The organism is Rhodococcus sp. 5A-K4 (assembly GCF_046097995.1).
GTDB classification, from domain to species: Bacteria; Actinomycetota; Actinomycetes; order Mycobacteriales; family Mycobacteriaceae; genus Rhodococcus_F; species Rhodococcus_F erythropolis.
In genome coordinates this window covers 394,869-451,105 of record NZ_JBJURM010000002.1, presented here as the reverse complement: position 1 = coordinate 451,105, position 56,237 = coordinate 394,869, and the positions used below count along the sequence as shown (strand labels likewise).

57 protein-coding genes (2 of these 57 cut by a window edge) are annotated in these 56,237 nt (G+C 62.6%); 22 read left to right on the top strand and 35 right to left on the bottom strand.

All coding sequences use genetic code 11. The features are described 5' to 3' along the window. The 5 genes in view from ACKAMS_RS04595 to ACKAMS_RS04575 are tightly spaced (at most 37 nt apart) and all read right to left on the bottom strand, a layout consistent with a single transcriptional unit that may run on beyond the window. Positions 1-413 carry the beginning of a LysR family transcriptional regulator gene (locus ACKAMS_RS04595; protein ID WP_019745405.1) on the bottom strand. 490 nt of this gene lie to the left of the window's left edge, so the window shows 413 of its 903 coding nt (coding positions 1-413); it begins with the start codon at positions 411-413; its stop codon lies beyond the left edge, outside the window. A gap of 30 nt (positions 414-443) precedes the next feature. Continuing rightward, positions 444-1,256 (bottom strand): enoyl-CoA hydratase/isomerase family protein, encoded by an 813-nt coding sequence (locus tag ACKAMS_RS04590; RefSeq protein WP_020909220.1) that lies wholly within the window; start codon positions 1,254-1,256, stop codon positions 444-446. Continuing rightward, positions 1,253-2,014 carry a crotonase/enoyl-CoA hydratase family protein gene (locus tag ACKAMS_RS04585; RefSeq protein WP_020909221.1) on the bottom strand — a complete coding sequence of 254 codons (762 nt, stop codon included), beginning with the start codon at positions 2,012-2,014 and terminating at the stop codon, positions 1,253-1,255. The genes ACKAMS_RS04590 and ACKAMS_RS04585 overlap by 4 nt, the downstream gene beginning before the upstream one ends. A gap of 37 nt (positions 2,015-2,051) precedes the next feature. Continuing rightward, a complete protein-coding gene (locus ACKAMS_RS04580; RefSeq protein ID WP_003940131.1) occupies positions 2,052-3,098 on the bottom strand; it encodes an MBL fold metallo-hydrolase in 1,047 nt (348 codons plus the stop codon). Continuing rightward, positions 3,095-4,654, bottom strand: coding sequence for a long-chain-fatty-acid--CoA ligase (locus ACKAMS_RS04575; protein WP_408988665.1), 1,560 nt, complete (start codon positions 4,652-4,654; stop codon positions 3,095-3,097). The genes ACKAMS_RS04580 and ACKAMS_RS04575 overlap by 4 nt, the downstream gene beginning before the upstream one ends. 187 nt (positions 4,655-4,841) lie before the next feature. On the opposite strand from ACKAMS_RS04575, the gene ACKAMS_RS04570 reads away from it, so the two are divergent. Further along, positions 4,842-5,786 carry a LysR family transcriptional regulator gene (locus ACKAMS_RS04570; RefSeq protein ID WP_408988664.1) on the top strand — a complete coding sequence of 315 codons (945 nt, stop codon included), beginning with the start codon at positions 4,842-4,844 and terminating at the stop codon, positions 5,784-5,786. On the opposite strand, the gene ACKAMS_RS04565 is transcribed toward ACKAMS_RS04570, so the two are convergent. Next, complete coding sequence (locus ACKAMS_RS04565) at positions 5,720-6,610, bottom strand: LysR substrate-binding domain-containing protein (RefSeq protein ID WP_408988663.1); 891 nt, start codon at positions 6,608-6,610, stop codon at positions 5,720-5,722. The two genes, ACKAMS_RS04570 and ACKAMS_RS04565, sit on opposite strands and share 67 nt — an antisense overlap. Positions 6,611-6,791: 181 nt before the next feature. Between ACKAMS_RS04565 and ACKAMS_RS04560 the strand changes: the two genes are divergently transcribed. Next, positions 6,792-8,462, top strand: coding sequence for a chitobiase/beta-hexosaminidase C-terminal domain-containing protein (locus tag ACKAMS_RS04560; RefSeq protein WP_408988662.1), 1,671 nt, complete (start codon positions 6,792-6,794; stop codon positions 8,460-8,462). 78 nt (positions 8,463-8,540) lie between these two features. Here ACKAMS_RS04560 and ACKAMS_RS04555 read toward each other — a convergent pair whose 3' ends face one another. Further along, positions 8,541-9,731 carry an acyl-CoA dehydrogenase family protein gene (locus ACKAMS_RS04555; RefSeq protein ID WP_047888287.1) on the bottom strand — a complete coding sequence of 397 codons (1,191 nt, stop codon included), beginning with the start codon at positions 9,729-9,731 and terminating at the stop codon, positions 8,541-8,543. Between the two features lie 310 nt (positions 9,732-10,041). Here ACKAMS_RS04555 and ACKAMS_RS04550 point away from each other — a divergent pair, with 310 nt between their 5' ends. Further along, on the top strand, positions 10,042-11,262 hold the full coding sequence (locus ACKAMS_RS04550) for an acetyl-CoA C-acetyltransferase (RefSeq protein ID WP_020909227.1): 1,221 nt from the start codon (positions 10,042-10,044) through the stop codon (positions 11,260-11,262). Positions 11,263-11,267: 5 nt separating this feature from the next. Here ACKAMS_RS04550 and ACKAMS_RS04545 read toward each other — a convergent pair whose 3' ends face one another. From ACKAMS_RS04545 to ACKAMS_RS04525, 5 genes are all read right to left on the bottom strand, one after another. Further along, the gene (locus ACKAMS_RS04545) at positions 11,268-12,464 is read right to left on the bottom strand and encodes a CaiB/BaiF CoA-transferase family protein (RefSeq protein ID WP_029256326.1); all 1,197 of its coding nucleotides are present in this window, start codon (positions 12,462-12,464) and stop codon (positions 11,268-11,270) included. A gap of 72 nt (positions 12,465-12,536) precedes the next feature. Further along, positions 12,537-13,277: a 3-oxoacyl-ACP reductase FabG gene (fabG, locus tag ACKAMS_RS04540; RefSeq protein ID WP_029256327.1), complete on the bottom strand. Its 741-nt coding sequence runs from the start codon at positions 13,275-13,277 to the stop codon at positions 12,537-12,539. 42 nt (positions 13,278-13,319) lie between these two features. After that, the gene (locus ACKAMS_RS04535; RefSeq protein ID WP_019745415.1) at positions 13,320-14,486 is read right to left on the bottom strand and encodes an acyl-CoA dehydrogenase family protein; all 1,167 of its coding nucleotides are present in this window, start codon (positions 14,484-14,486) and stop codon (positions 13,320-13,322) included. Between the two features lie 159 nt (positions 14,487-14,645). Further along, a complete protein-coding gene (locus ACKAMS_RS04530) occupies positions 14,646-16,127 on the bottom strand; it encodes an acyl-CoA synthetase (protein ID WP_408988661.1) in 1,482 nt (493 codons plus the stop codon). Positions 16,128-16,171: 44 nt separating this feature from the next. Then, complete coding sequence (locus ACKAMS_RS04525) at positions 16,172-16,969, bottom strand: enoyl-CoA hydratase (RefSeq protein ID WP_029256329.1); 798 nt, start codon at positions 16,967-16,969, stop codon at positions 16,172-16,174. 109 nt (positions 16,970-17,078) lie between these two features. Between ACKAMS_RS04525 and ACKAMS_RS04520 the strand changes: the two genes are divergently transcribed. After that, complete coding sequence (locus tag ACKAMS_RS04520; protein WP_019745418.1) at positions 17,079-18,509, top strand: coniferyl aldehyde dehydrogenase; 1,431 nt, start codon at positions 17,079-17,081, stop codon at positions 18,507-18,509. Positions 18,510-18,545: 36 nt separating this feature from the next. Here ACKAMS_RS04520 and ACKAMS_RS04515 read toward each other — a convergent pair whose 3' ends face one another. The 10 genes from ACKAMS_RS04515 to ACKAMS_RS04470 are packed head-to-tail and all read right to left on the bottom strand — an operon-like array spanning position 18,546 to position 29,118. Continuing rightward, the gene (locus ACKAMS_RS04515; protein WP_259116625.1) at positions 18,546-20,468 is read right to left on the bottom strand and encodes an SEC-C metal-binding domain-containing protein; all 1,923 of its coding nucleotides are present in this window, start codon (positions 20,466-20,468) and stop codon (positions 18,546-18,548) included. Positions 20,469-20,503: 35 nt separating this feature from the next. Then, positions 20,504-22,414, bottom strand: coding sequence for an SEC-C metal-binding domain-containing protein (locus ACKAMS_RS04510; RefSeq protein ID WP_408988660.1), 1,911 nt, complete (start codon positions 22,412-22,414; stop codon positions 20,504-20,506). An 18-nt stretch (positions 22,415-22,432) separates the two neighbouring features. Next, positions 22,433-23,110 carry a GAP family protein gene (locus ACKAMS_RS04505; RefSeq protein ID WP_019745421.1) on the bottom strand — a complete coding sequence of 226 codons (678 nt, stop codon included), beginning with the start codon at positions 23,108-23,110 and terminating at the stop codon, positions 22,433-22,435. A gap of 48 nt (positions 23,111-23,158) precedes the next feature. Beyond that, positions 23,159-24,721, bottom strand: a complete 1,563-nt coding sequence (locus tag ACKAMS_RS04500; RefSeq protein ID WP_019745422.1) for an acetolactate synthase large subunit — start codon at positions 24,719-24,721, stop codon at positions 23,159-23,161. Beyond that, on the bottom strand, positions 24,718-25,458 hold the full coding sequence (locus ACKAMS_RS04495; RefSeq protein ID WP_408988659.1) for an enoyl-CoA hydratase/isomerase family protein: 741 nt from the start codon (positions 25,456-25,458) through the stop codon (positions 24,718-24,720). The genes ACKAMS_RS04500 and ACKAMS_RS04495 overlap by 4 nt, the downstream gene beginning before the upstream one ends. Positions 25,459-25,510: 52 nt before the next feature. Continuing rightward, a complete protein-coding gene (locus ACKAMS_RS04490) occupies positions 25,511-27,085 on the bottom strand; it encodes a polyamine aminopropyltransferase (RefSeq protein WP_020970881.1) in 1,575 nt (524 codons plus the stop codon). Next, a complete protein-coding gene (locus ACKAMS_RS04485; protein ID WP_019745424.1) occupies positions 27,085-27,588 on the bottom strand; it encodes a DUF350 domain-containing protein in 504 nt (167 codons plus the stop codon). The genes ACKAMS_RS04490 and ACKAMS_RS04485 overlap by 1 nt, the downstream gene beginning before the upstream one ends. Next, on the bottom strand, positions 27,585-27,962 hold the full coding sequence (locus ACKAMS_RS04480) for a DUF4247 domain-containing protein (protein ID WP_044480673.1): 378 nt from the start codon (positions 27,960-27,962) through the stop codon (positions 27,585-27,587). Before ACKAMS_RS04480 ends, ACKAMS_RS04485 begins: the two co-directional genes overlap by 4 nt. Before the next feature lie 26 nt (positions 27,963-27,988). Then, positions 27,989-28,489 (bottom strand): DUF2617 family protein, encoded by a 501-nt coding sequence (locus tag ACKAMS_RS04475; RefSeq protein ID WP_020970882.1) that lies wholly within the window; start codon positions 28,487-28,489, stop codon positions 27,989-27,991. Beyond that, on the bottom strand, positions 28,486-29,118 hold the full coding sequence (locus ACKAMS_RS04470) for a DUF4178 domain-containing protein (RefSeq protein ID WP_019745427.1): 633 nt from the start codon (positions 29,116-29,118) through the stop codon (positions 28,486-28,488). The genes ACKAMS_RS04475 and ACKAMS_RS04470 overlap by 4 nt, the downstream gene beginning before the upstream one ends. 171 nt (positions 29,119-29,289) lie before the next feature. Here ACKAMS_RS04470 and ACKAMS_RS04465 point away from each other — a divergent pair, with 171 nt between their 5' ends. Both ACKAMS_RS04465 and ACKAMS_RS04460 read left to right on the top strand, forming a co-directional pair. Then, positions 29,290-30,603, top strand: coding sequence for a YhgE/Pip domain-containing protein (locus ACKAMS_RS04465; RefSeq protein WP_408988658.1), 1,314 nt, complete (start codon positions 29,290-29,292; stop codon positions 30,601-30,603). A 99-nt stretch (positions 30,604-30,702) separates the two neighbouring features. Then, a complete protein-coding gene (locus ACKAMS_RS04460) occupies positions 30,703-32,079 on the top strand; it encodes an NAD-dependent succinate-semialdehyde dehydrogenase (protein WP_021345629.1) in 1,377 nt (458 codons plus the stop codon). A 99-nt stretch (positions 32,080-32,178) separates the two neighbouring features. On the opposite strand, the gene ACKAMS_RS04455 is transcribed toward ACKAMS_RS04460, so the two are convergent. Beyond that, positions 32,179-32,457: a hypothetical protein gene (locus ACKAMS_RS04455; RefSeq protein ID WP_020970886.1), complete on the bottom strand. Its 279-nt coding sequence runs from the start codon at positions 32,455-32,457 to the stop codon at positions 32,179-32,181. Positions 32,458-32,506: 49 nt separating this feature from the next. Between ACKAMS_RS04455 and ACKAMS_RS04450 the strand changes: the two genes are divergently transcribed. Further along, entirely contained in the window at positions 32,507-32,947 is a 441-nt protein-coding gene (locus tag ACKAMS_RS04450; protein ID WP_408988657.1) for a hypothetical protein, read from the top strand. 4 nt (positions 32,948-32,951) lie between these two features. On the opposite strand, the gene ACKAMS_RS04445 is transcribed toward ACKAMS_RS04450, so the two are convergent. After that, positions 32,952-33,785: an alpha/beta fold hydrolase gene (locus ACKAMS_RS04445; RefSeq protein ID WP_031330792.1), complete on the bottom strand. Its 834-nt coding sequence runs from the start codon at positions 33,783-33,785 to the stop codon at positions 32,952-32,954. A gap of 75 nt (positions 33,786-33,860) precedes the next feature. Here ACKAMS_RS04445 and ACKAMS_RS04440 point away from each other — a divergent pair, with 75 nt between their 5' ends. From ACKAMS_RS04440 to ACKAMS_RS04420, 5 genes are all read left to right on the top strand, one after another. Further along, the gene (locus tag ACKAMS_RS04440) at positions 33,861-34,340 is read left to right on the top strand and encodes a MarR family transcriptional regulator (RefSeq protein WP_141488342.1); all 480 of its coding nucleotides are present in this window, start codon (positions 33,861-33,863) and stop codon (positions 34,338-34,340) included. Beyond that, on the top strand, positions 34,337-34,969 hold the full coding sequence (locus tag ACKAMS_RS04435; RefSeq protein WP_408988656.1) for a 5-oxoprolinase subunit B family protein: 633 nt from the start codon (positions 34,337-34,339) through the stop codon (positions 34,967-34,969). The genes ACKAMS_RS04440 and ACKAMS_RS04435 overlap by 4 nt, the downstream gene beginning before the upstream one ends. Continuing rightward, positions 34,966-35,829 carry a biotin-dependent carboxyltransferase family protein gene (locus ACKAMS_RS04430; RefSeq protein ID WP_084325378.1) on the top strand — a complete coding sequence of 288 codons (864 nt, stop codon included), beginning with the start codon at positions 34,966-34,968 and terminating at the stop codon, positions 35,827-35,829. The genes ACKAMS_RS04435 and ACKAMS_RS04430 overlap by 4 nt, the downstream gene beginning before the upstream one ends. A 47-nt stretch (positions 35,830-35,876) precedes the next feature. After that, the gene (locus tag ACKAMS_RS04425) at positions 35,877-37,427 is read left to right on the top strand and encodes a bifunctional 3'-5' exonuclease/DNA polymerase (protein ID WP_047888298.1); all 1,551 of its coding nucleotides are present in this window, start codon (positions 35,877-35,879) and stop codon (positions 37,425-37,427) included. A 102-nt stretch (positions 37,428-37,529) separates the two neighbouring features. Then, a complete protein-coding gene (locus ACKAMS_RS04420; protein ID WP_046379348.1) occupies positions 37,530-39,755 on the top strand; it encodes an MMPL family transporter in 2,226 nt (741 codons plus the stop codon). Between the two features lie 3 nt (positions 39,756-39,758). On the opposite strand, the gene ACKAMS_RS04415 is transcribed toward ACKAMS_RS04420, so the two are convergent. The 4 genes from ACKAMS_RS04415 to ACKAMS_RS04400 are packed head-to-tail and all read right to left on the bottom strand — an operon-like array spanning position 39,759 to position 42,238. Then, a complete protein-coding gene (locus tag ACKAMS_RS04415; RefSeq protein ID WP_408988655.1) occupies positions 39,759-40,604 on the bottom strand; it encodes a DNA-3-methyladenine glycosylase family protein in 846 nt (281 codons plus the stop codon). Continuing rightward, complete coding sequence (locus ACKAMS_RS04410) at positions 40,601-41,200, bottom strand: methylated-DNA--[protein]-cysteine S-methyltransferase (protein ID WP_080909903.1); 600 nt, start codon at positions 41,198-41,200, stop codon at positions 40,601-40,603. Before ACKAMS_RS04410 ends, ACKAMS_RS04415 begins: the two co-directional genes overlap by 4 nt. Continuing rightward, entirely contained in the window at positions 41,197-41,751 is a 555-nt protein-coding gene (locus tag ACKAMS_RS04405; RefSeq protein WP_408988654.1) for an RNA polymerase sigma factor, read from the bottom strand. Before ACKAMS_RS04405 ends, ACKAMS_RS04410 begins: the two co-directional genes overlap by 4 nt. Further along, the gene (locus ACKAMS_RS04400; protein ID WP_408988653.1) at positions 41,738-42,238 is read right to left on the bottom strand and encodes a methylated-DNA--[protein]-cysteine S-methyltransferase; all 501 of its coding nucleotides are present in this window, start codon (positions 42,236-42,238) and stop codon (positions 41,738-41,740) included. Before ACKAMS_RS04400 ends, ACKAMS_RS04405 begins: the two co-directional genes overlap by 14 nt. A gap of 144 nt (positions 42,239-42,382) precedes the next feature. Between ACKAMS_RS04400 and ACKAMS_RS04395 the strand changes: the two genes are divergently transcribed. Further along, entirely contained in the window at positions 42,383-42,928 is a 546-nt protein-coding gene (locus ACKAMS_RS04395; RefSeq protein WP_046379352.1) for a hypothetical protein, read from the top strand. Positions 42,929-42,932: 4 nt separating this feature from the next. Here the strand turns inward: ACKAMS_RS04395 and ACKAMS_RS04390 are convergent, their stop codons facing one another. From ACKAMS_RS04390 to ACKAMS_RS04375, 4 genes are all read right to left on the bottom strand, one after another. Further along, positions 42,933-43,670, bottom strand: a complete 738-nt coding sequence (locus tag ACKAMS_RS04390; RefSeq protein WP_020909251.1) for an SDR family oxidoreductase — start codon at positions 43,668-43,670, stop codon at positions 42,933-42,935. Further along, a complete protein-coding gene (locus tag ACKAMS_RS04385) occupies positions 43,667-44,692 on the bottom strand; it encodes a phosphotransferase family protein (RefSeq protein ID WP_020970897.1) in 1,026 nt (341 codons plus the stop codon). The genes ACKAMS_RS04390 and ACKAMS_RS04385 overlap by 4 nt, the downstream gene beginning before the upstream one ends. Further along, entirely contained in the window at positions 44,689-45,900 is a 1,212-nt protein-coding gene (locus tag ACKAMS_RS04380) for an acyl-CoA dehydrogenase family protein (RefSeq protein ID WP_264613390.1), read from the bottom strand. The genes ACKAMS_RS04385 and ACKAMS_RS04380 overlap by 4 nt, the downstream gene beginning before the upstream one ends. Positions 45,901-45,975: 75 nt before the next feature. Next, complete coding sequence (locus tag ACKAMS_RS04375; protein WP_037133785.1) at positions 45,976-47,754, bottom strand: ABC transporter ATP-binding protein; 1,779 nt, start codon at positions 47,752-47,754, stop codon at positions 45,976-45,978. A gap of 95 nt (positions 47,755-47,849) precedes the next feature. Between ACKAMS_RS04375 and ACKAMS_RS04370 the strand changes: the two genes are divergently transcribed. Further along, positions 47,850-48,437 carry a TetR/AcrR family transcriptional regulator gene (locus ACKAMS_RS04370; protein ID WP_408988652.1) on the top strand — a complete coding sequence of 196 codons (588 nt, stop codon included), beginning with the start codon at positions 47,850-47,852 and terminating at the stop codon, positions 48,435-48,437. Here ACKAMS_RS04370 and ACKAMS_RS04365 read toward each other — a convergent pair. Beyond that, positions 48,372-49,907, bottom strand: a complete 1,536-nt coding sequence (locus ACKAMS_RS04365) for a LuxR C-terminal-related transcriptional regulator (protein WP_408988651.1) — start codon at positions 49,905-49,907, stop codon at positions 48,372-48,374. The genes ACKAMS_RS04370 and ACKAMS_RS04365 overlap by 66 nt on opposite strands. 169 nt (positions 49,908-50,076) lie before the next feature. Here ACKAMS_RS04365 and ACKAMS_RS04360 point away from each other — a divergent pair, with 169 nt between their 5' ends. From ACKAMS_RS04360 to ACKAMS_RS04335, 6 genes are all read left to right on the top strand, one after another. Further along, positions 50,077-50,451 carry a PLDc N-terminal domain-containing protein gene (locus tag ACKAMS_RS04360; RefSeq protein ID WP_019745450.1) on the top strand — a complete coding sequence of 125 codons (375 nt, stop codon included), beginning with the start codon at positions 50,077-50,079 and terminating at the stop codon, positions 50,449-50,451. Next, on the top strand, positions 50,448-50,885 hold the full coding sequence (locus ACKAMS_RS04355) for a DUF6325 family protein (protein ID WP_021345646.1): 438 nt from the start codon (positions 50,448-50,450) through the stop codon (positions 50,883-50,885). Before ACKAMS_RS04360 ends, ACKAMS_RS04355 begins: the two co-directional genes overlap by 4 nt. Before the next feature lies 1 nt (position 50,886). Beyond that, a complete protein-coding gene (locus ACKAMS_RS04350) occupies positions 50,887-51,183 on the top strand; it encodes an SHOCT domain-containing protein (RefSeq protein WP_019745452.1) in 297 nt (98 codons plus the stop codon). Positions 51,184-51,248: 65 nt separating this feature from the next. After that, positions 51,249-52,226, top strand: coding sequence for a DUF1214 domain-containing protein (locus tag ACKAMS_RS04345; protein ID WP_408988650.1), 978 nt, complete (start codon positions 51,249-51,251; stop codon positions 52,224-52,226). 27 nt (positions 52,227-52,253) lie between these two features. Further along, entirely contained in the window at positions 52,254-52,667 is a 414-nt protein-coding gene (locus ACKAMS_RS04340) for a phage holin family protein (RefSeq protein WP_182261335.1), read from the top strand. Positions 52,668-52,705: 38 nt separating this feature from the next. After that, on the top strand, positions 52,706-53,527 hold the full coding sequence (locus ACKAMS_RS04335; protein ID WP_408988649.1) for a tyrosine-protein phosphatase: 822 nt from the start codon (positions 52,706-52,708) through the stop codon (positions 53,525-53,527). Here ACKAMS_RS04335 and ACKAMS_RS04330 read toward each other — a convergent pair. Further along, on the bottom strand, positions 53,514-54,443 hold the full coding sequence (locus ACKAMS_RS04330; protein WP_408988670.1) for a DMT family transporter: 930 nt from the start codon (positions 54,441-54,443) through the stop codon (positions 53,514-53,516). The two genes, ACKAMS_RS04335 and ACKAMS_RS04330, sit on opposite strands and share 14 nt — an antisense overlap. Positions 54,444-54,525: 82 nt before the next feature. On the opposite strand from ACKAMS_RS04330, the gene ACKAMS_RS04325 reads away from it, so the two are divergent. After that, the gene (locus tag ACKAMS_RS04325) at positions 54,526-55,104 is read left to right on the top strand and encodes a TetR/AcrR family transcriptional regulator (RefSeq protein ID WP_408988648.1); all 579 of its coding nucleotides are present in this window, start codon (positions 54,526-54,528) and stop codon (positions 55,102-55,104) included. Between the two features lie 6 nt (positions 55,105-55,110). On the opposite strand, the gene ACKAMS_RS04320 is transcribed toward ACKAMS_RS04325, so the two are convergent. Beyond that, a complete protein-coding gene (locus ACKAMS_RS04320; RefSeq protein WP_021345650.1) occupies positions 55,111-55,722 on the bottom strand; it encodes a TetR/AcrR family transcriptional regulator in 612 nt (203 codons plus the stop codon). An 89-nt stretch (positions 55,723-55,811) separates the two neighbouring features. Between ACKAMS_RS04320 and ACKAMS_RS04315 the strand changes: the two genes are divergently transcribed. Then, on the top strand, positions 55,812-56,237 hold the 5' portion of the coding sequence (locus tag ACKAMS_RS04315; RefSeq protein WP_019745480.1) for an SRPBCC family protein. Its footprint extends 36 nt past the window's final position; only the first 426 of its 462 coding nucleotides appear in the window; its start codon is at positions 55,812-55,814; its stop codon lies beyond the right edge, outside the window.

Genomic DNA, 56,237 nt, shown 5'->3' with positions numbered 1-56,237 from the left:
CGCAACGCATTGTCGACCCCGGCCGGGCCGTACGTGTCGAGGACGCGCACCACGATCTTCGGAAAGTTGGCCCGGAATCGCCGGACCAACTCGACCATCGGATCGATGGAGAACGCCGAGTACGAGACGACGTCCACCCGGCCGAACTCGAGTTCGCGAACGGCGGTCACTTTAGCCTTCGCGCGCTCGACGTCGGCAAGGATTCTCCTGGCCGCGAGATCGAACGTGCGGCCCGCGTCGGTAAGAACCAACCGCCTACCGGTCCGATCGAACAGCGTGGCGCCGAGTCGACGCTCGAGCGTGCGAATTGCCTGAGACAGCGAGGGCTGCGAAATGTAGAGAGCCTGAGCGGCCTTCGTTATCCCACCGTGGTCGACGACAGCGACGAAGTAGGTAACGAAATGCAGATCCACTCATCCATCATACGACCAGCGATCTGACGCTCACTCCACTCGAGTTAGCCCTGGTACGGCCCACTCTCCGGTGAAGACCGGCTCCCGCTTTTCCACGAAGGCACGAACCGCGTCGGTAGCATCCGTCGCAAAATTGACCGCTTGCGCCCTCGCCTCGTTGTCCAAGGCTTCCCGCAACGAGAGTGAGGTGTGATGTTCGAGCATGGCGGCAGACTGACTCAGTGCGGCTGGCGGACCGTCAGCGAGCCGCTGCGCAAGCTTCGACGTGTGTTCGTCCATTTCACCCGGCTCGACCAGATAGGTCACCAACCCGAGCTCGTAGGCTTCCTGTGCGTCGATCGTCTCGGCGAGCATCACCAGTCGCTTCGCTTGCTGGAGGCCGACCAGTCTCGGCAGGATCCACGAACCCCCGAAGTCGACAGACAACCCCCGTTTGGCAAAGATCTGGCTGAACTTCGCGCCCTTGGCTGCCACGACGAAGTCGCAGAGCAACGCCATGTTCCATCCGGCTCCGACGGCAAACCCGTCGACCTTCGCCACCAGAGGCTTGGGAAACTCACCCAGTGCGATCGCCGTTGCGTTGATGACACGCATGCGATCGAGCGGGTGCGACGAGCCGCGTTTGTCCAGATCGGAGCCCGCACAGAAGGTCCCGTCCGCGCCGGTCAGGATCACAGAGCGAATCTGCGAATCCTCTTGAAGTTCGAGGACTGCTTCACGTAGAGCGATCCAGGCGTCGAGATCGAGAGCGTTGCGGCGGTGCGGCCGACACAGAACAATCGTCGCGACAGCACCGTCACGTTCGATGCTTACGGCCGCGCGCTCGATCGTCTCGGCACTCATGAACCACTCCACACGGGAGAGCGCTTCTCAGCAAATGCCGTTGCACCTTCCTTGGCGTCACGTGAGGTGAAGACCGGATCGATGAATTCGCGTTGCGCGACAAAGGCATCCGGATCGGTGTACTTGGCGGACATCGCCAGTACCTGCTTGGTCGCGCGAACAGCCAGTGGACCGTTTGCCGCTACTCGGGCCGCAAGCTCGCGTGCGACGGTCAGTGCCTGTCCAGGTTCGGCGAGCCGATTGACCAAGCCGTGATGATGCGCCACGGTGGCACTGAGCGGATCCCCGGTGATCGCGATTTCCATGGCCAACTGGTACGGGAGGATCTTGGGCAGACGCAAAAGGCCACCGGCGGCCGCGGCAAGTCCCCGCTTCACTTCGGGCAAGCCGAATTTCGCGTCGGTGGATGCCACGATCAGATCGGCCGCCAACGCAAGTTCGCACCCGCCGGCGAGGGCCCACCCCTCGACGGCTGCGATCAGCGGCTTCGACGGCGGAGCTTCAGTCAGGCCGGCGAACCCACGACCGGGCAGCGATGGCCGTTCCCCCCGCGCAAATCCCTTGAGATCCATACCGGCGCAGAAGGTTCCACCAGCTCCGGTCAGAATGCCGATGGTGAGATCGGCCCGTTCCTCGAACTCGTCGATGGCCGCAGCCAAGGCTTCGGCAAGTTCGAGATTGACCGCGTTCTTGGCCTCGGGACGATTGAGGGTGATGACGGCAACGCCCTCGGCGAAGTCGGTGAGCACGACGCTCATGTTCGGTTCCTACTTCCGTGATGAGATTCTTGAAAGGTCACTGCGCGCGAATGCTCCAGCGCACGGGTGTGCCGCCGGACGGTGTCACGATCTCCCGCTTGGCCAAAACAACGAGATGAGCATGGGTTTCGCGGACTGCCAAGCGAAGTAGTCGCGGCGACATCTGTTCGAACGGGCGAGACCAGGAGATCGTGCGTGAGAGTTCCCAGGCCGTGGATTCGGGCTCATCCTGAACCGCAGCCACGATCTCCGCCAATCGCTCCTCGTGGTGCCCCATCAATTGACGTGCACGATCGGCGATCCCACGGAATCGATATTCATGTGCCGGAAGCACTTCGCACTCGCCCAGTGTTGTCGTCGCCTCGAGCGAGAGAAGATAACGATGAAGCGGGTTCTCGAGTTCACCGGGAATCGTGGAGATGTTCGGGCTGATCCTCGGCAGCATGTGATCGCCGCTGAACAACAAGCCTCTGTCCTCTTCCACGAAGCAGAGATGTCCGGGAGTGTGCCCCGGTGTCCACTGAGCCCGGAGATTCCACCCGGGAAGATCGAGTGAATCACCATCTCCCAGAACAATGTCGATGGTTTCGTGCTCAGCGAACCGCACCAGGTCGACCCGAGACGCGTCGAGCACTTCGGCCGGTGCGCCGAGTTCGGACAATTGCAGGTTCCAGCCACTGATGTCGTCGCGGGTCTGCTCGGGACCGTGGTATCCGAGGAGCGTCGCGTCGGCCACGTGCATCGCAAGCGTTGCGCCGCTGACCTGCCGAAGACGCGGCGCCAGACCGAAGTGATCGGGATGCAGGTGCGTGATTGCCGCATAGCGCACTTCGGAAACGTGGTATCCGATCGATGCTATGCCGTCGACGAGAGCCTGCCACGACTGTTCGTGATCCCAACCGACGTCGATGAGGGCAAGTCCGTCGTCGAGCGCGAGTGCGTAGACGAGCACGTAACGCAAAGGGTTGTCCGGCATGGGAACAGGGATCGACCACAGTCCGTCCCGCACCTGTTCCACCGGTGGAAGGACTTTGTTCGCCCACGCCTCACGTTGTGCGACACCGACGTCTTCGGTCACGATCATGATGCTTCTCCGCTCGCGTTCAGCATGGTCCGCAGGCTCGACTTGAGCAGTTTCCCGCTCGCGTTGCGAGGCAAGGAGTCCACGAAATGGATCTGGCGAGGTTTCTTGTACGACGCCAACTTCGCTGTGCTGAACGCGATCAACTCGTCGACGCTCGGCACGTCGGCACCGTCGACCAGTTTGACCACCGCGGTGACGGATTCACCCCAGCGCTTGTCCGGAACCCCGACCACCGCGACCTCGGCAACCGAGGGGTGTTCGGCCAGAATGGATTCCACCTCGATCGGATAGACGTTCTCACCGCCGGTGATGATCATGTCCTTGAGGCGATCGGTGACGAACAGATACCCCTCGTCGTCCAAATGGCCGGCGTCGCCTGTTCGGAGAAAGCCGTCCTGAGTGAACAATTCCGCGGTCTCTCGGTCACGTCGCCAGTACCCGCGAGTGTTGTTTCTGCTGCGCGCAACGATCTCACCGGATTTGTTGGGCGGCAATACCTCACCAGTTGTGACGTCTCGAATGGAGATCTCGACGCCGATCATGGGTTTTCCCGCAGAGCGGAGCAACTCCGAACGCGGACCGCTCACATGATGGTCGAAGGCACGAAGGACGGATACCGAACCAGTTGTCTCGGTCATCCCGTATCGCTGGACGAATTTGCAGTTCAAGACAGTCATCGCATGAGCGAGGAGTGCCGGAGTGATCGGCGACGCCCCATAGGCGACCACCTCCAGGCTGGTCAGATCGAAACTGTCGAGAGTGGGCAGATCTACCAGCGTCTGAATGACGGCAGGCACCAGAAATGCGTGGGTGACATGGTGAGTCGCGATGGCATCAGCGACCCGAGCCGGCGCCATGTCTCCGAGCAGCACCAAAGGCACGCCGGCCGACAAGCACGTACTCATCCAGCCGGCGCCGGCGATGTGAAAGAGGGGAAGTGCGTCGAGTGCGACTGCATTCGAACCGAATTCGTAGACATCGAACCCCTCTGGCTCGTTGTACAGATTCCGGTGCGTGGCCACGACGCCCTTGGGCCGGCCGGTTGTCCCGGACGTGTACAGCTGCAGAACTGCTGCGTCCGGATCGTGCCCCTGTCCGGGGTCGACGCCGTTCCCGGAGGCCACGAACTCCGCCCAGGTTCGCGAATCCGGCAGGCCCCCTGCAGCTCCCACGGTTATGACCTCGATCTCCGGCAACGCTGCGGACATCGCCGCCGCCCCCGCGGCGAACTCGTCATCGACGATCAAGACGTCGAGCTCCGCGTCCTCGGCGATGTCGACGAGTTCGAGTGGGTTGAGCCGCCAGTTCAACGGGATGAACACAGCGCCTGCCTTCGCACACGCGATGAAGGTTTCCGCACCTTCGAGCCCCATCCGCAGTAGCGCACCGACGCGAGCACCGGCTGCGGTCACTTCTGCCAGCGCGCTCGCCAAGGTACTGGTCTCGCCATCCAGCTCAGCCCATGTCAAAGTTCGGTCGCCGCACGTGATCGCCGGTTCGGACGGCCGTGTCGACGCCGAGTGGCGTATCCGGTTGGGTAGGTGAAGCTCGCTCACATCACGCTCCTGTGTTCCAGGTACTCACCGAGCACGAACCGCGGTCGGTGGTACTGGAACAGTCGACCATCGCTATGGCCTGCGCCACAAAGACGAGAAGGCGCACAGAGCCATAGCTGAGACCTATGTCTGCAGGTCGCAGCAAGTCACCGCCGCCAAGGTCCGGTCATCTGGGAGAATTTGCCAGATGCAGGCACCCGGGATGGACATACGCAGCGCGCAGTATCTCGTCGCCGTCGTCGATCACGGCAGCGTCACCGCCGCCGCGGACGTCCTGCGTATCTCGCAACCGTCACTCTCGCAGGCCGTACGCAACCTCGAACGAGCACTCGGATCCACACTCTTCGAGCGCACCACTCGCGGTCTGGCTCCCACCACAGTCGGACTGGCAATTACCGATTCTGCACGTGCGCTGCTCGCCGACGTTGCTCGGGCCGAAGCCGCGGTGGCCGCAGTAACCGCTTTGCGCACCGGCGAACTCGCCATAGCTGTTCAGTCCGATCTTGCCATCGACCCTGTCGCAGAGGTCGCCGGACGCCTCCATCTGACGGCGCCCGGAATTCGGTTCTCCACGAACGCCGTCCCGAACGCACAGGACGTGCGCGCGCTGGTCAGAGCGGGCACGTGTGAACTCGGGTTTCTCGAGACCCACCCGGGTACCGATGTCTCCGACGGGCTTCGAGAAATTGCCGTGAGTACCCAGGAAACGGTCTTGTCGATCCCCGTTCGCCTGGCCACAGACCTACCCGATCCGGTTCCGCGCGCCGTGGTTGCGCGCCTGCCGATGGTGGTCGAGGCATCGACATTTCGGCGCGGGCATTCGATCGACGACGATCTGGAGCTCACCAACGTCGTCGTGGAAGTACCTGATCGCCTTGCCGTCCGGGAAATGGTCGGGCAAGGTGTAGGCGCCGCGCTGCTGCCCAGATCGATCGCCGAACAAGACTCCCCAGCATCTGAGGTTCGCTCGCTTTTCCCGCCGATCACGCGGCAGACGATCTTGGTCTACCGCGACGGCCCGCTCTCGCCGGCCGGGTCTGCGTACATCGAGAACGTCTCCACACGTCACAAGCCGACCACGAACAGCCTGCCCAACGGCGAGAGCGTCTCCGGATCGAACTCGATGCCGTAATTCAGTGAGATTGCGGGCTCCACCGGAAATATCTCCGCGCCGGACGCGACCGATCTCTCGGCCAACGAACGCTCCATGAATGCCATACCCAAACCCGCAAAGACGAACGCGCCGACGGTCTCCCGCTGCGCCAACTCCGTCGACATCCGAGTCCGGGCCCCGGCGGCCTGCAGAGACGACTCGATGGCAAGCCGAGCCCGCGAGTGTTTGAGCACACCCACCACGGGGAGATCGGGCAATGCAGTCAATGACACCGGCTCTCCCGCAGCGGGTTTCACACTATTCGGCCAGACGTCAGGATGAACCCCCGACGGCACTGCCAGCCAGTATTCGTTCACCCCGATCACTTTCGTGGACAGCGCCGACATGTCGGGTGGCCAATAGCTGAAGACCACCTCGCATGCGCCGTCTGCCAACACCTGCTCAGACGTTGCGCCCTGCGGCAGTTCACCGACCCGAACGGTCACAGCAGGCCACCGCTCACGAAAGTCCGCCACGATGCGTGCGATCGGACCTTCGAGACCATGTGCCGCGGAGCAGATGTCGAGCCGCCCACGAGGCTCGTCGGCCGTCCCGGTCGCGACATTGAATGCGGCCGCACTGCTGCGCATCATCTGCCTCGCCGGCCCTACCAACGCCCGACCTGCCGCCGTCAGAACCAAACCGCGACCGACACGGTGAAACAGTTCGACTCCGAGTTCACGCTCGAGACCACGAATACCCTGCGACAACGACGGCTTGGTGACCGACAGATTCTGCGCAGCCGTCGACAAGGACTCCCCACCGGCAACGGCAAGGAAGTACTCGATCTGACGTAGGTCCACGCCATCGACTTTGCCATAAGCGCAGCCGACAGTACCGCCGGCAAGCGCAGACGGTGTTCATACACGCTTCACTAGTCGGACATACAGGACACACCTTTTTCTACCCGGCGCCACCTAGCGTAATTGGTCCAGACCAATTACGGATGGGTCTGAACCACCGCGTCGAAGACAAGGAATCCTCGTGAGACGTACGACCATCGCGATAGCAGCCGTGACCGCGGCTCTCGCCGTTCCCGGCATCGCCCCCGCCGAATCCCAAGCCGAACCCAGCTGGGGCAGTTCGTCCTTCGAATGGGGTAGCTCTTCGGGCGAGAACAACACGCCGCCCGCAGCGCCCGGCGTCAGCGTCCCCGGCGGACGGTACGAGCACCCTGTCGATCTGACCTTCACCGCCGCGCGCGGCGCCACCGTCCGCTACACCTTGGACGGAACGACACCCACCACCGACAGCCAAGCTGCCACACCGGGACGTCCGCTGCAGATCGCACAGGACACCAACGTCACTGTCGCCGCTTTCCGCGGCGATCACGCGAGCGCGGCCGTCTCGTTCGGCTACCTGATCAAGACCTCGGAGAAGCCGCTGGCTCAGGTCGTCGTGATGTCCGACGTCCACGTCGGCGACCACGCGAACAACGACAAGAAGTACGAAAGCTTTTTCGACACAATCGGTTCCATCTTCCCGAAACCCGACGCGATCCTCTCCAACGGCGACATGATCAACGACAACGGAGACGGCAAGGGGCCTGACCACAAGATCGTCGCAGAAATCTTCCAGGCAAACCTCGCCAGGAAGGGCATGAACGACACACAACTCCTGATCTCCAACGGCAATCACGATGCAAGTCTCGCGGCAATCAGAGCCGGATATCCGGCGGAGTGGTTCCCGGATTCCGGTGGCGGATACTACGAATCCGATGTCAGCGGTGTCCATCTCTTCACGGTCAACACCGAGACATACAACAATGATTCAGCGCAACGTAATTGGCTGAAGTCCCGCCTGACCGAAATCACCGCGGAGTCCGGGAACCTGACCAAGCCGATCCTGGTCCAGGGACACCGACCGGCAAGCAACACAGCCATGGACGGCCAGCAGGCGTCGAACCCTCGACTGACCGAAGACTTGAGCGCCTTCCCTCAGGCAATCTTCTTCTCCGGGCACTCGCACCTGAACAACAACGACGACCGGTCGATCCATCAACGCGACTTCACGGCGGTCAACGACGGCTCGATGTCGTACATCGAAATCGATCACGGCTACCAGATGGTGACCGAGTCCGGTCTCGCGAACCGTTTCGAATCACCCACTGCCCAAGCGCTCTTCGTGGAGGTCTACCAGGACCGCACGGAAATCAACCGCATCAACATGGCGGCAGACAAGCACGACATCTACACCGGAGGCGCGTGGTCAGCCAACTGGCAGCCGCCGTACTCGAGCGCGGGGACGCTGAGCGGTTCGGGGTGGACGGTCGAGCTCGACGGGTCGACCAACCAGCAGATCAAGGACAACTTCCGCTACACCTCGGGCGCACGGAACACGCACGCGCCGGAGTTCACCTCGAGCACTCCGCTCTCGGTGACGACCGGCGAAAACGGTGCGACCGCACTGAGGATCGCGCAGGCCAAGGACGATCAGATGGTGCACCACTACGCCGTCGAGGTCACGGACACAGCCACCGGAGCGAAGGTGGTCTCGTCGAAGGTGCTCTCGGACTTCTACTTCATGCCGCGGCCGAACAGCCTCGACATTCCGATTCCCGATGCAGCAGCGGGTACCGCATACGATGCCCGCGTCGAAGCCGTTGACGCATACGGCAATCGGTCACCGGTGACGACCTTGGCCTTCACCCGCTGATATTTACCCACTGACGTCCACCCGCTGATCCGACACGACGAAGCGGCACCGCGCATGTTCGCGGTGCCGCTTGTCGGCTCAGTTGTAGGTGCGCAACAAGCCCTTGCTGATGATCTGCTTCTGGATGTCGCTGGTGCCTTCACCGATCAGAAGGAACGGCGCCTCACGCATCAACCGCTCGATCTCGTATTCCTTGGAGTAGCCGTATCCACCATGGATACGGAAGCTGTCCTGCGTGACCTCCGAGCAGAATTCACTCGCCAGATACTTCGCCATACCCGCGGCGACGTCGTTGCGCTCACCCGAGTCCTTGAGCCTGGCAGCGTTGACCATCATCAGATGTGCCGCTTCGACTTTGGTGCCCATTTCGGCGATCCGGAACGCGATGGCCTGATGCTCGGCGATCGGCTTGCCGAACGTCTCGCGCTGCTTGGCGTAGGTGACAGCCAGTTCGAAAGCGCGCTGGGCGATTCCGCACGCACGCGCGGCGACGTTGACCCGGCCGACCTCGACGCCGTCCATCATGTGCCGAAATCCCAAGCCGGGAATGCCACCGAGGACCTCTTCGGCTCCGATCTCGAAGCCGTCGAAAATCATCTCCGTGGTGTCGATTCCCTTGTAGCCCATCTTCTCGAGCTTGCCCGGAATGGTCAGGCCCGGGAGTACCTCGCCGAAACCTGCGGGCTTCTCGATCAATATCGTCGTCAGATTGTTGTGCGGCTTCTCCGCGCCCTCGTCCGACTTGACGAGGACTGCCACCAACGTCGACGAACCACCGTTGGTCAGCCACATCTTCTGGCCGGTGATCACGTAATCGCCGGACTCCGTACGCTTCGCCTTGGTCGATATGGCAGCAACATCGGAACCCAGGGCCGGTTCCGACATGGAAAATGCGCCGGTGAGTTCCCCGGACGCCAGACGTGGCAGGTACTTCGCCTGCTGTTCCGGCGTCCCGTGCGCGGAGATCATGTGAGCCACGATGAAATGCGTGTTGATGACGCCGGACACGCTCATCCATCCACGGGCCAGCTCTTCGACGCACAGCGCGTAGGTGAGCAATGATTCGCCGATACCCCCGTACTCGGGGTCGATGGTCAGTCCGAACAGACCCATGTCCTTCATCTGCTTGACGATGTCGGTCGGGTACGTATCGGAGTGTTCGAGCTCCTGCGCCGCGGGGATGACCACACGATCGACGAACTCGCGTACCGCCCCGACGATGTCGCTCTGGGTCTCGGTCAATCCCGCCGTCTGCGCCAAACGAGTCACTGTTCCACCTGTCTGTCGGTACTTCGTGCTCTCCTGTCGACGAAACTGATTCGACTCCAGGAACTTTCACCCCACCGCGACATGTGTGCGGCAGAGACGCTGCATCCATTCAATCCCCGAACGGTATATGTGTCAAAGTCGATTTCGCATACGAACCGTATGGCGGAAACTATGTCCGAACAGGTCGTTCCTGCTGTTGACAACCGCGCCACGCGTGCTGGATATTCGAGTGGCCAGGTCGCGATGGGGCCCTTCGATCGGCCCGTTCACGCGACGCATTCCCCACCTCTCCTCGAGACAGGCGCATTCCATGCACGACGCAGTCATCTGTGAACCCGTTCGCACCCCGGTGGGCGGATTCGGCGGAGTCTTCAAGGACGTTCCCGTCACCACTCTCGCCAGCACTGTTGTGCGTGGCCTCGTCGAACGAACCGGCATTGCGTCCACCGATGTCGACGACGTCATCTTCGGTCAGGGTTACGCCAACGGAGAGGCCGCGGCCATCGGGCGAATCGCGGCACTCGACGCCGGTCTGGACGTGTCCGTTCCCGGAATACAACTCGATCGCCGTTGCGGTTCGGGATTGCAGGCGATCATCTACGCCGCGATGCAGGTACAGACCGGGATGAGTGATCTGGTCATAGCCGGCGGCGCCGAGAGTATGAGCGGAACCGAGTTCTACTCCACCGATATGCGTTGGGGCACAAAGCGCCCTTCGGTCGAGTTCCACGACCGATTGGCCAAACCGCGCACGAACTCCGGCGGGGTCAACTTTCCGGTCGAAGGCGGCATGATCGAGACCGCCGAGAACTTGCGCCGGGAGTACTCGATCACCCGCGACGAGCAGGACCGATACGCGGTGCGATCGCACGAACGGGCCGTTCATGCCCAGGACAGTGGGTATTTCGACGACGAGACCATTCCCGTTTCGGTGCGCGGGCGCCGTGGTGAGCAGACAGTCGTCACTCGCGACGAGCATCCACGCCGAGGGATTCAGCTGTCCGATCTTGCTGCACTGCGCCCCATTCGAGGTCGAGTCGACCCCGAAGCCACAGTCACCGCCGGAAACGCCTGCGGCCAGAACGACGCCGGAGCCGCGGCCATCGTCACCACTGCGGCCAACGCCGAACGCCTTGGCCTGCGACCGTTCGCGAAACTGGTCAGCTGGGGTGTGGCGGGTGTGGAGCCGAACCGGATGGGCATCGGACCGGTGCCTGCCGTGGCGAAAGCTCTCTCCCGTGTCGATCTGTCGCTCGACGACATCGACCTCATCGAAGTCAACGAGGCATTCGCTGCACAGGTTCTCGCGTGCGCCAAGGCTTGGGGATTGAGCGCGCAGGACATCGAGGAGCGCTTCAACGTCAACGGCTCCGGGATCTCGCTCGGACATCCTGTCGGTGCCACCGGTGGGCGGATCCTCGCCAATCTGCTGCGCGAACTCGACCGGCGCCAGGGACGGTACGGGATCGAGACCATGTGTATCGGTGGCGGACAAGGGATTGCAGCGGTGTTCGAGAACCTGCGACGCTAGAAGCGTTAACCGATCGATCCGTCGCGGCGAAGGTCCGCGATCTGGTCTCCCGTACGCCCCAACTCGGCCAGCAGAGAATCCGTCTGCTGGCCGAGTGCCGGAACGTCACCCATGCGCATTTCGACGTCCGAGTACGTCATCGGAGGCAGCACGGCATCGATCGGTCCGTTTTCGGTGCCCACGGACCTCCACCTGGCACGCTTCTCCAACTGCGGATGTTCCAGTAGACCTGCCATGTCGTTGAGTGCAGCGGCCGGGACACCGGCGGCGGCAAGGCGTTGATCCAGATCTGCCGTCGAATACAGACGAGTCAGGGAACCCACCAATTCGTCTACCTCGCCGCGATTTTCGACGCGCACGATGTTGGTGGAAAAGCGCGGATGGTCGACCAGATCCTCTCGCTCGAACACGTCCACCATCAGTGCACGCCATCCACGATCGTTCTGGACGCCGATCAGGATCTCGCCGTCGGCCGTGGGATACGAATCGTAGGGAACGATCGCCGCATGGCCGAGCCCGACCCGCGGAATCTGCTTTCCTGCATACATTTTCATGTACATCGGATGCCCGAGCCACTCGACGGTGGAATCGAACATCGAGACCTCGACGAGCGCTCCCTTACCCGTTCGCTCTCTACGGAACAGGGCGCTCAGAATCGAAGTCAGCGCGTACATTCCAGCGGCGATGTCCGAGACCGGGATACCCGTCTTGGTGGCCGTCTCCGGTGTGCCTGTCACGGAGATCATTCCGGTCTCGGCTTGGACCAGCATGTCGTACGCCTTGCGCTCACGCCGTGGGCCGGCACTGCCGTATCCGGACATGTCGATCACGATGAGCTGTGGGAATTTCTCGCGCAGTTCCTCCGCGCCGAACCCCAGTCGCGCAGCTGCGTCAGGTGCCAGATTCTGTAGGAACACATCGGCTCGCGCGACAAGATCGAGAACGATTTGCCGGCCGGATTCCGACTTCACGTCGACAGCGATCGATTCCTTGGAACGGTTGAGCCACACGAAGTGTGACGCCTGACCATGAACCGCCCGGTCGTAGTGACGCGCAAAATCGCCCTCGCCGACGCGTTCTATCTTGATCACCCGCGCACCCATGTCCGCGAGATGCCTGGTGGCGAGCGGTGCCGCCACCGCCTGTTCGAGTGCAACCACGGTGATTCCGTCGAGCGGAAGATCCGAGTTCGGCTGTCCCATGTCAGTAGTCACCCCAGAAGTTTTACACCCAGAAGTTTTACACTCTGAATTCTTGCACTCGAACAGGACGGGTCAGATGTGGCGGCCGCCGGTGATCTCGAGAACCGTGCCCGTCATGTAGCTCGAGAGTTCGCTCGCGAGGAACAGTACAACCGAAGCAACCTCCGAGGGCTCGGCCGCACGCCCCATCGGGATCTCGGCAAGCTTCTCGTTCCAGATCCGTTCGGGCATTGCCTCGGTCATCGCCGTGCGGACAAGTCCGGGCTGAACGGCGTTGACGCGAACGTTCTTGAACGCGACCTCCTTTGCCGCGGCCTTCGTCAGACCGACGATGCCGGCCTTGGCGGCCGAGTAGTTGGTCTGCCCGAGCATGCCCACCTTGCCGGAGATCGACGAGATGTTCACGATTGCGCCCGTCTCACGCTCGCGCATGCGGGCTGCGGCAGCGCGTGTTCCGTTCCAGGCGCCCTTGAGGTGAACGGCGATCACGTCGTCGAAGTCCTGCTCGGTCATCTTCCGCATCGTGGCGTCGCGCGTCATGCCGGCGTTGTTGACCATGACATCGACTGGACCGAAAGCACTTTCGGCCAGATCGAGCATGGCCTCGACCTGTCCGGAATCACGCACGTCGCAGGAAGCGAAACGGGCGACCGACTCTCCACCGAGTTCGGCGACCGCAGCCGTTCCGACGGTTTCGTTGATGTCGCCGAGAACGACGGTCGCACCTTCCTTGATGAAGGTGCGCGCAATTTCGAGCCCGATGCCCTGCGCTCCGCCGGTCACTACCGCAACCTTGCCGTCCAACAATCCCATGTCCACTCCGTTCGTGAGGTTAAAGCTCGTCAGGTAAAGGTGTCAGCGCTGGTTTTGCTTTTTCGCTTGCGCCACGAGCCCACCGCCGAGAATCAGTCGCTGGATCTCGCTGGTTCCCTCGTACAGGCGCAACAGGCGAACTTCACGGTAGATGCGTTCGACCGGCACACCGCGCATGTACCCGTTGCCACCGTGGATCTGCACGGCGAGATCCGCGACCTTGCCCACCATCTCGGTGCAGAAAAGCTTTGCCGCCGAGGGGCCGAGACGTCGATCCTCACCGCTGACGTACCGCGCAGCCACCTCACGCACCATCGCACGCCCGGCCATGACACCGGCCTGCTGGTCAGCCAGCATCGCTTGAACCAGCTGGAAGTCACCGATAGCGGTGCCGCCCTGTTCCGTGACCACGGAGAACGCGACAGATTCGTCGAGCGCTCGCTGTGCTGCTCCCACCGAGAGCGCCGCGATATGGACTCGTCCGCGCGCGAGAGACGTCATCGCTGCGCGGTATCCGGTGTCCTGGTCGCCACCGACGAGGGCCGACTCGGGAACCCGGACGTTGTCGAAGGTGACCTCGGAGGTCCAGGCACCTTCCTGACCCATCTTCTTGTCCTTGGGACCAACTGTGACTCCTGGCGTGTCAGCCGGAACCAGGAAGACTGCAATTCCCGGACCATCGGAATCCGCCGGGCGAGTGCGCGCGAACACCACGAACAGCTGTGCCAGTGGAGCATTGGTGATGAACCGCTTGTTGCCGTCGATCACCCATTCGGATCCGTCCAGAACGGCCTTGGTCCGAAGGCCGGCCGGGTTTGAGCCCGCGCCGGGTTCGGTGAGAGCAAAGGAAGCCACGACGTCGCCGGAGGCGATGCGCTCTAGCCACTGAGCCTTCTGCTCGTCGGTACCGAAGCCGACCAGCACCTGCCCGGCAATTCCGTTGTTGGTACCGAACATCGAACGCAGCGCCAGGGACGTGTAGCCGAATTCCATTGCCAGTTCGACGTCTTGGGTGAGATCGAGTCCGAGCCCACCCCATTCCTGAGGAATCGCGTAGCCGAACAGCCCGATGGCTGCGGCCTTCTTGCGTATGTCCTCAGGAATGGCGTCGGTGTCGGCAATCTCCTGCTCACGCGGAACTACTTCCTTACGGATGAACTCCCGCGCAGTCGCCAAGATATCTGCGAAGTCATCTGCATCGACCTGCATTCCCACCACTCACCTTGCTGTTTCCGAAGTCCATGCCGTCCTCCGAAGTCAATACCGTGAGGCAATCGGAGTCAAAGACCTGAAAACGAACCGAAGGTAAGGCAGAACCTATAGCAGGTGTCAGACGGTGCGCAGTTCCCGCTTGAGCAGCTTTCCGCTCTAATTTCGCGGGAGTTCGGCCACGAAACGCACGTGCTTGGGGACCTTGAACGGGGCAATTCGCTCCTTGACGTGGGCAATCAACGCCTCAGGCGTCAACTCGTCGTTGCCGTCCTTGAGCACGACGATCGCGGTGACGGCCTCGATCCACTTCTCGTCGGGCGTACCGATCACGGCAACTTCTGCCACAGCCGGGTGTGTGTAGACCGCATCTTCGACCTCGCGGGACGCCACCAGGATGCCGCCGGTGTTGATGACGTCCTTGATTCGGTCGACGACCGTGATGAACCCTTCTTCGTCCCGCACGACAAGATCGCCCGAATGGAACCAGCCGTCGCGGAAGGCGTCGGCGGTGGCTTCCGGATTTTCCCAGTAGCCGTTGCACAGCTGCGGTGAGCGGTAGAGAACCTCACCGGACTCACCGTCGGCAACGTCGTTTCCGTCGGCGTCGACGACACGGGTTTCGACGAAGAACACCGCTCGCCCGCAAGAAGACGGACGATCAGCATGCTCGCCGGGCTGGAGAACTGTTGCCAGCGGACCGATTTCGGACTGGCCGAAGCAGTTGTAGAAGCCGATGTCCGGGTAACGCTCACGCAGACGATTGAGCACCGTGACCGGCATGATCGAGGCGCCGTACTGCGCCTTCTTGAGCGAAGACAGATCGCGGGTCTCGAGGTCCGGATGGTTGGCCAACGGTACCCACACGGTCGGGGCCAGGAACAGCGATCCGATCTTTTCTGCTTCGACGCGGCGCAGAATCTCCGGGATGTCCGGCGCCTGCATCAGACTGACCGTCGCACCGACGGACAGGTACGGCAGCATGAAGACGTGCATGCCCGCGGAGTGGTACATCGGCATGCAGATCAGCGGGTTGTCGTTCTTGTCGAGCCCGAGCGCGATCACCGAGGACACGTACTCGTGAACCAGCGCGCCGTGAGACATCATGGCGCCCTTGGGCTTCGAGGTGGTGCCCGAGGTGTACAGCAGTTGCGCCAGATCCGTCGACGTCGCACGCGGTTCGAAAACAGGCACCTCGCCGGCCTCGCCGATCGTGACCACCGACAGTTCCGCGTCCCGCAGTGCGATCACGTGGTCGAGATCGAGGTCGGAGCGAACCGAGTCGAGCGTCGACGCCAATGCCGGATCCACCAACACCGCGCGGGCGCCTGACTGCGCCACGAGGTACCGGAGTTCCTCCCCCTTGAGTGCGTAATTGACCGGAACATGCACCAAACCTGCTCGCGCACAGGCAAGGAATCCGATTGCATAGGCGTCGGAGTTGGTTCCGTATGCCGCGACGCGGTCGCCGTGTTCGAGGCCCAGACCGAGCAAGTGGGCCGCGACCCGCGTCACCGCGTCGTCGAGTTCGCGGTAGGTGCGAGTGCGATCTTCGAAGACGACGGCTACGCGGTCGGGGTACTTGGCTGCCGAGCGCCGAAGCACTCCGTCGACGGTGTTGGTGCGTGGATCCAGGCTCATTCGCTCAGGTTATAGGACGTCCAACTAAACCGGAAGAGCGATCGTTACTTATTGCGCCATTCAGGCTTTCGCTTGTCCACAAAAGCTTGCATACCTTCTTGAGCGTCGCAGGTCACGGCATTGGTTGCCATCGTTTCCGCCATCGCCTCGTACGCCTGGGCTTGCGGCAGATCGATCTGGTGATAAAACGCTTGTTTACCGATCTTCACCGTCAGGGGGCTGGCCGTCGTGATCTTGCCGGCCAGTTCGCGCACCTCTCGGTCCAGGTCTTCGGGCGCGACGACGAAGTTCACCAGACCCCAGTCCGCAGCGGTGTCGGCGTCGATCGTCTGCCCGGTGAGCAACATCTGCATCGAGCGCTTGCGCCCTACTGCCCTGCTCAGGGCCACCATGGGCGTCGAGCAGAACAGTCCGATCTTGACGCCGGGAGTACCGAAGACAGCGTTCGACGCAGCAACAACCAGATCACACGACGCGGCCAGTTGGCAGCCCGCCGCGATAGCCGGGCCCTGTACTGCGGCAATCACCGGCTGCGGAATCCGCTGTACGGTCTCCATCATCTCGGTACAGCCGTCGAAGATCGCCCGCTCGTCTTCGAGGGTTCTCCCGATCATCTCCGTCAGATCGTGGCCGGCGGAGAACACCGGGCCTTCGGCGCGCACGATCACGACCCGCACGCGCTCGTCTGCAGACAATTCGAGAAGGGCAGCCGTCACCTCGCGCATGGTCTCCGCCGAGAGCGGATTGCGCCGCGCCGGCCGATCGAGCGTCAGGAATCCGAGTCCCACCGACTCCTCGACGGAAATCTTCACTGCAGTGTCTTCTACCTGTGTCTGCGACATGTGTTCTCTCTACCAATCGAATCCGTCCCGGTCAACGAGACGAAAGGGGCATCTGTTCGCGCCGCGTCGATACGGTCCGGTCAATACTTCGCCACTACGAGGAGTGCCCATGAGCACCGATGCCGCCGTCACCACCGATCTCGAAGAGATTCTGCGGGCCCAGCAGGAAGCAACTCGCGCCGCTGGTCTTCCGTCCGCGCAGACACGACGCGAGCGCATCCAACGCGTCGTCGATCTTCTGGTGGCAAACCACAAGGATCTGACCGAAGCGATCAACGAAGACTTCGGCGGCCGAATCCCGGCCTACTCGGTGATGAATGATGTTCTGGGATCCATGGTTTCACTCAAGCACGTTCGTGATTCACTCGAAGAGTGGATGATTCGCTCACCGAGAGCCACCGGGGCGATGCAGGATCAGCTGGGTGCCACGGCGTACGTGTCGTACCAGCCGAAGGGTTCGATCGGCATCATCGGAACCTGGAATGCTCCCCTTTTCACTCTCCTGAGCCCGCTCGCCTGCGCCCTCGGAGCGGGAAATCGCGCCGTTCTCAAACCGTCGGAGATCGTGCCGAACACTGCGGCGGTCCTGGCCGAGGCGGCGCGTCGAACGCTCGACCCCGTGGAGGTCGCGGTGGTGACAGGTGGACCGGAGGTCGCTGATCTGCTGACGTCGCTGCCTTTCGACCACCTCGTCTTCACCGGCAGCACAACCGTCGGAAAGCTGGTCATGGCCAATGCTGCGAAGAACCTGGTGCCGGTCACCCTCGAGCTCGGCGGCAAGTCACCGAGCGTCTTGAGCCGCAGTGCCGATATCAGCTCTGCTGCATCACGTTTGGCCATCGCGAAGTCGACCAATGCCGGCCAACTCTGCGTCTCTCCCGACCTGATCTACGTCCCGCGCGAGAACACAGAAGCGTTCATCGACGCGTTCACCGATCAGTTCACCGGACTGTTCCCCACGATCGCCGACAACAAAGACATGGTCTCGATAGTCAGCGATCGTCACCTCGCACGCATCGAGGGGTACATCGCGGACGCGGAAGAGCGTGGGGCACGAATCATCACCGTTCCCGACGAAGAACTCTCCGCAGACACTCGCCGCCGCCCACTGCGAATCGTGGTCGACCCTCCGACCGACGCGCAGATCATGAAGGAGGAGATCTTCGGACCGGCCGTCGTGATCCTGCCGTACGACCAACTCGACAGCGTCGTCGCCGACATCAATTCACGGCCGAAACCGTTGGCGCTGTATTACTTCGGAACCGACCTGGACGAGAAGGAATCCGTGCTCGAACGCACCGTCTCGGGCGGCGTCACCATCAACGACGCGATGTCACACCCGGGCCTGAGCGACGCACCCTTCGGCGGCGTCGGAGCTTCGGGTATCGGGCACTACCACGGCCGCGAGGGTTTCCTCGAGTTCAGTCACGCCCGAACGGTATTCGAAGCAGCGCAGCATGACCCGCGCGGTGAATGGGGAATGCTCCCGCCGTACGGTGAGGGTTTCGAGCAGATGATGTTGGCTCAGGTCACGCCCTGAGGCCTCCGGCCCCGTGCGCCTTTTTGGTAGTGCACGCTACCGGAAAGGCGCACCGGCAAGGCCGCGGCTGAGGAACTCCACCAGCTGACCGGGTTCGGTATCCACCGACTCGATCAGTTGGATCAGTTCCTTCTTGTCCTCTGCTGCAAGCGGTTCGATGCCACCGAAGGTGCGCATCGTGGAGCCGGCGGGGAGAACGCGTGCACAGACGAGCGTGCCCGGCTCGAGATTGACTGAGCCCCACTCGTCCGTGACCTTCACCAGATGCCCGTTGCGGACGTCGCTGAGGGTCACCAACTGTCCCGGCTCCGTCGAGGCGACCTTGTACACCGAGCGCGGAATCGACAACCACTGATCGGCCAGTTCGCGTTCGTCGGCAGGAAGCAGTTCTCCGCGCCGCTCGACAAATGCCGCGAAAATACCGGCATCGAACAAGGCAGCGTCGACGGCCAATCCGCCTTCGACGGCGAGCGTCAGTGCTTCTTCGCTGTTGAACTGCTCGGCACGGATGAGCGCAAGATCGAACACGGCGTCGAAGTACTCCGGTGTGCGCGAGAACAACTGAGCCTTGACGTAGAGCCAGTTGGCCCGATCGTCGAACGTCACCTCGGACTTGCCCAGATGGCAGACCTTGAACTTGCGACCGGAACCGCACCAGCACTTGTCATTTCGGCCGAGTTCGGGGTGCTCGGCCGGGGCATAGCGCTGAAGAACCTCGTGCAGAACCTCGGACTCGCCACCCTCGATCCGGCCGAGAAGTGCCAGCGCGCGGGTCACGTCGCTGCGATCGGCCGCCAGTAGTGCCAGATCGAAGATCGCGGGAGTCCAGTCGGGATCGAGATCGTGCGCCGTTTCGTACGACGCCTCAGCGACAAGGATCTTGCCGAGACGATCCGAAGCCTTGCCTGCCAGCCAATGCGCTGCCGGCTTGACACGACGCGACCCTTTCTCGGCGAGAGCAGTTGCAACAGAATGCAATACGGAATCATGATCGTCGAGTTCGGACAACAGCTCCAACGCTGCCGCAGCCGCGGGCGGCTCGGCGATGCCGGCGAAGGTCTGCGGATCCTCCTTGATCTGCTTGCGCGCCCAGTCCGAGACATCCTCGACGGCTTCGGCTTTCGCAGCCATGACCACATCGACGAAGGCAATCACCGAGGCGGCTTCTTCCGGGTGCAGGTTCTCCCGAACCTCGAGCATGCGGGCCCGGTTCGCCAGGTGGTATGCCTCGAAATCGAATCCGTCGACCGCAACGTAATCACCGTCGCGGACGTAACCTGCCGCCTCGAGCATTTCGCCCAGCGGTGCGGTCGGCTGACGGAACAGCGACGGCTCGTCGAGCATCAATTGCCAGACAATGGCATCGAGGGTGTCAGCACCGGTGTCTGCGAGGACCGTCCCCAGACTCTCGCCGAATCCGGGTGCGGGATCCAGTACCTCGGGGATGGTGCAGAGCGTCAGCTCACGGTCAGCGACGAACAGTCCGATCAAATCGCCCGCAGAACATTCGGCGAGAGTATCGGTGTCGAGGAGAAATCCCTCGTCGTGCGGGAACTCCGGATCTTCGATCCCACGATCAGCCAACAGGTCGTCGTCGATCCCGCGGTGCACGACGCTGATGCCATGAATCTCGTCGTCGTCACGATCGAGGAACACCCGCAGCATCATCAGATCAGGGTTCGCGTCGAGAACGCCGGACTTTATTTCGGCTTCGGTGAGCCGATGGGTCAGCACTCGATGCTCGAACAACGTGTCGAGTGCGGCGTACCGCTCCTCACTCAAGTAGCCGAGCAGTGGGTCCTCGACGTACTCGACGAATTCGGCCATGTCGTCGGCTGTACCGTGGCCGGCATCGGCCAACAGGGTGCCCCAGTCCGCCGCTGTCTGCGGGCCGTGCTCACGCAACAACTCCATCGCGGCTTCGGCGATCAAGTCATTGGCATCCATCGGTTCGTTCACCTATCCAACTTTAACGGGGTCGACTCGATACATCGTCACCGGTCATCGGTCGAGTGATCGGCGCCTCCACGCGACTCGCGGACCAGTTCTTCGGCGTCGAGTTCCTCGGAAGCGAGAACCTCGAGTACCCTCGCAGCCTGCGATTCCGAGGACATGACGACAACGCCCACCGCAAGCGCACCAGTGGGGGCCGTCAGGAGCCTGGCACTGATCAGGTCGCCGGGCTTTCCTTCGACCGGGTGACCAACGGTGACGGTTTCCTCGGACACACGATCGAGCAGCACGACGCCGGTGTCGGAAGTTTCGATCACCTCGTACACCGACCTCCGGACCCCGAGCCACTGTGCGGCTGTCACTACTTCCGCCTCGGGAAGTAGTTCGCTGCGTCTGGCCAGGAAGTCGGCAAAGATCCCACCCTCGAACAGAGCCACGTCCAGTGCCGAGCCGTCGAAGATCGTGGCGGCGATCAGTTCGTCCTCGGAGAGATTCGCGTTTTCGAGATCGTCGAGCCCGGTCACGACGTCGACGAATTCGGAGGCAAACGCAAACAGGCACGCCTTCTTGTACAACCAGCGACCATCTGCCTTGACCGATTCATCGGCCTTTCCGAGGTGGCAGACCTTGTACTTGCGGCCGGAACCGCACCAACACTTGTCGTTTCGCCCGAGTTCCGGGTGATCGACTGGGACGAAGTCCTGCAGTACGGCGTAGAGATTCTCTTCACTTCCGCCGTCGATCCGCCCGAGCAGTGACAGCGCCCGGGTCGCGTCGCCGCGGTCCGACGCGAACTGAGCCAGCTCGAACAAGGCCGGACCCCAACCGGATTCGGCAAGGAGCGCTTTCTCGTAGTGCGCCTCCGCTTCGAGGACGCGCCCCAGCCGATCGACGGCCTTACCGGCGAGCCAATGAGCCGCCGCCCTGACCGACCGTGGCCCTCGCTCGGCCAGTTCGGACGCAAGCGCTTCGAGGATTGCGTCGGTCACCGGATCCTGATTCCGAAATCCGAGATCGAACACGGCCACTGCAGCACCCGGATCTGCCAGTGAGACAAAGAAGTCCGGGGCGGCGCAGACGTGACGGCGAGCCCAGTCCACGATGTCGAAGTCGGCGATGACGGCATCCGTGTATCCGCGGTCCGCCAGATCGACAAATGCAACAGCAGCGACGGCCTCGTCGTGGGTCAGGTCGTAGGTACTGGCGACCAAAGCTGTCCGAATCTGCAGGTCGTAGGCATCGAAGTCGAATCCCCGCCGAGCCAGTAGTTCACGCTCGTGCTCGTAACCTGCCGCCTCGAAGATCTCACCCAGCGGCGCAACAGGAACCGTGAAGAGAGACGGATCCTCGAGCAGGAGTTGCCAGCACACCGAATCCAGGGCCTCGACTCCGTCCTCCTCGAAGAGTTCGCCGAGCGCCGGAGCAAGATCGGGTTCGTCCTCGATCTCGACCAGACGAAACGCAAGTCTTCCGTCTTCGACTGCCAGGCCGATGAGATCACCGTCGGCGCACTCGCCGAGGGTTCCGGCTGGAAGAACCACAACTCGTCGACTCCGGAAGGGAGCAGCTCCACGTTCCACGGCCGCTTCTTCCGCCAGGGCCACCCGGATCGCCCCGTCCTCGCCGTCGCCGAATGCCAAGATCGGTTCCAGATCGGGGCTCGCGTCGAGGATGTCGGACGCAATCTCGAGCTCGCTTAGCCGGTGAGTGAACACGAGCCCTTCGAGGACCGTGTCGAGGGCGACGTACTTTCCGTTGGGCAGGTACCCGAGCATCGGTTCGGACAGATACTCGAGCACGTCGGCCAACTCGGTCGCAGCTCCGTACTCCTCGAGATGGGTCGCCCACTCTTCGAGACTCAGCGGGCCTTGCTCGCGCAGAACAGCCAAAGCAGCGGAGGCAATGGAACCAGCAGCGTCGGAACCAGCGGTTTCGTCGTCGAAATCAGTCACCCGCCAATGGTAGGCGACTTATTGCAGTCCACTGAGCCCCTCGCCCAGCACGGTCGCACCGAGGATTGCCAGGATGACCGTCATCATCACTGCGTTGTTCGCGGTCATCCATGACTTCGCTGATGCGAGGATCTCGTCGGCTCGCTTGCCGGAGAACACCTTGACCAGGATCGGCGACGCGATGCCGACGCTCGCGATGACCGTGAAGATCACCGCGGCAACAATCTGTTGGGCAACAACATTCGTGGCGACCGCGATAGTGGCCGCACCGGATACCGCCAGCGCTGCATTTTTGGGATTGACCGCCGCGGACAAGAACGCCAACCCGAACGCCTTCCGCGGAGTCAAGCCGTCGATGCTCTTCATCCACTTCGGAACTGTCGGATCACTTCCGTCCCTCGGACGCGCTCGCCACTGCTTGTACGCCAATCCGAACAGAACGAGCCCCAACACGATTCGTACGACGCTCGACCACACCGAAGTCTGCGACGACTCCGACTCCGCAAACGAATAGTCCGCGATCACGATCGTCACCGCAACGACTGCCGAGATTCCGAGGACCCACCCGAGTAGAAAAGATGCCGCCCCTCGATGTGCTCCAGCGGTGATCATGACGAGCACGATCACCGCCATGGGCATCGAGACGAAAAGCAGGCCGAGGGCAATCGGAAGAGACAGACCGATCGCAGCTAGCACCAAAACCTCCAGTTGAATGCAAAATCGACGATCGATTCGAGGTCGAAATCACGACGGCGGAGGCAGCATGACCTCGATGAGATGCGGGCCGGGTTCCGCCAGCGCTGCGGCAAACTGTTCGGCCAACTCCTCCGCTGTGTTCGCCCGCGACGCGGGCACTCCCAACCCCTCGGAGATCTTGACGTAGTCCATGTTCGGAGACGACAGATCCAACATCGACTGTGCGACGACGCCGCCACCTTCTGCGCCGACTCGTTGCAGTTCGCCACGCAGGATGGCGTATGCGCGATTGTTGAGCAGAATCGTCGTGACGTTCAACTGTTCTCGCGCCTGCGTCCACAACGCCGTGATGGTGTACATCGCGCTTCCGTCGGCTTCGAGATTGATCACCGGCCGCTCCGGCGCTGCCACAGCGGCGCCCGTCGCCACCGGGATGCCCTGGCCGATGGCACCTCCGGTGAGCGTGAGCACGTCGTGGCGCGGCGCTCCGGCAAGGGCAATCGGGATCGCCCAACCGGAAGTGGCCGCCTCGTCGGAGATGATGGAGTCGTCCGGCAGCAGGGCCCCGATCACGTCGGCCCAATTTCGCACGTCGAGAGGCCCGCTCGGCAGCGACGGCCGATTTGCCTCCTGCAGAACGGGTTCCACTCCGGGTGCCACGAGTTCCGCCACTGCTTCCAATGCGCCGACAACATCGTCGCTGACATTCGCCAGCGTTGTCACCGCGGCGCCGTCCGGGACCAGATCGCTCGGTTTTCCGGGATACGCAAAGAACGAGACCGGCGAAACCGCGCCGGCCAGGACCAGCTGAGTTGTTCCGCGAAGTTGTTCGGTGGCGTGCTCGGCGAAGTATCCCAAGCGCTCGAATGACGGTAGTCCCGCACCGCGTTGAAGCCTGGCCGGAAAGGTCTCGACCAGAATCTGTGCACCGGTCGCGACTGCAATTCGGGAAGCGGCGCGCAGTCCGGCTTCGGAACACGCTACGCCGCCCAGCAGTAGCGTGGCGCGCCCCTCGGCATTGAGCGCGCCTACCACCGAGTCGATCTGTGCTGCAGTTACTTCCGCCCGCCCCGGTATGTCTCGAGGACCCGCAAGAACTCCACCTTCGCTCCACGAGACGTCGGCGGGGAGGACAAGTGTGGCAATGCGTCCGGGCGGATCCATGGAGGCGGCAACGGCGTCGGCCGCATCGCTACCGACGGTCGCGGTGGAGTCGGAACGTCGACTCCATCCCTCCAGCCACTCGGTCAGCGCGTCGATATTCGATTCGAGTGGAGCGTCGAAACCGTGGTGGTAGGTCGCGTGGTCCCCGACGATGTTCACGATGGGGGTGTGGGCGCGGCGCGCGTTGTGAAGGTTCGCCAGTCCGTTCGCCATTCCGGGGCCGAGATGAAGCAGCGTCGCGGCAGGCTTTCCGGCGATACGCGCGTACCCGTCCGCGGCACCGGTGACGGCGCCCTCGAACAAGCCGAGTACCGCACGCATCTGGGGAACGGAATCGAGTGCGGCAACAAAATGCATCTCGGACGTTCCGGGATTGCCGAAGCACACCTCGACACCCGAGTCGACCAAGCTCTGGATAAGCGATTGTGCACCATTCATTTCGGTCACCTCTTCTTCATGAAAGCTGCGAAGGCTTCTTGCGCTTCGTCGGATCGCCGCCGTCTCGCGAAATGATCCGACTCCACGTCGATGGTTTCCAGCAGGGCATCGAGATGTGGGCGGCGGAGGAGCATCTTCGTCAGCGTCACCGATTCAGCCGGGGAGTCTGCAATGCGCACCGCGCGCTCCAATGCCACGTCGAGCGCGGTCTCGGCCTCCACGACGCGATTGATCAGGCCGGCTTCGGCAGCTTCCTCCGCCCCGAACATTTCTCCGAGCATCAGTAGTTCCGTTGCCCGCTTGAGCCCCGCGATCTGCGGCAACCGGTAACTCGATCCGCCCTCGGGCGAGAGCCCGAGCGGAACGAACGGCAATCGGAATCGTGTACCTCGCCCCGCGAATGCCAAGTCGCAGTGCAACAACATCGTGGTGCCGATTCCGACTGCAAACCCCTCGACCGCTGCGACAATCGGTTTGCGTGCGGTGACGAGTGCGATCAGCAGGTCTTTGGCCTCGCCGCCGTCTCTCCCGGCAGTGTCCTGGAAACTTCCGATGTCGTTGCCGCTGGTGAAGACACCACCGGCGCCCGTCAGCACCGAAACCCGCACTGCGTCATCGTCGTCAGACTCCCGGATCGCGTTCGTCAGTTCGCGGTAAGTCTTGGGGTCGAGCGCGTTGCGCCTCTCCTGGCGATCCATCGTGAGCAACCGGACTCCCGGTGCGTGCTCCTCGATCCGAACAGTCATCCGTACCTCCGTCGTGGCCGAGAGTCTCGATTCAAGCTACTCGGTCGGGAGTTCAGCGTTCATAGCCCTTGCGCATATCGTCGACGATGCGCGGCCGGTCGAGTGTTGACGGCTCCAACTCCCGCCTCGGGCGATCGCGAGGAAACACCGAGGCCGACGCCAGGGTGGGCTCGTCGAGGAACCGCAGGTTCGGCACATCAGCGGGCAGACGAAGCTCGGGCGGCGTGGAACCTCTTTGCGCGAGCACGTATCCCCAGTCACCGAAGCTCGGCACGAAAACGTGATAGGGCGAGACGCTCAGTCCGACAGCCGATACCGTCGACACCGTTCTCCAGTACGCATCCGGTGTCGAGTACGGACTGCCGGACTGGACGACCATCAGCCCGCCCGGATTCATCGCGGCAGCGGCAAGTCCGTAGAACTCCATCGAATACAAGCGGCCAAGTGCGGGGGTGTCAGGATCCGGGAGGTCGACGATGACCGCATCGAAGCCTGGATCCGGACGCTCGCGCAACCACCGAAACGCGTCGTCGAGTACGACGTCCACCCGTGGATCCTCGAGTGCTCCCGCGTTCAGATCACGAAGACGCGTGTTGGCCAACTCGATGACTGCCGGGTCGAGTTCCACCTGAACTATCTGCTCGACGCTGTTCATTCGCAGCACTTCTCGTGCAGCGAGGCCGTCACCTCCGCCCAGAATCAGCACGCGCCGCGGGTCGTTGACCAGGGCCGGATACACCAGCGACTCGGTATACCGATGCTCGTCGACACTGGAGAACTGCAGGTCTCCGTCGAGGAACAGTCGCACGTCGTTTCCCCGCTCGGTGACGACGATTTCCTGGTACACCGATCGCTCGGCGGCCACCACGGGATCGGTGTAGAGCCGCTGCCTCGATGTGGTCTCGATGTCCGAGGCCGCGATCAGCAGCCACCCGATCAAGCTCGCCGCCAACAGCATTGCGACGACGGCGATCAATCGTGCACGCAGGCTGAGCTGCCACCGAAGAAGTATCAGCGCGACAACTGCCGCAGCCACGAGATTGATCATGCCGGTGAGTGCGGCACCGCGAATCATGCCCGCCCACGGCAACAATACGAACGGCCACAGGAGGCCGCCGATCAGCGCGCCGAGATAGTCGGCTGCATTGAGGTTGGCCAATACCTTTCCGGTGCTCTGTGCGTCGTTGTCGCTGCGACCGGACTGCAACAGCGTCATCAGCAGAGGCACTTCGGCACCCACGAGGATACCGATCAGCGCGGTCGCAGCCACCAGAACTGCTGCGCTGGAACCGAAGAACGTGAAGGTCACGTACAGCGTGACGGCACTGAATCCGCCGATCAGCCCGAGCAGGATTTCGACGGTCACAAACGAGATGGCCGCATGCCCCAACAGCGGTTTGGCGGCCAGCGCTCCGATACCCAGCGCCGCAACAAATCCCGCGACGATCAACGACGTCTGGGTGATGCCGCCGCCGGTCAGACTCACGCTGAGCGTCAACAGGGCCAGCTCGTAGATCAGGCCGCACGCCGCGCACGCGGCAACAGCCGCAAGGAGAAGCACGCGTGCGCGTGAGCCGAGCATCGTCGAACGCTCGGCAACTTTCACATCGCGATCAGCGGCAACCATCAGGTGAGCGCTGCGGCGTTCACCAAACCGATGGACAGCAAGCTCACACCCACCGCCCACGCGGCGCCGCACATCTTCGGATCCTGCACCAGTGCAACCAACTTGCCGGGAAGGAATGCGTTCATCAAACGCAGCGCGATCGCTTGCAACACGATCGCGAACAGTCCGTACACCGCGGAGTCGGCGAGTCCCTGGGCAAAGCCGTCCGAACTGGTCAGGATTGCCGTCACCACGATGATCGCCAGCGCAAGATGGTTGGAAGCCAACAGAATCGCAGCGTTCGGGTTCTTGTCGACGTAAACCTGGTGGCGGAGATTTCCGGGTGTCATGAGGTCGAGGACCAGGAATCCCGTCGCCAGAACCGCTACGCCGACGACGAAGTAGGCGAGGGTGCCGAGAACGCCCCCGACGAGCAATGCCGGATCCACCGTTCCGATCTCGACGGAAGTGGATGCAAAGATGTTCGTCACGCCGTTCTCCTTCTCATTGAGCACTACCGTCATTTGGCACTACCCGAGCCGCCGCTGCCACTACTTCCACCCGCCGGGGATCCTGGGTTGAAGCCCGGTCCCAGGTACGCGTATCCGCCGCTGCGATACGTGCCGTCGATGTCCTCTACCTTGATGGTGCTGCCACCGCCCGAAGCCGAACTGACAGTGACGATGTCATCGTCGTAGCGCAGGTATTCGTTGCCGCCGTCAGCACTTCGCGCCGCTGGTTCGTCCGCGTCGACAATCCGTGAGACGGTCGTGCCCACTGGATCTTTCGACGAGTACAACACGACGTCGCCATCCTGGGACGTCTTGGAATAGTTGTCCGCGATGAAGTCTTTGGCTCCACCACCGCACGCCGACAACATAATTGCGGCTGCCACCATCACCGGAGCCAACCATGTCCGCCCCCTCACGGTCGCCACCTACTGCGCGTCTTCACGATCACTCCTGTCCCCTCCCCCGGGTACAAATGCCAACTCTGCCAACTCCACCCCTGGCGGTCTCGCACGCCACACAACGCGGTCAACGCTGTGTCGTCGCCGGGAAAGGATCCGCAGATCCAACCGTCCTGGCCGGCGGATTCTCTCAACGATGCAGCTTCCGAATCGAATTCGACTCGGTCCAGGATCAGCGACGAAGACTCGAACCGGTAGTTTTCCGTGGACTCCACTGCCGGCAAGGGTTCACCGCCGGCGGCAAGAGCATCGCACGAAACCTGCTCGGTCAGTTCCTTTCCCGACGCCCGGGCCGTCACCACGTGAGATGCCCCGAGCACTCCGAGTGTCAACGTCGCATCGGAAGTTTCGATCACCAACTCGGCGAGGGTCGGCGGCGAGGGAGCTCCCAGCACCAACCCCAGTGCCGAGGCATTCACGTCGGTCGGTTCCACATCGAGTCGATACAGACTCATTCCGGTGGGCCCGAGTGGATGACGGTGAGTTCGCTGCGGGTGACCGCCCGTCCCGTGGAAACCTCCCACGACTGTCCGCGCGCCCACTTCTCGAATGCGATCAGCCCGGTCTTGTCGGCGGTCGCGTAGTCCGCGTATTCCATCGAGCCGGAAGGGGCCGTACCCGTCGTACCCTCGGCCGTGAACTTCGCCGTTCCACTTTCGATCTTGCGGTGAACCTTGTCGTCGAGAATGACGTCGCCGTTCGGGACCAGGTTGGTTCCTTCTCGACGCATCCAGAGAGTCATCTCCAGTTCGCCCTCGTCGTCCTCCACTGTCAGCCAACGACGACCGGTCGACCCGTCGAGAAGGTGCTCACGCCAGATGTACCCCTCTTCGTCGAGCGTGATGGTCCCTCGAACAACGTGGTCGATACCCGCGTACGTGATGATGTCGCCGACCCCGATCTTGTGGGGGTCGTACACCTCGGGATAGTCGGCGAGCGGGTCCACGCGAGCATTCGGCTTGCCCTGGCGTCCACGCAGGACCACAAACGCGACGGCAGCGATCACTACGAGTATCAGGACAACTATCAGCACGTTGGTCAACGGTTTCTCCGAAATCGTCTCGGCAGGGTTGCCGCGGGCCATACCCTACCGATCCGTTCTCAGCCTTTTCGGATGAGACTGCCGGCAAGCTGACCGACCGCCGGCCGGGCAGGTCTCCAGCGCCGCGGGCAGATCGAAAGACTGCCCCGGCGCACCTTTGCGTTTACGCTCAGCCCGAGGAACTCCGCGCGAAAGAAAGCCGGTCGACTGACGATGAGCAAGAACCCGGAGCCGTCTGCCCGCACCGTCATGCACACACCACGATTCTGGTTGACGCCGTTGATAGTGGTCACCCTCTTGATGTCGGCGCTGGCAGCGCTGTACATGGGCGGAATACTCGACCCAAAGAAACACCTGGACCAGTTCCCGATCGCCCTGGTCAACCAGGACGAAGGCGACACCCTCCCCGGCGGCGACCCCGCCGACCGCAAGAATTTCGGAAACGACATCGTCGCCGGCCTCGAAAACGGAATCGACCACCAGAAGATCGACCTGCAGCAGATCGGTATCGCCGAAGCCCAATCTCGGTTGAACTCCGGCACGCTGTACGGCGCGATCGTGATTCCCAGTGATTTCACGAAGAGGACGATCATCCTGGCGGAGGCCAGTGTCGTCGCCGGTGACGTAGAGCAACCGATCATCACGATCTACACCAATCCACGTGCAGGTTCCGTCTCCGCATCTCTGGTCCAGTCGATCGGAACTACAGCCCTCGCCTCGGTCAACAAGAACATGGGCGAGCAACTCACCACCCTGGTCACCCAGCAGTTGGAAGCGGGAGACACCGGAACCCAGATCTCAGGAGCGAGCCGCCTGCTGCTCGAAAATCCGGTGAACGTACTCACGGTGGCCCACGATCCGCTTCCCGACGGCACCGGATTCGGTTTGGTTGCATTCTATTTCGCGCTGCTGTTGGTCCTAGCGGGATTCACCGGAGCAACCGTGGTCAATTCCTTGGTGGACGGCATGCTCGGATATGCGCCTACCGAATTCGGTCCGCTCTTCGTTCAGAACGACGTTGTGGGTATCAACAGGTTTCGGACGCTGCTCGTCAAATGGGCGTTCATGATCGTGTTGTCCGGCATAGTCTCCGCGTTGTTCCAGTGGATCAGTCGCGCCCTCGGAATGCCGGTCACTCACGGGCTTGCATTGTGGGAGTACGGCGCGCTGGTCATCACTGCAGTCGGCATCACGGCGATGTCGGTGATGGCCGCATTCGGCTCGTTGGGCATGTTGATCAACCTGTTCGTGTTCGTCATTCTCGCGCTGCCCTCTTCCGGTGGCACCATCCCCCTCGAAGCCAGCCCCAGGTTGTATGCCTGGCTGGCGCAATTCGAGCCGATGCACCAGATCTACATGGGTACGCGATCGATCCTGTTCTTCGGCGCACGCGGTGAGGCAGGGCTGCTGCATGCCGTCTGGATGACGTTGGTGGGTCTACTGATCGGCGTCGTACTCGGCATCGTGACCACCCGTTTCTACGACCGCAAGGGCTACGAACGCACCCATCGCCCCAAGGTGGCGTGAGATGGTACCCAGCCGGGATTTGATCGAAACCTGTTGGGCCGATTCAATGTGATTGCGCGTTTCGGGAATCTTCGACCCCCTTCCGCACGTTGTACAACTATGGCTAATTACAAAACAGTCAATCCCGCGACAGGTGAAACCGTCAGGGAATTCGATACTTTGGATGACGCCGGAGTTGAAGCCGCACTTGCGAACACGCATCGCGGCTACTTGACCTGGCGCAACAGTGCGCCACAGCAACGTGCGGCAGTCCTGAGCAAGACCGCCGAACTGTACACAGAGCGGGCGGACGAACTGGCCCGAATGATCTCGTTGGAGATGGGTAAGCCGGTCCGCGAGGCCAAGGGCGAAGTACAACTCTCGGCCGCGATCTATCAGTGGTACGCAGACCACGGTCCGGCGTTGCTCGAGGAAGAACGGCTCGACGTTCCCGGGGCCGAGGAGTCGGTTGTGTACCGGCGACCGATCGGTGCCCTGATCGGCGTCATGCCGTGGAACTTCCCGTACTACCAGGTCGCCCGCTTCGCGGCACCGAATCTCATGCTGGGCAACACGATCATTCTCAAGCACGCGTCCAACTGTCCGCAGTCGGCTCTGCTGATGGAAGAGATCTTGCGACAAGCCGGATTGCCGGACGACGCCTACGTCAACGTCTTCGCGACCAACGAGCAGATCGCGGACATGATCGCCGATCCACGAGTTCAAGGCGTGTCACTGACTGGCAGCGAACGCGCCGGCACCAGCGTCGCCGAAACTGCGGGACGCAATCTCAAGAAGGTCGTCCTCGAACTCGGCGGATCGGACGTGTTCATCGTCCTCGATTCCGACGACATGGATGCCACCGTCAAGTCCGCAACCAAGGCGCGTCTGTCCAATGCCGGCCAGGCCTGCAATGCGGCCAAGCGTTTCATCGTCACCGAAGATTTCTACGACGACTTCACCCGCAAATTGGCGACGTCCTTCGAATCCGTTTCTGCCGGTGACCCGTTGGACGAATCCACCGTCCTGGGCCCGCTGTCCTCACAGAGCGCGGCAGACACTCTGATCGAGCAGATCGACGACGCTGTGTCCAAGGGAGCGACGCTGCTCACCGGTGGGAAGAAGATCGACGGCCCGGGCGCCTACGTTCAGCCGACGTTGCTCGCAGACGTGACCCCGGACATGCGGGCTTACAGCGAAGAACTGTTCGGACCTGCCGGCGTCGTCTACAAGGTCAAGTCGGCCAGCGAGGCTGTGGAACTTGCCAATTCGTCGGTCTACGGTCTGAGCGGGTCTGTCTGGAGCAGCGATCTCGATTCCGCCCGGTCGGTCGCTGCCGATCTCGACGTGGGAATGGCGTTTGTCAACGAGCACGGAACGACGTTGCCCGGTCTGCCCTTCGGCGGAGTCAAGCGCTCCGGAGTCGGCCGCGAGCTCGGTCCGTGGGGAATGGACGAGTTCGTGAACAAGAAGCTGCTCCGCGTCTCCAAGAAGTAGCGCGGTGCAAAAGTAGCGCAATACAAAGGAAGGCCCTGATCTCTGTTGAGGTCGGGGCCTTTCCTCATATCCCACGGACCAGCAAGAGCAATGCCCTGGTCACTCGCTTGCCGGAGTGACACTCCCACGAGTGAGGCTCCACCCGAACCTCGTCGCGATGACAGCTGACAGCCAGCCCAACAGCGCACCCACCAGTGGAGCAGCGATCGCGGTGTAGATCGCCTCGTTGGAAACACCAACCGACACGGCGGAGTCACCGACAAAGGCGAAATCGGTTCGGGAGGCGACGGACGCCAACTCGATCAGGCCGGAGACAACAATAATCAGGAACCCCAGCAGGAATCCGAAGCCGGCCAGAAGAAGATGAAGTGCACGCATCCGATCAGTCTGCCTGTAACACCCATCCAGATGAAACCGACCTGCTGGTATGACACTTTCACGAATCGCTCGCACTACCGTGATCGCCGCCGCCATCAGCGCGAGCGCCGCCATCTGTTCCGCGACGTCAGCTTCCGCGGACGTAGTAGACGTCACGGTCCTTCCGGGTCTCAGCAGCGGGCCGACAACGCCGTACGGGGCGGGCTGCACGTATCTGGTGGTTGCCAGGACAGCAGCGTTGGACGAGTCGAACGTCTCGATTGTCGACCTGAACCGGGCGTCGACCATGTTCCCGCAGGAATTGATCTGGGACACCGTCAATCCCTATTTCACCTTGCCTGTTGTACTCGGCCACGCCGTCACGCTGTGGACTCCGACCACACCCGGCGAACATTCTCTGATGGCCTACCAGACGTCAGCGGGCGGGCCGGTCACAACGGTCGATGTCAATCCGGCCACCCCGATCGGTCCGGGGTGCGTCGTCACCTGATCCGCTAGCCCTCCAAGAAGTCGACGAGCACTCGGTTGAGTTCATCGGCGGGAACCATCGGAATACTGTGATGTGAAGCATCTTTCAGCACCTCGACACGTGCTGCGGGAATCCTCTCCCGCACCGACCTCGACACCGTTTCCGCATCATGCACCCGTCCGTCCTGCGCGAGGACCACCAGCAACTCGACATCCAGTGCGCTCAAGTCCTCTTTCGAAGGACGTTGAGGCACTACGAGATCGGGTCGCGGTAGATCCGAAGTGCCCACTTCCACAAGAGACAGCCAGTCGGAGTCGATACTCGACTCACCTGTCTCCCACTCCAACAGTCGTCGTCGGCGTGCTCGCGACGGGGACAGCAAGAGCGGAAGCGCACGCAGAAGGTAGCCCGCCTTCATGCCGGCGAAACTCGAATTAGGATCGAGCAGAACAAGTTTCCCGACACGATCCGGTCGATGCAGCGCAAAGGCCAACGCAATCATTGCGCCGTAGGAATGTCCGATCACATCGACGGTGTCGGCGCCGGTGCAATCGACTATCGAGTCCATCCACTCGATCAGATCGTCGACGGACTTCATCGGATCACCATTGGGAATGCTGAGTCCGGCATCGCCCAGGGTGTCGACGGCAAAAACACGCCGGAATTTCGACAGCGCCGCAACGTTGTCGAACCACACCGTCGAAGTGGCACCTCCCCCGGGCAGAAGGATCAACGGCCGCGAGTCTTCAGGTCCACAGACGTTCACATGCGTTCGGCCGAACCGGCCTGAGAGATCCACACCCAGCGGTTTTTGCGGCCATTTGGTCAGTACGGCGTCGTATGCGCGATTGAAGTCCATTCCCCACCCCCATTTTCTCTCGACTATCGAGATAGTAGACAATCGAGAGACAACACACCAGGGCTGGAGGCATCCATGAGCGTCGGCGATGCAGAAGACGAAGCGATGGCGATCGTCCACTCGCTTCGCGCACTGACCGTCGACTTGAACGTGGCGGTTTCCGGCTTTGCGAACAAATACAAAATGCACTCCACCGACGTCCGCGCACTGATCTGTCTTCTCGATGCCGAGCGCTCGAACACATCGGCGACGCCAGGTTGGTTGGGCTCACAGCTCGGGATCAACTCGGCGTCGGTGACTGCACTGGTCGACCGGATGGTCAAAGCGGGCCACGTAGCTCGGGAGCGGGACTCGGAGGACCGCCGGCGAGTGATCTTGCAGGTCACACCATCGGCGGTCACTCTGGGCGAGAGCTTCTTCGGCCCCCTCATTTCACGGGCTGCGAGCACCGTCGGGAATTACACCGCGGCCGAGCGAGCCACCATCGCGAGTTTCATCGTGGCGATGCGAGCGGACGTGGAGCGGACTCGAATCGATCGGGAGCCCTCCCTGTGACTCGCATACTTCCCGCGGGAGAACGCGCATTTCTCGTAGACCTCGATTCCGAAGCTGACGTTCTCGCGTTCACCGAAGCACTGACGCGTAACACCCCGGTCGGGGTCGAAGACTTCCTCCCCGCAGCTCGCACGGTCCTGGTCACGTGCACCCCGGCGGCAGATCTCACGTACGTCCGGAAGTGCTTGGACGATCTCGAGCAAACCAATTCTGCCGCGACCACAGACGAGCATTCCGAGACGGATGCACTCACCATCGCCGTCAGGTACGACGGGCCCGACCTCGACGACGTCGCACAGTCACTCGGAATGAGCCGTTCCGAGGTGGTTGCGGCCCATACCGGGGCGATGTGGCGTTGCGCCTTCATCGGATTCGCACCCGGCTTCGCCTACCTGACTTCAGGCGACACTCGGCTCGACGTTCCACGTCGAACTCAGTCGCGAACCGCAGTGCCAGCCGGTTCCGTCGCCCTGGCCGCTGGATACAGCGCGATCTACCCGCGGGCATCGCCGGGTGGCTGGCAGATCATCGGGAGCACCGACGCCGTGATGTGGGATCTGAACGCCACACCACCGGCCGCCGTTCAGCCTGGGTGCCGCGTGCGCTTCGTGAACGAGGACGACCGATGAGCGGTCTGGAGATACTCGACACCGGGCCGCTGAGCTTGATCCAGGACCTCGGACGGACCGGACACCTTCGCTCGGGCGTCGGGGTTTCCGGTGCTGCGGACAGGCGATCGCTCAAACTCGGCAACCGGCTCGTCGGCAACGACGAGGGCGCGGCAGGCGTCGAGGTCCTTCTGGGCGGGCTGAGCATTCGGGCGCAGCAACAGGCAACGATCGCGTTCACCGGGGCGCCCGCACAGGCCTACCGCGACGGCGTTCCGGTCGGGCATTCGAGCGTGATCGCTCTCGACGTCGGTCAGACCGTCCGCCTCGACTACGCACCGAGTGGCCTGCGGACGTATCTGACCGTCCGGGGCGGCATTGTGGTTCCCGAGATCCTGGGATCGCGCAGCACCGACACCATGTCCGGGATAGGTCCGGCGCCTCTCGAGCCCAAGGTTGTTCTCCCGATCGGGCCTTCGCCGACCGCGTTCTCGCTCGTCGACCTTGCACCAGTTCCACCGATGACAAACGAGACTCTCGACATTCGAGTCGTATTCGGGCCGCGCGCAGATCGATTCACCAACCCCGAATCGCTCCTGCGGGGGAATTGGGCGGTCTCCACCGATTCGGACCGAATCGGGGCGCGACTCGATCGTGTCGGCACCGACGAACTGCTGCAACGAACGAATGACGCCGAACTCCCCACCGAAGGCGTAGCGCTCGGATCGATCCAGGTCCCACCCAGCGGCCAACCTGTCGTGTTCCTCGCCGATCACCCGATCACCGGCGGGTATCCGGTGGTCGGAGTGGTCGCGGACGCAGATATCGACCGACTCGGCCAAGCCCGCCCGGGTCAGCACATCCGGTTCGTTGGGGCCTGAGCAGCGCCGAGCGATGGCGTGTCGGACCCTGCCGTCACACTGATGTCGTGCGAGTTGTCCTGGTCCCCGGTAGTACGACGTCCACGGGAGCTGTGACGGCAACTGTCCTACGGACCGATCCCGGTGGAACGCCGCTCGCCGATCCCGTCGAATACCCCGACCTGATCGCAGCGGTGCGCACCATCGAGGAAGCCGAGCACCCGCGGTGGGTGTGGCCGAGTACGGCGACCGTGTACCCACCGCTATTGCGGGCAGGCGTACGGGTTCAGCGGTGCCACGACATCTCCCTGACCCGCGCGATACTCGGAATGCGCGTCGGCAAACCGTCACCGCCTGCCGAGGAGTTCGACGACGATCGACTCGGACTCTTCGACACTGCACCCGTTCTCGATCCCCTCGCCGTCGTCACCGAATTCGCCGAGCAGCGCGCAACCATCGGCGCGGACGCTCGACTGGACTTGTTGATCGCAGCAGAATCGGCCGGCGCTCTCAGCGCCGCCGAGATGACGCACACGGGCCTTCCGTTCTCGACGCAGAAGCATCGCGAACTCCTCGAAGAACGGCTGGGGCCGCGGCCGACGGGATACGACCTCCCCGCTCGTATGCAGGAACTTGCCGCACAGATCAGTGAGGTCTTCGGGCGCACCGTCAATCCTTCGTCTTCGGTGGAGATCACCGAGGCGTTCGGGCGTCAGGGCATCGAACTTCCGTCGACGCGCAAGTGGTTTCTGCAGGAGATCGATCATCCGGCTGTGCCGCTACTCCTTCGTCATCGCGAACTCGCCAAGCTGTACAGCACCAACGGTTGGCAGTGGATGGACAGTTGGGTGCGGGGCGATCGATTCCGCCCGATCTACGTTCCCGGTGGTGTCGTGTCCGGCAGGTGGGCGAGCCGGGGCGGCGGGGCCCTCCAGATTCCGAAGACCATGCGCTCGAGCGTCGTCGCCGATCCGGGCCACGTGTTCGTCGTCGCCGACGCCGGTCAGCTCGAACCCCGAATTCTGGCCGCCATGTCCGGCGACCGCCGGATGATGGCTGCCGCCGGCGACGACGATCTGTACGCACTTGTCGGTGCCGAAGCCTTCGGCGGGGATCGCGCAAAAGCCAAGGTCGCAATCCTCGGAGTCCTGTACGGGGCGACGGCGGGTGAAGCCAAAGCACTGCTCATCTTGTTGCGGAAGCGATTCCCGGTCGCCGTCGAGTACGTCGAGCAAGCTGCCAAGGCAGGTGAGCGCGGCGAGGTGGTGAAGTCACTGCTCGGCCGGGCCTGTCCCCCACCGTCTCCCGACTTCTACTCCCACGGCGACGCTCATGCCCGCGGTCGTTTCACGCGAAACTTCGTCGTTCAGGCCACTGCGTCCGAGTGGGCGTTGTGCCTGCTCGCCGACCTCAGGCGACGCCTCGCCGAAGATCCGGACGGCGAGTTGGTCTTCTTCCAGCACGACGAAGTGGTCGTGCATACCCGAAACCCCGAGTCAGGTGCCGCCCACGTGCTGGCCGCTGCGGCTTCGGCAACTCGATTGTTGTTCGGCGACACAGTCGTCCGTTTTCCCATGGACGTCGCAGCCCGCGAGACTTACGGCAAAGGCACTTCGTAGCGTCGTCAATTCCACTCCAAGCGGTTCCACCGCGCCCGTATTGCGTGTTCTACTGGAAAACGTTGCTTTGTTGGTGCTGGTCGACTGCGTTCGAGGAGAACCATGACCAAGCTGGATACAACTGATGCAGAACGGAACGAGCGCGGAACGGTCAAACGCCGTCGACTGCCGATCTTCACCGTGATCGCGCTTGCAATCTTTGCCTTCGTCGCAGGCGGATTCGGCGGTTCGTTCCAAGGCAAACTCGCCGAGGTTCAGAAGAACGACAACGCCTCGTACCTGCCGAGTTCCGCAGAATCGACGATCGTCAGCAATCAATCCGCGAACTTCCTCGCGGTCGAGACGATCCCTGGTTTTGTTCTGTTCCATCGAGATTCGGCCCTCACCGAGGCGGACAAATCTGCAATCAACTCGGCGTACGGCGCTATTGCCGGCATCTCCGGAGTAGACGCCGACGGAATGCAACCCACTCAGTACTCCGCCGACGGCACAACTGCGTCGATCTTCGTGCCACTCGTCGCCAAAGACGGAGACACATCCGTGGCAGGCGATGTCCTGGCGACCACCGAGCAGAACGTCATCGACGCCGCAAAACAAGCAGCTGGTGATGTCGAGGTACTCCCAGCCGGGCCAGGTGGGCTACTCGTTGCGTTCATCGACGCCTTTGCCGGTCTGGACGGAGCGCTCCTTGGCGCGGCACTCCTGGTCGTGATCCTCATCCTGCTTGTCGTGTACCGATCGCCGGTGTTGTGGTTCTTCCCGCTGTTCTCCGCGCTCCTCGCCATCGGCTTGTCGTCGATGGTGATCTATTTCCTCGCGAAAGCCGAATTACTCACTCTGACCGGACAATCTCAAGGCATCCTTTTCGTGTTGGTGATCGGTGCCGGTACCGACTACGCCCTACTCTTGATCTCTCGCTATCGCGAAGAACTACACACGTATCCCAACCGCTTCGACGCGATGATCAAGGCCTGGCGCGAGTCTGCGCCGGCCATCACCGCTTCGGCTGTCACCGTCATTCTCGGTCTGCTCTGCCTGACGTTCTCTCAACTCAACTCCAACAAGAGCCTCGGACCCGTCGCCGCCATCGGGATCGCCTGCACCTATCTGGTGATGATGACGTTCATGCCGGTCGCTCTGGCCGCCACCGGACGGTGGGTCTTCTGGCCGCGCAAGCCCAAGGTCGATCACGCCGCAGACCTTACGACGCACGGGATGTGGGGCAAGATCGCCGAGGCCGTCGGCAGCAAGGACCGCCCACTGTGGATCGGCGCCACAGTCTTGTTGATCATCCTGTTCGCGGCCGGGATCGGCAGTCTCAAAACCGATGGCCTGACATCCACCGAAAGCTTCACCAATCGTCCCGACGCTGTTGTCGGACAAGAACTCTACGACTCGAAGTTCGATCCCGGAGCCGGCGCACCGGCCGTGATCACCGCAAACGCCGACCAGGCCGACGCCGTCATCAAAGCAGCCAGCGGCGTCGAAGGTATCTCGCAGGATCCCGGCGCCGTCTGCACCCAGGTGGACGTCGCAAAGGTCAGCGAGCTGATCAAGACCAACCCCGCTGCCGTCGCACAAGCCGCCGCTGCGGGTTGCGCCCCTGCGGCTTTCACCGTTGCACCGATCGACGGCCGAACCATGATCAATGCAACCCTCGCCGACTCTTACGATTCGCCGCAGGCACTCGAAACTGTCAAGCGACTGCGGACTGCCGTCCACGACGTGCCCGGCGCCGACGCGCTCGTCGGCGGCAGCACGGCCACCACCCTCGATGTCCAGGCGGCCTCGGTCCGCGACAGAAACCTGATCATCCCGATCGTGTTGGTGGTGATCTTCCTGGTCTTGGCCGCTTTGCTCCGTGCTCTGCTGATCCCGGTGATTCTCATTGTCACCGTGGTGCTTTCCTTCGCGGCGACGCTCGGTGTGAGCGGATTCTTCTTCACACACGTATTCGGGTTCGCCGGGGCGGATCAATCGTTCCCACTGTTCGCCTTCGTGTTCCTGGTCGCTCTGGGTATCGACTACAACATCTTCCTGATGACCCGTGTGCGAGAGGAGACCGGAGAATTCGGCACCCGCGCAGGTGTCCTGCGCGGTCTTGCGGTCACCGGGGGTGTGATCACCTCAGCCGGAATCGTCTTGGCCGCAACATTTGCCGTACTGGGCATCCTGCCGCTGGTCTTCCTCGCCGAGATCGGATTTGCCGTGGCCTTCGGTGTGCTGCTCGATACGATCATCGTGCGCAGTGTCCTGGTGCCTGCGCTCTCTCACGACATCGGGAAACGTATATGGTGGCCGTCCGAACTGGCCCGCGCGAAAGACTGACCACTACAGAAACGCTTCCTTGGTCCACAGATGAAAGAGTGCGTACGCTCGCCAGGGTCGCCAGCGCTCGGACAACGCTGCGGCTTCTTTGCCCGACGAGACCCCCAACGCTCGCTTCAACACCAGATCGTCGGGTACGAAGGCGTCGCGATCACCGAGAATTCGAACAGTGAGATAGTCAGCGGTCCACGGTCCGATTCCCGGTAGCGCCAACAACTCTTGTCGAAATTGGACAGGATCCGAATCCCAGGAGAGATCGAGACCGTTCGCTGCCGCAGTTGCCAACGTGTGCACTGTTCTTGCGCGCACTGTGGTCAATCCGACGGCTTTCTGTATGTCCTCCGGCGATTGCGCTGCAACCGCGTCCGGATCAGGGAAGGCAAGAAACTCCCCTTCCACCGGCGCTCCGAATGCGCTGACAAAACGACCACCGAACGTCCTCGCTGCGGCGAGCGAAACCTGTTGCCCCAGAACGGTGAGCACTGCGGTCTCGAAACCGTCCACCGAGCCGAGCACCCGCAATCCTGGACGGGCGGCAACGAGTGGGGCCAACAACTCATCGCTACCGAACGCTGCTTCGACAGCAGTGTGATCGGCGTCGAGGTCGAGCCAACGACGCACGATCACCTCCAGCACTGCGGAATCCCCCGCTGGCACATCGGAATCCATGACGACACCGTCGTCTGTCCACGACACCGACACGACAACCGGGCCGGAAGGCAACGGTACGACTCTGGTGTGAACACCGTCGTCGTGACGCTCGAGGCCTGCGACGCAGTGAGCCCGCAGGGCACCGGTAAGCGGTTCGACTGCATAGGGTGCCTGAAAGCGCAGCGTCACTGCGCTCACCGGCCGGCTTCCAGATCCAGCAGAATCGCTTTCAGTTCGGGGCCACCGGCGTACTGCCCGAGGCTGCCGTCGCTGCGCACCACCCGGTGACACGGGACCACCAACGGCAGCGGATTCTTTGCGCATGCGGTCCCCACGGCACGCACCGCACGCGGGCTTCCCGACGCTACTGCGACCACCGAATAGCTTGCAGTGTGGCCGTATTCGATCTCGGGGAGATGACGCAACACTTCGCGTCGGAACCCCTTCGCGAGTTGGAAGTCCAAGCGCAGATCGAATTCTCGACGCGCACCGGCAAAGTACTCGTCCAACTCGCGAGCGACAGTGTCCAGCCTGCGCGGGTAATGAAGCACACGGGGGCTGACGGTGTCCGCCAAACGTTCCAGAACGAGGTCGTGCCCTTCGACGGCAAAGGCAACCCGCACCAGGCCGACATCGGTCGCCGCCAGGAGCAGCTTTCCGACCGGCGAATCGACGGTTCGATATGCCACGTCGATCAATTCAGCTTCGGACGCCTGCGCAGCCAGGCGCGCCCGTAGGCGGATCATGGCGTCAGCGTCAACGGCTGGAAGCGCCTCGAACACATCGTTACTCATGAGTGACTCCCTTCCGCAGCGGTAGCGGACAAGTAGATTCTTCGTAGTGTGGCGATACCGTCGGCACCCGCGCGTCTGGCGGCCGCCGGGGTGTTGCCGAGGATGTCCGCGATCTCTGCGTACGGCAGCCCACCCAGAAAGTGATAGGCGACTGCCGCACGTTGTTTGAGCGGTAGCTGTTCGAGTGCGTCCCAGAGTTCGTGATCCCACGTTCCGGGTACGCCGATTCGCGTCGGCAACTCCGGAAACTCGTCTGTCGGCACGGCCACGCGGGCGCGCACTCGGGTGATGTCGATTGCCTTGCGGTGCGCGATGGTCACCAGCCAGGCTTCGATGTTCGCGTCCGGATTCAGATCCGGATATGCCCGCATCGCTGCGATGAACGTCTCGGACCACGCGTCCTCGGCGTCGACGGGACCGACCACCGCGCGGCAGACACGGAGGACCACTGCACCGTATTCGGTCACGACGTCTTCGAACGGTTTGAGTCTCACGATCGGTAGACGTTCCCGATCACCGAATTGTGAGCCGAGCGCATCAGAAGAGGACATCCGATTCGCCGCCGTGCTCGCGGTCGAGCAGGAACCGCTTGCGTTCGAGGCCGCCGGCGAAACCGGTCAGACTTCCGTCGCTACCGACCACACGATGACAGGGAACGATGATGCTGATCGGATTCTTGCCGTTTGCAGCGGCGGCGGCACGGATCGCAAGCGGGTTACCCAAAGTTTGCGCGAGCTCCATGTATGTCCAGGTTTCGCCGTACGGGATCGTTCGCAAGGTATCCCACACCCGCTTCTGGAACTCGGTGCCCACGGGCGCCAGCGGCACGGAGAACTCCGTGCGATCACCCTCGAAGTACTCGGTGAGCTGCGATTCGACTTCACCGAAGACCGCCGCGGAACGATCACCGAACGTGGACTCGTCCGGCTTGTGGCGATGCTCCGCCATGTACAGCCCGCAGAGCTCGTCACCTGCTGCTACCAGCGTCAACGCCCCGATCGGCGAGTCGATCACTGTGTGCGTACGGATAGCCGTCATGTCTCGATCCTTCCAGGTTGCGCGGTGCAGCAGGCAGCGGGTGAATTGATTGTCCGTGCCGGCACCGACACCTCGAAGACGCCGCTGGCCTCGTGAATGTGAGATTTACCTGTACTTTGACGTCACATCAGGCAGTATCGAGGGATGGCTCTAGTTTTGCCCGGCAGCTCCACCGTCGTCCGCTCCGTCGGCGACGTGGTGCACTGGTCCCTGTCCACGGTCGCTTTTGCGGTCACCCTGCCCGCTCGACTCGAGGCGCTCCTCTTCTCGGTCGAGAGGTTGGTGGCACGCATCAACCAGATCGCCGACAACGCCGACCGCGTCGTCATCGGAGCCGCCGCCGTGACCGTTCGAGCTGAGACGCTGGTCGAGGCCGTCGAACAGACCTCGGACATCGCGGGACAACTCCTCGAGATCTACGAGCCCATCGCCCTACAGCTCGCGCCGCTGGCCGCCAGGTTCGCCGACGACCTTTCCGAGGCAGAGGTCAGCGCCGCGATCAAGCTGATCGACCAACTACCGGAGCTCACCGACCGGGTGGCCGCGGTGCTGCCCATCCTCGGAACTCTCGACTCCGTCTCACCCGAGATCCACGAACTCCTCGGAGTGGTCAAGGACCTGCGGCAGGCAATCGTCGGAGTGCCTGGCTTTCACTTCTTTCGCAAGCGGGGCGAAGCCAAGCTGGATTGAAATTTCAGGCGGAGTAGCCGTTGGTCCCAGCACGCGTCATGACGACCTTCGGAACTACCGCTCGAGACGAGAGCTTGAGCAGACCGTCCACCAACTCCACGATGTCGTCGACCTTGATCATGGTGTCCGGTGTGATCCGATCGCGCGTCCACGCCGACATGTCGGTATCGACGTAACCGGGAGCGATGGCCGTCGCACTGACGCCGTTTCCGGACTCCTCGGCGTTGAGTGCCTCGACCATCGAAATCAGCGCAGCTTTGGTGGCTCCGTAGACGGCCAAGCCGCTCTCGGCATACACACCGGCCATCGAGGCGAGAGCGATCACCTTTGCTCCGCCGGCGAGGTCCGCGTCCGCCGCTGTACGCAGGAGCGGCAGCGACGCTTGCAATAGTGCGAACGGTGTCCGGAGATTGACGGCAACGGTCTTGTCGAAACGGCGCATCGGGTAGTCAGCCACTCGCCCACTGGTTCCCACTCCGGCGTTGAGGACGAGGGCTCGCATGGAGCCGAATCGCTCGCCGTGCGTGGCTACGAGTGCTGCGGCGAAGTTCTCGTCCGCCATGTCGCCTGCCGAGACGACGACGTTCGGCGATCCGGCGCGCGTAAGTTCTTCGGCGACAACGGCGAGCCGTTCGGCATCACGCGCCGTGATGGTCAGCCCGTACCCTTGCGAAGCCAAGCGTGTTGCGATGCCGAGCCCGATTCCCTTGGAGGCGCCGGTGACCAGTGCTGATCGAGTCATTCGAATTTCCCTTGCAGTGCGTTGAGTCCGGCCGAGATCAGTTCCGGCACAGAAGATCCAGCCTTGTCGAATCCCCCGCCGACGGTGGCTCCTGCTCGGAATCGGTGATCGATGCCCTGCGCCACGACGGCGAGTTTGAAGAACCCGAGCGCCATGTAGAAGTTCCAATGCGCCAGTTCACGACCCGAAACGGACGAATACCGTTGCGCCAGATCGACAACGGACGGTAGCGACGGGCTCGTCCACGCAGCAGGCTCACCCAGAACCAGATCCAGCGCGGGATGCCGATAGACGCACATCATCGCGATGTCCGCCAGCGGATCACCCAGCGTCGACAGTTCCCAGTCCACCACTGCGGCAACCTTGGTGACGTCGTTCGCCGCGAGAATCGTGTTGTCGATCCGGTAGTCGCCGTGCACGATCGACGAAGCCGATTCAGCCGGAATCAATTCCGCGAGGCTCGACGCCAACCTGTCCACATCGGCCGAGTCCTCGGTCTTGACGCGTGACCATTGACCGGCCCACAACTTCACCTGACGGGCTACGTAACCGTCGGGTCGGCCGAGTTCGCCGAGACCCACTGCGTTGTAGTCGACGTCGTGCAGGGCAGCGAGAACACGCACCAACTCGTCGGTGCACTGCGTGACCTGCTCTGCCGGAACAGCTTCCAACTCGGTTTTGGTCCGGATCACTTGACCGGTGACGAACTCGACCACCGTGAACGACGCACCCATCACCGAGGCGTCCTCGCACAGCACGACGGTCGGGGCGACCGGCACGGCGGTGTTCTGCAACGCCGAGGTGATTCGGAACTCGCGCGCAACGTCGTGCGCCGACGGTGTGAGGCCGGCCGTGGGTGGACGACGCAGAATCCACTTCGAGTTGTCGTCGAAGATTCCGTAGGTGAGATTGGATTTGCCGCCTGAAATCAGTTCGGCTCGCAACTCACCGCTCACCTCGACGCCTGCGGCTTGCAGATACTTGTGGAGCGCCGCGAGATCGAGTCCTGGGAAGTCCGTCACTTCGCCTCCTCCCGAGCAGCGCGCTTCGCAGCGCCGACAACACGTTTCGCAATTGCCCAGCGATGAACCTCGGACGGACCGTCGTAAACGCGGAAGGGACGCACTTCGCGGGACAACCGTGCCAGCGGCAGATCGCCGGACACGCCCATTCCGCCACACATCTGAATGGAGCGGTCGACGATCCGGAAGATCGCCTCGGCCGCGTAGGTCTTGGCGATGGACGTCGCGTTGCTCGCGTGCCCGCCCTGATCGAGTTCGAAGCAGGCCTGCACCAGAAGTGCGCGACTGGCTGCGATGTCGATCTCGTTGTCGGCGACCATCTTCTGGATCATTCCGAGATCACCGAGTTTCGAGCCGAAGCCTTCTCGTTCGGCAACCCTGGCCACGGCGACGTCGTGGCCGCGGCGCGCTGCACCGAGCCAGCGCATCACGTGCGTCATCCGGGCGGGACCGAGACGAACCTGCGCGTAAGCGAAACCCTGATCGACCTCACCGAGAACGGCCTCGTCGGGAACGAAGAGATCCTCGAACGTGACCTCGCAGTGCCCGCCGATCATGGCCTTGTCGAGAGTGTCGATGTGCCGACCCACGATGAGACCCGCTGTGTCCGTCGGCGTCAGGAACATGGTCGCTCCGCCGCGCTGCCCGGGCTCGCCGGAGGTGCGCGCCATGATGATGAAGAATCCGGCGCCGTCGGCGCCGGTGATGAACCATTTCTTACCGTTGATCTTCCAGCCACCGGGGACTTTCTCGGCGCGGGTGTTCAAAGCCGAGGGATCGGATCCCGCTCCCGGCGCGGGTTCGGTCATGGCGAATGCCGACCGCATGTCCCCGCTTGCGAGCGGCGCGAGGAACTGCTGCTTCTGTGCTTCGTTCGCGACGTGGGCCAGCATGTGAACATTGCCCTCGTCCGGCGCAGCGATGTTGAGCGCCGTCGGCCCGAAGAGCGAGTAGCCGGCTTCCTCGAAGACAGGCGCGCGATCACTCATGTTGAGTCCGTGGCCGCCGTACTCGATCGGTGCATGCGGTGCGAAGACACCGGCTTCTTTTGCTGCCGCCTGCATCTCGATGCGGATGGCATCGCCACCCGCGACGGCGATGTCACCGGCGTGTTCGTCTTCGATGGGGAGCACTACGTTGCGCGTGAAGTCGCGCGTCTTCTCGATCAGCGCCACCACCTCGGGCGCGTACGTCAGATCGATTGCCACCAGCCACCTCCGAAAGAACATCCCGACCGAGCGATCGCTCGGTAACAGCACTCTCGCACATGCCGATGCGCCGGGTCAACAATCTTCGAGCATCGCCTCGCCCTGATCGAGCCGGCCGGCAACCACCATGTCGCGGTACAGATCGTCCTTGTCCATGAGCTCGTCATGGTTGCCGATGTTGCGGATCCGACCGTCTTCCATGACCACGATCCAGTCGGCGTCACGCACCGTTGAGAGCCGGTGAGCGATGGTCACCACGGCCCCGGTACGTGCACGTTCGTTGATCGCGTCGACAATCGCGGCTTCGGTGAGTGTGTCGACCTGGGCAGTGGCTTCGTCGAGCAGAAGCAAAGCACTCGGTCGCAGAACTGCGCGTGCCATCGCGATCCGCTGACGTTGGCCGCCCGACAGCGAGGTGGCCGTCAGAGCGGTGTCGAGTCCGTTCGGCAGGGCCTCGATCGCGTCGTCGAGTCGGAGCAAGCGCAGAACGGCCTGGACTTCTTCGTCCGTCGCGTCGGGATGGCTGAAGACGACGTTCTCCCGAATCGTTCCGGGCACCACCGGTGTCTCTTGCTCCACGTACGCGAGACTCTCGCGCACAGCGCGGTGATCGAGCGCGTCGTAACCGACTCCATGCAGGAGAACCTCACCCGATCGCGGTTCGACAAATCGCAGCACAGTCGAGAGCAAGGTCGTCTTTCCGGCACCCGACGGGCCGACGATGGCCATGTGCCCACGCGTCGGAATGACCAGCGAGACATCGCGCAACGCCGGCTGGTTCGACCCGTGGTAACTCACGGTGACGTCGCGCAACTCGATCAGCGGCGCGGCAGCATTTGTTTTCGCGACCACGTCCACGACCTCGTCGTACTGCTCGGTGGGCAACGACTGCATCTCGCGAATCCGGATAGCTGCCGCGATTCCCGACTGAACAGAAGTCACGTTCTGCGCAAGCTCCGACACCGGCCCCATCAGGGTGAAGGCGTAGAGCAAAAACGCGATGAGCGTCGAGACTGCCATTTCACCGTCGGCGACTCGCCAGGCACCGAAGCCCAGGATGGCAATGATCGATCCTTGAATGGCGGTCCACGCGACAGTCCACGCGGTTGCCGACACTCGAACCGCCGTGATCGCATGCTTTTTCGCATCGGACGCATTGGTCGTCACCAGAGCGCCGACGCGATCCTCGGCGAGGGAAACCTTGACCGTCCGGATCGCACGCAAGCCACCCTCGAGTACGCCGCCGAGCTGACCGAGCGATTCCTGGGTTCGCGCTTCGGCTGCGGAAATCCGAGGCATCAGAACGGCAAAGAGTATGGAGGCAAACACGATTGCCACCATGGTGACCCCCAACAACGGCAGATCCAGAACGCCCATCAGAACAATCGTTCCGATGGTCAACGCGGCTGCGTTCAGAATATTCACTGCGGCCGACGACGCCGCCTCCCGCAGCAGCAAGGTGTCCGACGTGACCCGGGTGACCAATTCACCCACGGATCGCGATTGCAGCGAAGGTACGGTCGCCGCCAGGAATCGCCTCACCAGCGAAGACCTGGCGTCGAAGACAACCTTCTCGGCGGCGGTTCCGAGAACGATCCACTGAGCACAACCGAGCACAGCACCGACGATCAGAAGGACGACGAGCGTGAGGATCGGTCCCTTCAGCGACGCACCGGTATCGAGGGTGTCGAGAACCCACTTGGTGACCATCGGCGTTGCCAGCGTCGCCGCCGAGCCGCACAGCGCCAGTACCAATCCGAGGAGGAGCGACGGCAGATGCGGTCGAGCGAACTCCGAGAGGACGCGGAGATTGCTCCATTTCGGTGCGGGCTGAGAAGCGTCGGATTCAAGCATGAATTTATGGAACACGAATGTTCCATAAAGGGCAAGAGAAATTCCGATTCGGAAACACTGGATACCGAAACCGGACACGGCTACGCTTCGAATTCGTGACAACGATCCACAGCGCACCAGAACAAAGCGCGACCCGCGAGCGCACACGGAAGGCCATCCTCAATGCTGCTGTTTCGGTGTTCGCATCCAAGCCTGCTGCGACCCTCAGCGAGATCGCTTCGGCCGCGAAGGTCGGCCGGACCACTTTGCACCGCTACTTTCCCGAACGATCCGACCTGGTCGACGCAGTCGCGGCCGAGGCCACTCGCGCCGTCGGTGAGGCCGCAGCAGCGGCGCGACTCGGTGAGGGCACCGGAGCCGAGGCACTGGTTCGCCTCTGCCACGAATACTTCGAACTGGCCGACCTTTTGACGGTCCTGTTCTTCACTCCCGGCGTCTATCAAGAAGATTCGTTTGCCGAGTCCGCGTCGAACGACGACGGAGTCACCGACGCCATCGAACGCGGACACTCCGACGGGTCCATCGACCCCGACATGGGTTCGGACTGGGTGCAGAACCTACTGTGGTCACTGCTTTACACGTCGATGGACTACGTGAACCGCGGTTCCGGGACTCGACTACAAGCCTTGGATCTGACGGTTCGCAGCCTCCGTCGCGGAATCGCCCCCGATCCCGCGGTCTAGGTTGTCGGCTGCTTGAACAGCGGCACGCCGCTTGGCCACACCTAATTTGCGGTAAATCGAGCGAATGTGAGTCTTCACAGTGGGATAGGCGATGCCGAGGTGCGCAGCGATCTCGTCTGCAGTCATCGTAGTTCGCAGAAAAGTGAGGATCTCTTTCTCACGTTCCGTCAGGACTCCGGCGAGTTTGGCAGAGAGCTGGCCCCGTTTTTCCAGAATCGTGCGCAGGAGCTCCTGGTGTCTCGACCCCTGTGTTGCGTGCGCGTTCAACAGATCGACGATTACCGGATCGCCGCTCAGAAATGGGGCGAGAATACGCTCGGGGATTGCCTCGGCCAGCGCACGATCCAACTGCTCGTGTGCCTGCGGTCCACGCCCGGCGACGGAGCTCAGGGCGGCAGTCGTGACAAGGGTGCTCACCAGCGCATATCGGGGCAGCGCGGCCGAGGTTGCCAACCGAAGCGCCTGCGCTGACGGTTCCGGATCCCCCATGACTCGGTAGAGCTCCGCGAGAAGCGCGTGAGCGACCGCAGCACCTGTTCTGGTCAGCGTGGGCATTGCGATGCGGCGAGCTTGCTCGTCCTGCCCCTGAGCGTGGGCGAGCCAGGCCGTGGTGACGCGCCGCAGCGTATCCCAAGGAATGCCGTGCTTGTCCGCAGTGCTCACGCCTCGCAGCAGCCGAGCGGCGTTGTGGTACCGGTCTTTCCGGTTCAGAGCGATCAGGCTCATCACCAGGTACAGACGGGCGAGCGCCTCGAAGTTGGTTCCGGGACTGCCCTCCACGATTATCGAGTCGAACTGAGCGATCGCTTCCTCGAAGTCGCCACGCCAATAGGCGATGCACCCTCGATTCGACTGTGGGAGTCCACCTTCGAAGCGTTCCCAGTCGGATGCAACCTCTCGGGCAGGAAGGCCGTCGAGGATCTGTTCGGCTTCGGTGAACACTCCCGCGTGGGTGAGTGCAAAAGCCAAATTGGATTGCGCGAGACGCAACGTCTCCGCACGCGACTGCAACCGCGCTTCATCGCCGGCGGAGCGAAGTAGCGCGATGGCGCGAGGTAGATCACGACGAAGCCTGATCTCGGTCCACCCGAGGAGGAAAAGTGCGGACGGGTAATCGTCCTCGGGCTCGCACTGGGCGAGGGCGTGACGCGCGCGATCGGCGATGACGGCCTTGGTCGAGGTGTCCGGAGCGAGCAGTAGGTCGGTGAAACAGACGACAAAATCGTCGGACGCGACCCGTAGACCCTGCCCGCGTAGAAACTCCGCGCCGTACGGATCGCCGCTGAGGTCGCGGCAGCACGCCCGTATCAGCAGGATGTGTGGATCGTGTGGATCGGGATGCGCAAGGCAGAGTTGCTCGAGTTCCCTGGTATGAGATTCGAGAATCAGACGGAGCCAATTCTTCCGCAGGACGCGTCGAGCCTGCTCCGCCTCACCGGAGGCGAGTGCGTCACGCACGGCTTCGATCATGTGTCGAAGATACTCGAGACGTTCGACGGCCGTGGAAATCCCGTCTCATCCGCTTCGGATGAGACAGCGATCGAAGCATGCGGAAACCGGTGAGAATTGCCGGAATCAACTGAAAAGCGCGAGTCGGCGGAATGCCGACGCGCAGGCCTGACACGAACGGACAAGACACATGAGTTTCTGGGAAAGCCTCGGCTGGATGCTGTGGGCGACCGTCTTCGTCGGATATCTTTTCGCGCTGTTCGCGATCGTCGCCGACCTGTTCCGCGACCACAAGCTGAGCGGCTGGTTGAAAGCTGTTTGGATATTCTTCCTGCTCTTCCTACCCATCCTCACCGCGCTCGTCTATCTCGTCGCCCGCGGCGATGGGATGACGGAACGCAGCAACAAGGCCGCACGCGAGGCCGAGAGCGCGGCCGAATCGTATATCCGCGAAGTCGCAGGAAAGAGTCCCAGCGAGGAAATCGCCACAGCTGCAGCACTCCTCGAAGCCGGATCGATCAGCGAGGAAGAGTTTGCCGCACTCAAACTGAAGGTGCTCTCGTGAGTGACGCGCGTTTCGGCCCCGTCGACTTCTACCTTCTCGGTCTGCCGGGGCAGAGCCTCGACCCCGCCGCGTTCTGCGCGCTCACCGACATCACGGATACCGGCCTGGTACGACTACTCGATCTGATCGTCATCTCCAAGTCCGACGACGGTGAACTCACCCTCGTCGAGGTCGAGGAATTGCCGAACGGCTTCGAGATCAACGTCGAAATGCTCGGCGCGTCCGGTCTGCTCGGGCATGAAGACATCACCGAACTCGCGGAGGCGATTCCCGCCGGCGCTTCAGCGCTGCTGGTCGCGCTCGAGCTGGTCTATCAGCGCGAACTCGCCGCCCGGACCGCCGAGTCCGGCGCGGTGTTGCTGGGTTACGAGCGGATACCCGCGCCCGTCGTCAATGCCCTCATGGACACGATCATCCCGAAATTGGAGGTCTGACATGCCGTACATCCCGAGACGAGGACGCCCTGGACTGCTGGGCCTCGCCGCCCGCACCGCGGTCGTGACCGGTACCGCGACCGCCGTCAGCGACGGTATGGCCACCCGCCGGCAAAGGAGAGCTCAGGCCGACTACGAGCAGGCGCAGTACGAATTCGCCCAGCAGCAGGCCGTACTCCCCACACCCGCACCCCCGGTCGATCTCGTCGCCGAGTTGCAGAAACTCGGCGATCTCAAATCACAAGGCCTACTGAGCGACGCCGAGTTCCAAGCCGCGAAAGCACGACTGCTGGGCTGATTCACCCCGACGGGCCATGGATTACCGCGCCCGCTTCCGTACCCCGACACCGATTGGAATCCGCTATGTCCACGATCGCCGTCAACGTCCTGAACTTCAATCGGGCAGAATCCGATCTCATGTTCGCTCGCCTGGCCGCGGGCGTCGGCCTGGGCACGTGGAACCACACTCGCGAGCTCGGGTCACTCGACAACCAGCCGATCATCCGCCAGAACCGCGACACTCTGTACAGCAGCGCGATCATCGACGTGCGCGAGAACGTCACGATCACGGTGCCCGATACCGGCAAGCGCTACATCTCCGTGTGGGTGGTCAGTCAAGATCACTTCGGTCCCGTCATCCTGCGCGATCCGGGAGAGCACCTGCTCACGCGCGAATTGGTCGGAACCGATTACGCCGCACTGATCGTGCGTATCCTCGTCGATCCGAACAGCCCCGAAGACGTCGCCGAGGTGAACCGGTTGCAAGACGCCCTCACCATCGACGGCGGCGGAACGGGAGAGTTCCCGTTGCCCGACTACGACGAACAATCGCAGACCGAGACCCGCGACGCGCTCCTCGCACTCGCTCGTGGCATCACCACCTACGACCATTCATTCGGCACCGCGGCGGAAGTCGACCCGATCAGGCACCTGCTCGGTACCGCATCCGGCTGGGGTGGCCTTCCCGAGTACGAGGCCACCTACGTCAACTTCGACGAACGTCTCCCGATCGGGGAATACCGTCTCCGCCTGAACGATGTTCCCGTGGATGCGTTCTGGTCGGTCTCGCTGTACAACGCAGCCGGATACTTCGAAGAGAACGCCTTGGGCGTCAACAGCATCAACAGCCTCACAGCCACCCCCGACTCCGACGGCAGCACCACCATCCGGTTCGGCGTCAATCTCGACGGCGTCGCGAACGCACTGCCCATCATGCCGGGCTGGAACTACGTACTGCGCCTGTACCGCCCCCGCCCCGACGTGCTCGACGGAACCTGGACGGCGCCTCGTCCCGAGGCCCTCCAGCAAAGCGTTCCCCACGCACACATCACTCTCGGGTGACTAGACCTGATCACGGAGGTACAAGCCATGCGTCTGTTATTTCAGCTCGTTTCGCAATGCATACTCGGCGCGATCGCGCTGATCGTCGTGCATTTTGCGCTGCCCGGGGTCAGCCTGAGCGTCAACGGTTTCTTGGCCGCTATCGGCGTATTCACCCTCGCCCACATGATTCTCGGCCCATTCGTGCTCAGCGTGGCACTGCACTACGCGGCTCCGCTCGCGGGCGGTGTCGGCTTGGTCGCCACGCTGCTCGCGCTCTGGGTTGCGACCCTGGTCCCCGACGGCATTGCGATCAGCGGCGTCGGGTCCTGGATCCTCGCCCCGATCATCGTGTGGGTGATCACGGCGTTGGGAGGGTGGATCTTCATGGCTCTCGTCATCGACAAGTGGATCAAGAGACGCAATGCCGAAAAGCTCGTGCGCAGTGTGCAGAAGGCATGAATGATCAGTTCGGAAACGGAACCCACAAGGAGTCAGCCATGCCAACTCACCCGCTCGATCGTCGCGTTCTCCTGAAGACCGCTCCGAACTTCCGGGATCTCGGTGGCATTCCCGTTGCTGATGGCACCGTCCGCGCCGGCGCGCTCTACCGTTCGGCGACGCTCGCGAAACTCGACGGCGACGACGTCGCCGCGGTCGCCGACTTGGACGTCCGGACGGTCTACGACCTGAGGACCGCTGCCGAGCGCGACGGCGCGCTCGACAATCTCCCTGACTCGACGCGGACGGTCTGGCTCGACGTTCTCGCCGACAATGCCCAAAACGCCGCGGCCACCGGACTACTCATGACGGACCCGGTCGCGTACGCCGAGACTATCAGCGATGGACGTGGGATCGCACAGATGGAGGAAGCGAACCGCAACTTCGTCAGCCTGCCGTCCGCCCTCGACGCCTACCGCGCGTTCTATCTCGACCTCATCGACGAAACAAGAACCGGTGCAGCACTTTTCCACTGCACCACCGGCAAAGATCGCACCGGGTGGGCCGCGACCTCTTTCCTGCTCCTCCTCGGCGCCGACGAAGCCGATGTGCGCGCCGACTGCCTGGAGACGAACACCGATCTGGCGCCCATGACGGAACCGATCCTCGACTTCGCCGCAAGCAAAGGCGTTGACGGAGAACTGCTCCGGCCGCTCCTCGGAGTCCGCGACAGCTACTTCGACGCCGCGCTCGACGAAATGCGCACGCGCTTCGGCACAGTCGAGGACTACGCAATCAACGGACTCAAGCTCACCGCAGAGCAACTCACCACGCTCCGCGAGCGGTTCACATCGCGATCGGGCTTCGTCAGCGCGACGTGATCGGAGCTCTTGCCGGGCAGGAATCCGTGCTCTCGTCATGCTTCTTCGGTCGATTGTCCACCCGGGTGACCACGACGACGGCGACGATGCCCACCGCCAAGCCGAGAGCGGTGAACGGAGTGAAGGATTCTCCGAACATCAGTGCGCCCCAGACCGCGGTGACGGGGGCGATCAAGAACATCAAGGTGTTGACGGACGTGATGCCGATGCGGCGGAGCAACAACCAGTACAGCCCGTATCCGCCGAAGGTGGACAACACGATCAACCAGAGCAATGCGATCCAGAATGTGCTGACACTCGGCGGTACGGCAGCACCCGAGACGATCGCCAGAGTTGTGAAAACTATTGCGCTGGTTGAGCAGTGGATGGCCAAAGCCTGCAGTGGCGGCGTGGACGTGGGAGCGCGTTGCTGGACGAAGGTGGATGCAACGAGGCTGAGCATTCCCAGGAACGGAATCGCGTACGCCCACCACGGGGCCGATGTACCGGCCCCGGCGTCGGCTGCCGTGACCGTCGCGACGCCGGCCAGTCCGATCGCTAATCCGATCCACTGCATCCGCGGGACTGCGACACCGAGGACCGGGCCGAGCAGCGCGGCTGCCACCAGCGGCTGAATACCGTCGATCAGCGCTGCGGTTCCGGTGTTCACGCCGAGATCGACTGCCCAGTACACGGACAACAGATAGCCACTCTGGGAGAGTATTCCGATCACCACCTGCCTGCCGAGAGCCCGCGGTGTCGGCATCGTTTTCCGGCGCCGGGCGGACAGCCAGACAATCGGGACCAGTACCGCCGCAAGCGGGAGAAAACGCCACATCAGCAGCGTGGGGACCTCGGCACTGCCGGCGCCGAGTTTGGCTCCGATGAATCCCGAACTCCAGCACGCGACGAACAGGACCGACAAGGTGGCCGTCACGGCAGATCTCGAGGTCACGATCCGAGGTATACCGATCTGTTTACTCATGGAGTCGACTATACAGATCGGTATACTTTTGTCCATGGCAGACGAATCCGTACCCGACTTGACTCCGAAAGCACGTCGCATTCTGGAGTCGGCATCGAAGCTGTTCTACGAAAAGGGAATTCACGCCGTAGGCGTGGATATCGTCGCACTGGACGCCGGGGTCACGAAGAAGACTCTGTACGAGCGGTTCGGCTCGAAAGACGGCCTCGTCATGGAATATCTGAAGGATCGAGATCGGCGGTGGCGAGCCTTTCGCGACAAGAAGCTCGCATCAGCCGGACACAGCCGCGCCGAGCAGTTGAGTGCGGCATTCGACGCTTCCGCCTCTTGGTCCAAGGCGAGCGGAGGCAAAGGTTGCAGCATGGTCAACGCTCACGCCGAGTTCAGCGATCGGTCACACCCGGTGTTCGCTGTCATCGCCGAACAGAAGCAGGAAATGTTGGACGTCTTTCGGCGCATTCTGGCGACAGACGGGCAAGCCGACGAACGTCTCGTCGAGGCAATCATGCTGCTTCACGAAGGCGCCCTCGTCGCAGACGGGATCGGTATCGGCACCGACCCCTTCGACGTCGGCCGGGATGCGGCCCTCGAAATGCTGAAGCATTCCGGGTGATCGCCCCTACGCCCCCACCATCCGACGCGCTATCTCCAGATACCTCTCCACCAACTCGTCCGGAGACAACTCACCGTCCGGTCGGTACCACACCGCGACGGCGACGCACATCGTCACGACAGCTCGGCTGGCATCCTCGGGATGGTCGGCATCGAACACGCCCGAAGCAACGCCGTCGAGGACGATCCGGTCCACCTGCTTCTGCTGTTCGTCGCGCTGCGCGATGTAACCAGCCCGACTGTCGGGCTCCATGCTGCGGATCTCGGAGGAGGCGACGAACGACTGCTCGCGTCGAAACATGTGGAACCGCAACAGAGATTCGATCACCGCGTCGAAGCGGTCCGAGGGATCGTCCCCGGCATCGAGTTCGGCGGCGCGGCTTCGCTCCAACAACTCCGTCATCACCACGGTCGCCAGACCGATCAACAGAGCCTGCTTGGACGGGTAGTGATGGTAGAGCCCCGGCACCGACAGCCCGGACCGCGACGCGACGTCACGGATCGAAGTCCCGTGATAGCCCTGCTCGACGAACGCCTCCAGCGCCGCAGCGAGCGGTTTCGGTAGTCCCAGGTCTTCGTAATCGCGCCAGGACCCGCGTACCGGAAGCTCGTTCGTCATACCGATACCGTAGATCGCCGTTGCGCCGCCGCCGAACGCGTCGGTGCCATTGGTTACAGTCGATGTTCACCGAAAGACAGGGACCAGTCATGATCCATGTTCGCCACTCCGCGGTTGCTGCCGTGCCGGTTGATGTCGCCTTCGACTACATCGACGACTACCGCAACGTCCCGACGTGGATGTTCGGTGTTTCCGAGTTCACCCCGTTCGGAGAGTTCGATCAGGGGCTCGGCGCCACGTTCGACGCGGCCATGCAGATCGGGCCAAGCACGTTGCGCTCCAAGCTCGAGGTCACCGAGTGGGAGAAGAATCGGATCATCAAGCTGTCTTCGCTCGGCGGTGTATCCAACTCGTCCACGTGGGAGTTCGCCGCGATCGACGATTCCAAGACCGAGCTCTCCGTCGACTTCGCCTACAAACTCCCCGGCGGCATTGCCGGCAAGGCTCTCGGCCGCTTGATCGGGCCGTTCGTCGAAAACGCTGTCAGGAACAGCGAGGAGACGTTGCGCCACAGC

What these genes read in the sequence shown, in the direction of transcription:
- ACKAMS_RS04590 (WP_020909220.1), bottom strand. Translation starts at nt 1,256, where the DNA reads ATGAGTGCCGAGACGATCGAGCGCGCGGCCGTAAGCATCGAACGTGAC.
- ACKAMS_RS04585 (WP_020909221.1), bottom strand. Translation starts at nt 2,014, where the DNA reads ATGAGCGTCGTGCTCACCGACTTCGCCGAGGGCGTTGCCGTCATCACC.
- ACKAMS_RS04580 (WP_003940131.1), bottom strand. Translation starts at nt 3,098, where the DNA reads ATGATCGTGACCGAAGACGTCGGTGTCGCACAACGTGAGGCGTGGGCG.
- ACKAMS_RS04570 (WP_408988664.1), top strand. Translation starts at nt 4,842, where the DNA reads ATGCAGGCACCCGGGATGGACATACGCAGCGCGCAGTATCTCGTCGCC.
- ACKAMS_RS04550 (WP_020909227.1), top strand. Translation starts at nt 10,042, where the DNA reads ATGCACGACGCAGTCATCTGTGAACCCGTTCGCACCCCGGTGGGCGGA.
- ACKAMS_RS04545 (WP_029256326.1), bottom strand. Translation starts at nt 12,464, where the DNA reads ATGGGACAGCCGAACTCGGATCTTCCGCTCGACGGAATCACCGTGGTT.
- fabG (WP_029256327.1), bottom strand. Translation starts at nt 13,277, where the DNA reads ATGGGATTGTTGGACGGCAAGGTTGCGGTAGTGACCGGCGGAGCGCAG.
- ACKAMS_RS04535 (WP_019745415.1), bottom strand. Translation starts at nt 14,486, where the DNA reads ATGCAGGTCGATGCAGATGACTTCGCAGATATCTTGGCGACTGCGCGG.
- ACKAMS_RS04530 (WP_408988661.1), bottom strand. Translation starts at nt 16,127, where the DNA reads ATGAGCCTGGATCCACGCACCAACACCGTCGACGGAGTGCTTCGGCGC.
- ACKAMS_RS04525 (WP_029256329.1), bottom strand. Translation starts at nt 16,969, where the DNA reads ATGTCGCAGACACAGGTAGAAGACACTGCAGTGAAGATTTCCGTCGAG.
- ACKAMS_RS04520 (WP_019745418.1), top strand. Translation starts at nt 17,079, where the DNA reads ATGAGCACCGATGCCGCCGTCACCACCGATCTCGAAGAGATTCTGCGG.
- ACKAMS_RS04495 (WP_408988659.1), bottom strand. Translation starts at nt 25,458, where the DNA reads ATGACTGTTCGGATCGAGGAGCACGCACCGGGAGTCCGGTTGCTCACG.
- ACKAMS_RS04490 (WP_020970881.1), bottom strand. Translation starts at nt 27,085, where the DNA reads ATGGTTGCCGCTGATCGCGATGTGAAAGTTGCCGAGCGTTCGACGATG.
- ACKAMS_RS04485 (WP_019745424.1), bottom strand. Translation starts at nt 27,588, where the DNA reads ATGACGGTAGTGCTCAATGAGAAGGAGAACGGCGTGACGAACATCTTT.
- ACKAMS_RS04480 (WP_044480673.1), bottom strand. Translation starts at nt 27,962, where the DNA reads ATGGTGGCAGCCGCAATTATGTTGTCGGCGTGCGGTGGTGGAGCCAAA.
- ACKAMS_RS04475 (WP_020970882.1), bottom strand. Translation starts at nt 28,489, where the DNA reads ATGAGTCTGTATCGACTCGATGTGGAACCGACCGACGTGAATGCCTCG.
- ACKAMS_RS04470 (WP_019745427.1), bottom strand. Translation starts at nt 29,118, where the DNA reads ATGGCCCGCGGCAACCCTGCCGAGACGATTTCGGAGAAACCGTTGACC.
- ACKAMS_RS04465 (WP_408988658.1), top strand. Translation starts at nt 29,290, where the DNA reads ATGAGCAAGAACCCGGAGCCGTCTGCCCGCACCGTCATGCACACACCA.
- ACKAMS_RS04460 (WP_021345629.1), top strand. Translation starts at nt 30,703, where the DNA reads ATGGCTAATTACAAAACAGTCAATCCCGCGACAGGTGAAACCGTCAGG.
- ACKAMS_RS04455 (WP_020970886.1), bottom strand. Translation starts at nt 32,457, where the DNA reads ATGCGTGCACTTCATCTTCTTCTGGCCGGCTTCGGATTCCTGCTGGGG.
- ACKAMS_RS04450 (WP_408988657.1), top strand. Translation starts at nt 32,507, where the DNA reads ATGACACTTTCACGAATCGCTCGCACTACCGTGATCGCCGCCGCCATC.
- ACKAMS_RS04445 (WP_031330792.1), bottom strand. Translation starts at nt 33,785, where the DNA reads ATGGACTTCAATCGCGCATACGACGCCGTACTGACCAAATGGCCGCAA.
- ACKAMS_RS04440 (WP_141488342.1), top strand. Translation starts at nt 33,861, where the DNA reads ATGAGCGTCGGCGATGCAGAAGACGAAGCGATGGCGATCGTCCACTCG.
- ACKAMS_RS04430 (WP_084325378.1), top strand. Translation starts at nt 34,966, where the DNA reads ATGAGCGGTCTGGAGATACTCGACACCGGGCCGCTGAGCTTGATCCAG.
- ACKAMS_RS04420 (WP_046379348.1), top strand. Translation starts at nt 37,530, where the DNA reads ATGACCAAGCTGGATACAACTGATGCAGAACGGAACGAGCGCGGAACG.
- ACKAMS_RS04410 (WP_080909903.1), bottom strand. Translation starts at nt 41,200, where the DNA reads ATGAGTAACGATGTGTTCGAGGCGCTTCCAGCCGTTGACGCTGACGCC.
- ACKAMS_RS04405 (WP_408988654.1), bottom strand. Translation starts at nt 41,751, where the DNA reads ATGTCCTCTTCTGATGCGCTCGGCTCACAATTCGGTGATCGGGAACGT.
- ACKAMS_RS04400 (WP_408988653.1), bottom strand. Translation starts at nt 42,238, where the DNA reads ATGACGGCTATCCGTACGCACACAGTGATCGACTCGCCGATCGGGGCG.
- ACKAMS_RS04395 (WP_046379352.1), top strand. Translation starts at nt 42,383, where the DNA reads ATGGCTCTAGTTTTGCCCGGCAGCTCCACCGTCGTCCGCTCCGTCGGC.
- ACKAMS_RS04390 (WP_020909251.1), bottom strand. Translation starts at nt 43,670, where the DNA reads ATGACTCGATCAGCACTGGTCACCGGCGCCTCCAAGGGAATCGGGCTC.
- ACKAMS_RS04375 (WP_037133785.1), bottom strand. Translation starts at nt 47,754, where the DNA reads ATGCTTGAATCCGACGCTTCTCAGCCCGCACCGAAATGGAGCAATCTC.
- ACKAMS_RS04365 (WP_408988651.1), bottom strand. Translation starts at nt 49,907, where the DNA reads ATGATCGAAGCCGTGCGTGACGCACTCGCCTCCGGTGAGGCGGAGCAG.
- ACKAMS_RS04360 (WP_019745450.1), top strand. Translation starts at nt 50,077, where the DNA reads ATGAGTTTCTGGGAAAGCCTCGGCTGGATGCTGTGGGCGACCGTCTTC.
- ACKAMS_RS04350 (WP_019745452.1), top strand. Translation starts at nt 50,887, where the DNA reads ATGCCGTACATCCCGAGACGAGGACGCCCTGGACTGCTGGGCCTCGCC.
- ACKAMS_RS04345 (WP_408988650.1), top strand. Translation starts at nt 51,249, where the DNA reads ATGTCCACGATCGCCGTCAACGTCCTGAACTTCAATCGGGCAGAATCC.
- ACKAMS_RS04340 (WP_182261335.1), top strand. Translation starts at nt 52,254, where the DNA reads ATGCGTCTGTTATTTCAGCTCGTTTCGCAATGCATACTCGGCGCGATC.
- ACKAMS_RS04335 (WP_408988649.1), top strand. Translation starts at nt 52,706, where the DNA reads ATGCCAACTCACCCGCTCGATCGTCGCGTTCTCCTGAAGACCGCTCCG.
- ACKAMS_RS04325 (WP_408988648.1), top strand. Translation starts at nt 54,526, where the DNA reads ATGGCAGACGAATCCGTACCCGACTTGACTCCGAAAGCACGTCGCATT.
- ACKAMS_RS04320 (WP_021345650.1), bottom strand. Translation starts at nt 55,722, where the DNA reads ATGACGAACGAGCTTCCGGTACGCGGGTCCTGGCGCGATTACGAAGAC.